This window comes from Sporosarcina sp. CAU 1771, assembly GCF_054482775.1.
This window is the reverse complement of the sequence record NZ_JBTLRN010000016.1, coordinates 18,619-71,404: the sequence shown is the minus strand read 5'-3', so window position 1 is coordinate 71,404 and position 52,786 is coordinate 18,619. Positions and strand designations below refer to the sequence as shown.

General features: G+C 38.8%; 48 protein-coding genes and 1 riboswitch. Of the genes, 35 read left to right on the top strand and 13 right to left on the bottom strand.

What is annotated here, in order from left to right; genetic code table 11:
* Positions 1-251: 251 nt before the first annotated feature.
* The 14 genes from ACXYMX_RS11435 to ACXYMX_RS11370 all read left to right on the top strand — a co-directional run bounded on the left by ACXYMX_RS11435 (position 252) and on the right by ACXYMX_RS11370 (position 15,386).
* On the top strand, positions 252-614 hold the full coding sequence (locus tag ACXYMX_RS11435) for a hypothetical protein (protein WP_459044367.1): 363 nt from the start codon (positions 252-254) through the stop codon (positions 612-614).
* A gap of 137 nt (positions 615-751) precedes the next feature.
* Positions 752-1,150, top strand: a complete 399-nt coding sequence (locus ACXYMX_RS11430; RefSeq protein ID WP_459044366.1) for a VOC family protein — start codon at positions 752-754, stop codon at positions 1,148-1,150.
* A gap of 29 nt (positions 1,151-1,179) precedes the next feature.
* Positions 1,180-1,530 carry a DUF2200 domain-containing protein gene (locus ACXYMX_RS11425; protein ID WP_459044365.1) on the top strand — a complete coding sequence of 117 codons (351 nt, stop codon included), beginning with the start codon at positions 1,180-1,182 and terminating at the stop codon, positions 1,528-1,530.
* A gap of 429 nt (positions 1,531-1,959) precedes the next feature.
* Positions 1,960-3,648 (top strand): ABC transporter substrate-binding protein, encoded by a 1,689-nt coding sequence (locus tag ACXYMX_RS11420; RefSeq protein ID WP_459044364.1) that lies wholly within the window; start codon positions 1,960-1,962, stop codon positions 3,646-3,648.
* Between the two features lie 118 nt (positions 3,649-3,766).
* A complete protein-coding gene (locus tag ACXYMX_RS11415) occupies positions 3,767-4,702 on the top strand; it encodes an ABC transporter permease (RefSeq protein WP_459044363.1) in 936 nt (311 codons plus the stop codon).
* Positions 4,702-5,625 (top strand): ABC transporter permease, encoded by a 924-nt coding sequence (locus ACXYMX_RS11410; protein ID WP_459044362.1) that lies wholly within the window; start codon positions 4,702-4,704, stop codon positions 5,623-5,625. The genes ACXYMX_RS11415 and ACXYMX_RS11410 overlap by 1 nt, the downstream gene beginning before the upstream one ends.
* A 14-nt stretch (positions 5,626-5,639) precedes the next feature.
* Entirely contained in the window at positions 5,640-6,668 is a 1,029-nt protein-coding gene (locus ACXYMX_RS11405; RefSeq protein ID WP_459044361.1) for an ABC transporter ATP-binding protein, read from the top strand.
* On the top strand, positions 6,661-7,668 hold the full coding sequence (locus ACXYMX_RS11400) for an ABC transporter ATP-binding protein (protein WP_459044360.1): 1,008 nt from the start codon (positions 6,661-6,663) through the stop codon (positions 7,666-7,668). Before ACXYMX_RS11405 ends, ACXYMX_RS11400 begins: the two co-directional genes overlap by 8 nt.
* A gap of 178 nt (positions 7,669-7,846) precedes the next feature.
* Positions 7,847-11,110, top strand: a complete 3,264-nt coding sequence (locus ACXYMX_RS11395; protein ID WP_459044359.1) for an ATP-binding protein — start codon at positions 7,847-7,849, stop codon at positions 11,108-11,110.
* Positions 11,111-11,250: 140 nt separating this feature from the next.
* Complete coding sequence (locus tag ACXYMX_RS11390) at positions 11,251-11,943, top strand: response regulator transcription factor (protein WP_459044358.1); 693 nt, start codon at positions 11,251-11,253, stop codon at positions 11,941-11,943.
* Complete coding sequence (locus ACXYMX_RS11385; protein ID WP_459044357.1) at positions 11,921-12,097, top strand: hypothetical protein; 177 nt, start codon at positions 11,921-11,923, stop codon at positions 12,095-12,097. Before ACXYMX_RS11390 ends, ACXYMX_RS11385 begins: the two co-directional genes overlap by 23 nt.
* A 3-nt stretch (positions 12,098-12,100) precedes the next feature.
* A complete protein-coding gene (locus ACXYMX_RS11380; protein WP_459044356.1) occupies positions 12,101-14,353 on the top strand; it encodes a sensor histidine kinase in 2,253 nt (750 codons plus the stop codon).
* 239 nt (positions 14,354-14,592) lie between these two features.
* Positions 14,593-14,805 carry a hypothetical protein gene (locus ACXYMX_RS11375; RefSeq protein WP_459044355.1) on the top strand — a complete coding sequence of 71 codons (213 nt, stop codon included), beginning with the start codon at positions 14,593-14,595 and terminating at the stop codon, positions 14,803-14,805.
* Positions 14,806-14,909: 104 nt separating this feature from the next.
* Positions 14,910-15,386: a DinB family protein gene (locus ACXYMX_RS11370; protein ID WP_459044354.1), complete on the top strand. Its 477-nt coding sequence runs from the start codon at positions 14,910-14,912 to the stop codon at positions 15,384-15,386.
* 56 nt (positions 15,387-15,442) lie between these two features.
* Here the strand turns inward: ACXYMX_RS11370 and ACXYMX_RS11365 are convergent, their stop codons facing one another.
* The 5 genes from ACXYMX_RS11365 to ACXYMX_RS11345 form a co-directional block, all read right to left on the bottom strand.
* Positions 15,443-16,075 carry a response regulator gene (locus ACXYMX_RS11365; RefSeq protein ID WP_459044353.1) on the bottom strand — a complete coding sequence of 211 codons (633 nt, stop codon included), beginning with the start codon at positions 16,073-16,075 and terminating at the stop codon, positions 15,443-15,445.
* Positions 16,053-17,105, bottom strand: coding sequence for a sensor histidine kinase (locus tag ACXYMX_RS11360; RefSeq protein WP_459044352.1), 1,053 nt, complete (start codon positions 17,103-17,105; stop codon positions 16,053-16,055). The genes ACXYMX_RS11365 and ACXYMX_RS11360 overlap by 23 nt, the downstream gene beginning before the upstream one ends.
* Positions 17,102-17,803 carry a cell wall-active antibiotics response protein LiaF gene (gene liaF, locus ACXYMX_RS11355; RefSeq protein ID WP_459044351.1) on the bottom strand — a complete coding sequence of 234 codons (702 nt, stop codon included), beginning with the start codon at positions 17,801-17,803 and terminating at the stop codon, positions 17,102-17,104. The genes ACXYMX_RS11360 and liaF overlap by 4 nt, the downstream gene beginning before the upstream one ends.
* Positions 17,804-17,931: 128 nt before the next feature.
* The gene (locus ACXYMX_RS11350; RefSeq protein ID WP_459044350.1) at positions 17,932-18,561 is read right to left on the bottom strand and encodes a PspA/IM30 family protein; all 630 of its coding nucleotides are present in this window, start codon (positions 18,559-18,561) and stop codon (positions 17,932-17,934) included.
* Between the two features lie 15 nt (positions 18,562-18,576).
* Positions 18,577-18,924: a lmo0954 family membrane protein gene (locus tag ACXYMX_RS11345; protein ID WP_459044349.1), complete on the bottom strand. Its 348-nt coding sequence runs from the start codon at positions 18,922-18,924 to the stop codon at positions 18,577-18,579.
* 216 nt (positions 18,925-19,140) lie between these two features.
* Here ACXYMX_RS11345 and ACXYMX_RS11340 point away from each other — a divergent pair, with 216 nt between their 5' ends.
* The 4 genes from ACXYMX_RS11340 to ACXYMX_RS11325 all read left to right on the top strand — a co-directional run bounded on the left by ACXYMX_RS11340 (position 19,141) and on the right by ACXYMX_RS11325 (position 24,098).
* Complete coding sequence (locus tag ACXYMX_RS11340; RefSeq protein WP_459044348.1) at positions 19,141-20,658, top strand: class I adenylate-forming enzyme family protein; 1,518 nt, start codon at positions 19,141-19,143, stop codon at positions 20,656-20,658.
* 119 nt (positions 20,659-20,777) lie between these two features.
* The gene (locus tag ACXYMX_RS11335) at positions 20,778-22,385 is read left to right on the top strand and encodes a long-chain fatty acid--CoA ligase (RefSeq protein WP_459044347.1); all 1,608 of its coding nucleotides are present in this window, start codon (positions 20,778-20,780) and stop codon (positions 22,383-22,385) included.
* A 268-nt stretch (positions 22,386-22,653) separates the two neighbouring features.
* Positions 22,654-23,265 (top strand): DedA family protein, encoded by a 612-nt coding sequence (locus ACXYMX_RS11330; RefSeq protein ID WP_459044346.1) that lies wholly within the window; start codon positions 22,654-22,656, stop codon positions 23,263-23,265.
* Positions 23,266-23,270: 5 nt separating this feature from the next.
* Positions 23,271-24,098, top strand: a complete 828-nt coding sequence (locus tag ACXYMX_RS11325) for an undecaprenyl-diphosphate phosphatase (protein ID WP_459044345.1) — start codon at positions 23,271-23,273, stop codon at positions 24,096-24,098.
* Positions 24,099-24,143: 45 nt separating this feature from the next.
* Here ACXYMX_RS11325 and ACXYMX_RS11320 read toward each other — a convergent pair whose 3' ends face one another.
* The 3 genes from ACXYMX_RS11320 to ACXYMX_RS11310 form a co-directional block, all read right to left on the bottom strand.
* Complete coding sequence (locus ACXYMX_RS11320) at positions 24,144-25,088, bottom strand: metal ABC transporter solute-binding protein, Zn/Mn family (RefSeq protein WP_459044344.1); 945 nt, start codon at positions 25,086-25,088, stop codon at positions 24,144-24,146.
* A 67-nt stretch (positions 25,089-25,155) separates the two neighbouring features.
* Positions 25,156-26,019, bottom strand: a complete 864-nt coding sequence (locus ACXYMX_RS11315) for a metal ABC transporter permease (RefSeq protein ID WP_459044343.1) — start codon at positions 26,017-26,019, stop codon at positions 25,156-25,158.
* On the bottom strand, positions 26,019-26,759 hold the full coding sequence (locus ACXYMX_RS11310) for a metal ABC transporter ATP-binding protein (RefSeq protein ID WP_459044342.1): 741 nt from the start codon (positions 26,757-26,759) through the stop codon (positions 26,019-26,021). The genes ACXYMX_RS11315 and ACXYMX_RS11310 overlap by 1 nt, the downstream gene beginning before the upstream one ends.
* A gap of 644 nt (positions 26,760-27,403) precedes the next feature.
* On the opposite strand from ACXYMX_RS11310, the gene ACXYMX_RS11305 reads away from it, so the two are divergent.
* The 5 genes from ACXYMX_RS11305 to ACXYMX_RS11285 all read left to right on the top strand — a co-directional run bounded on the left by ACXYMX_RS11305 (position 27,404) and on the right by ACXYMX_RS11285 (position 32,652).
* A complete protein-coding gene (locus tag ACXYMX_RS11305) occupies positions 27,404-29,023 on the top strand; it encodes a M20/M25/M40 family metallo-hydrolase (protein WP_459044341.1) in 1,620 nt (539 codons plus the stop codon).
* Between the two features lie 109 nt (positions 29,024-29,132).
* A complete protein-coding gene (locus tag ACXYMX_RS11300) occupies positions 29,133-29,828 on the top strand; it encodes a response regulator transcription factor (RefSeq protein ID WP_459044340.1) in 696 nt (231 codons plus the stop codon).
* Positions 29,825-31,186, top strand: a complete 1,362-nt coding sequence (locus ACXYMX_RS11295) for a sensor histidine kinase (RefSeq protein ID WP_459044339.1) — start codon at positions 29,825-29,827, stop codon at positions 31,184-31,186. Before ACXYMX_RS11300 ends, ACXYMX_RS11295 begins: the two co-directional genes overlap by 4 nt.
* A gap of 38 nt (positions 31,187-31,224) precedes the next feature.
* Positions 31,225-32,019, top strand: a complete 795-nt coding sequence (locus tag ACXYMX_RS11290; protein ID WP_459044338.1) for a PepSY domain-containing protein — start codon at positions 31,225-31,227, stop codon at positions 32,017-32,019.
* A gap of 90 nt (positions 32,020-32,109) precedes the next feature.
* A complete protein-coding gene (locus tag ACXYMX_RS11285; RefSeq protein ID WP_459044337.1) occupies positions 32,110-32,652 on the top strand; it encodes a PepSY domain-containing protein in 543 nt (180 codons plus the stop codon).
* Between the two features lie 45 nt (positions 32,653-32,697).
* On the opposite strand, the gene ACXYMX_RS11280 is transcribed toward ACXYMX_RS11285, so the two are convergent.
* On the bottom strand, positions 32,698-33,435 hold the full coding sequence (locus tag ACXYMX_RS11280) for an MBL fold metallo-hydrolase (RefSeq protein ID WP_459044336.1): 738 nt from the start codon (positions 33,433-33,435) through the stop codon (positions 32,698-32,700).
* A 202-nt stretch (positions 33,436-33,637) separates the two neighbouring features.
* Between ACXYMX_RS11280 and ACXYMX_RS11275 the strand changes: the two genes are divergently transcribed.
* From ACXYMX_RS11275 to ACXYMX_RS11230, 10 genes are all read left to right on the top strand, one after another.
* Entirely contained in the window at positions 33,638-34,102 is a 465-nt protein-coding gene (locus tag ACXYMX_RS11275) for a flavin reductase family protein (RefSeq protein WP_459044335.1), read from the top strand.
* 379 nt (positions 34,103-34,481) lie between these two features.
* Positions 34,482-35,654, top strand: coding sequence for a lipid-transfer protein (locus tag ACXYMX_RS11270; RefSeq protein ID WP_459044334.1), 1,173 nt, complete (start codon positions 34,482-34,484; stop codon positions 35,652-35,654).
* A 96-nt stretch (positions 35,655-35,750) separates the two neighbouring features.
* Positions 35,751-37,826 (top strand): sigma 54-interacting transcriptional regulator, encoded by a 2,076-nt coding sequence (locus ACXYMX_RS11265; protein WP_459044333.1) that lies wholly within the window; start codon positions 35,751-35,753, stop codon positions 37,824-37,826.
* Between the two features lie 25 nt (positions 37,827-37,851).
* On the top strand, positions 37,852-38,304 hold the full coding sequence (locus ACXYMX_RS11260; protein WP_459044332.1) for a MaoC/PaaZ C-terminal domain-containing protein: 453 nt from the start codon (positions 37,852-37,854) through the stop codon (positions 38,302-38,304).
* A 110-nt stretch (positions 38,305-38,414) separates the two neighbouring features.
* On the top strand, positions 38,415-39,998 hold the full coding sequence (locus ACXYMX_RS11255) for a long-chain-fatty-acid--CoA ligase (RefSeq protein WP_459044331.1): 1,584 nt from the start codon (positions 38,415-38,417) through the stop codon (positions 39,996-39,998).
* Positions 39,999-40,029: 31 nt separating this feature from the next.
* Complete coding sequence (locus tag ACXYMX_RS11250; protein WP_459044371.1) at positions 40,030-41,172, top strand: acyl-CoA dehydrogenase family protein; 1,143 nt, start codon at positions 40,030-40,032, stop codon at positions 41,170-41,172.
* A gap of 15 nt (positions 41,173-41,187) precedes the next feature.
* Positions 41,188-41,631, top strand: a complete 444-nt coding sequence (locus ACXYMX_RS11245) for an FAS1-like dehydratase domain-containing protein (protein ID WP_459044330.1) — start codon at positions 41,188-41,190, stop codon at positions 41,629-41,631.
* Between the two features lie 27 nt (positions 41,632-41,658).
* On the top strand, positions 41,659-42,048 hold the full coding sequence (locus ACXYMX_RS11240; protein WP_459044329.1) for a MaoC/PaaZ C-terminal domain-containing protein: 390 nt from the start codon (positions 41,659-41,661) through the stop codon (positions 42,046-42,048).
* A gap of 183 nt (positions 42,049-42,231) precedes the next feature.
* Positions 42,232-43,044, top strand: coding sequence for an SDR family NAD(P)-dependent oxidoreductase (locus tag ACXYMX_RS11235; RefSeq protein ID WP_459044328.1), 813 nt, complete (start codon positions 42,232-42,234; stop codon positions 43,042-43,044).
* Between the two features lie 67 nt (positions 43,045-43,111).
* Positions 43,112-43,288 carry an AMP-binding enzyme gene (locus ACXYMX_RS11230; protein ID WP_459044370.1) on the top strand — a complete coding sequence of 59 codons (177 nt, stop codon included), beginning with the start codon at positions 43,112-43,114 and terminating at the stop codon, positions 43,286-43,288.
* 255 nt (positions 43,289-43,543) lie between these two features.
* Here the strand turns inward: ACXYMX_RS11230 and ACXYMX_RS11225 are convergent, their stop codons facing one another.
* From ACXYMX_RS11225 to ACXYMX_RS11210, 4 genes are all read right to left on the bottom strand, one after another.
* Positions 43,544-45,208, bottom strand: a complete 1,665-nt coding sequence (locus tag ACXYMX_RS11225; RefSeq protein ID WP_459044327.1) for a trypsin-like peptidase domain-containing protein — start codon at positions 45,206-45,208, stop codon at positions 43,544-43,546.
* Positions 45,209-45,523: 315 nt separating this feature from the next.
* Complete coding sequence (locus ACXYMX_RS11220; protein WP_459044326.1) at positions 45,524-46,411, bottom strand: glycine betaine ABC transporter substrate-binding protein; 888 nt, start codon at positions 46,409-46,411, stop codon at positions 45,524-45,526.
* Positions 46,411-47,058 carry an ABC transporter permease gene (locus ACXYMX_RS11215; RefSeq protein ID WP_459044369.1) on the bottom strand — a complete coding sequence of 216 codons (648 nt, stop codon included), beginning with the start codon at positions 47,056-47,058 and terminating at the stop codon, positions 46,411-46,413. The genes ACXYMX_RS11220 and ACXYMX_RS11215 overlap by 1 nt, the downstream gene beginning before the upstream one ends.
* A gap of 1 nt (position 47,059) precedes the next feature.
* Complete coding sequence (locus tag ACXYMX_RS11210; RefSeq protein ID WP_459044325.1) at positions 47,060-48,196, bottom strand: betaine/proline/choline family ABC transporter ATP-binding protein; 1,137 nt, start codon at positions 48,194-48,196, stop codon at positions 47,060-47,062.
* Positions 48,197-48,482: 286 nt separating this feature from the next.
* Here ACXYMX_RS11210 and ACXYMX_RS11205 point away from each other — a divergent pair, with 286 nt between their 5' ends.
* Positions 48,483-48,959, top strand: a complete 477-nt coding sequence (locus tag ACXYMX_RS11205; protein WP_459044324.1) for a flavin reductase family protein — start codon at positions 48,483-48,485, stop codon at positions 48,957-48,959.
* Positions 48,960-49,309: 350 nt separating this feature from the next.
* Positions 49,310-49,499, top strand: a riboswitch (cobalamin riboswitch).
* A 191-nt stretch (positions 49,500-49,690) separates the two neighbouring features.
* Positions 49,691-52,753 carry a DUF4430 domain-containing protein gene (locus ACXYMX_RS11200; protein ID WP_459044323.1) on the top strand — a complete coding sequence of 1,021 codons (3,063 nt, stop codon included), beginning with the start codon at positions 49,691-49,693 and terminating at the stop codon, positions 52,751-52,753.
* Positions 52,754-52,786 lie beyond the last annotated feature (33 nt).

Genomic DNA, 52,786 nt, shown 5'->3' with positions numbered 1-52,786 from the left:
TTGTCGTATAATGGACATAAGGGCACTCTCTCCTGTCTTTATGTTTGTGTGGTAACTTACATTATACAGGATTTGGGGAGGTGCTCTATTTTTTATGCCTAGAAACCCTTGGTATGTAAGGGCTTGGAATTATGAAATTGACTCACTTAAGAAAATAATTGAGTTTAATATTCAAGATAAAGCAGAATGTAAGAGTTTTTGGCGGAAGTAAAGAAATACCGATCGCTAAAGTGAAAGATAGGTGTTTGTACTTGAGGACTGTTCGTAAAGAAGTCCAAGCGTTGTCCATTAAATCCTTGGAGTCGACTTTTAATAAGCTTGCAACTGCTTATAAGAGTATGACCGAAAAAGGTTCAAATACAACACTTGTTGAAAAAAGAAGAAACGCTATAAAAGTCGGTTTAGAAAGCCTCAAAGAGAATTGGAATACTGGTGAATTTTTCTATGATGCAGAAACTATATTGATTTCTAAAGATATTTTGCGAAACCTTATTCCTTCTATTGAACAGCAGTTAGCAACTGCTAAACAGGGAAGCTCTCAAAAAACATTAATTGAACGTCGCTTAACTGCGATTAAGATGGCTATTCAATCTTTAGAGAACCGTCTAAACTAATTAAAGATAAATTGAAATCGTCCAATCGTTAAGAGAAAATTTTCTTGTGTAGAAAAGCTGCTTTTATTGTAGGTGATTTTCGAGGTGTAGGCTCAAGAAACAAAAATATAGTTTATAAGAAGAAAGGAAAGTTAACTATGAAGAACGTAATTCCATTTTTAATGTTTCAAGGCGGTATTGCAGAAGAGGCAATGAATTACTACACATCATTAATCGAGGATTCAGAAATAAAAAGCATTACTCGATACGGTGCAGAAGGACCTGGTGAAGAAGGAACTGTTGTACAAGCTGTGTTTTCGTTAAAGGGGCAGGAGTTCATGTGTATCGATAGCCATATTAATCATGAGTTTTCGTTTACTCCGTCTTTTTCTATCTATTTAACTTGTGACACAGAAAAGGAAATTGACAACCTTTATAATGAAATGATGCAAAAGGGCACAGCACTCATGCCTATAGATAACTATGGGTTCAGCAAAAGGTTCGGATGGCTCGTTGACCAGTTTGGCATATCGTGGCAGTTGAACTTGCCGGAGTAATTAGCAAAAAGGCATTTTTGGAGGGTATCATGGGCAAACATCAAATTTATTCAATGAGCGCAGCAAAAATTTATTCCTGTTATATTTTGAAAGTAGAGAAAAAAGGGCGAACAAAATCTGAAGTCGATGAAATCATTTGTTGGATGACGGGTTATAGCCAAGAAGAGTTAGATGCGCAATTGGAAAAGGAAATAACTATAGAGAACTTCTTTGCAGAAGCAACTCAACTGAATCCTTCACGCTTGTTAATTAAAGGTGTGGTCTGTGGTGTCCGAGTTGAGGATGTTGAAGAACCGACGATGCGAGAAATTCGTTATTTAGACAAGATGATTGATGAGTTAGCAAAAGGTAAAGCAATGGAAAAAATCTTGCGATCATAATCATTATTTAAAGTACGCTATATATCTTTAGGGGCATTCCTGTATTTATGTGAATGCCTTTTTTCATCTCTAAGAATAGGATAATGTTTAATTAGAAGCGATCAGGTCAATTCGTATTTTATTCATAGTGTTAACGTATTCCAATATACTTTTAAGTTTTTCATGAAATAGATAGAAATAGAGTTACTAAAAATGTTTGAAATGCAGCAAGCTATTCATTAAGCGTTTAGCTAACGTAAGAATAAGCAATATCGTTATTATTAGGAGTTGAACTTGAAAGCGCTTAAAACCCAATTACTTAGAGTATAAACAATATTGAAATATTTTTTAAAAAGTAGTTGGAATATTAGAATATCCATAGTATGATAACAAGTAAGGTGATTTAAACCTTTGCAAAAGAAAGTAAAAAAACGGGGAGGGTATTGATTTATGAAATTGAAAAAGTGGTCGTTTTTACTAGCTTTGGTACTAATGATGAGTTTAGTACTAGCGGCTTGTAGCGGAGACGACAAGGAAAAGGATACGAGTAAAGAGGATCCTGATAAGGTTGAAGAGACAGATAAGGAAGAGCCAAAAGATGAAGGTGAAGCTTCAGAATCTTCGGATCAGACGCTTAACGTAAACATCAGAACTGAGCCACCATCACTACATCCAGGTCTAGCAACAGATACAACTTCTGGTGCAGTATTAAACCAAACATTTGAAGGTTTAATGCGCGTTAACCAAGAAGGCGTAATTGAAGAAGCTATGGCAGAATCGGCAGAAATGTCTGAGGATGGAATGACTTATACGTTTAAAATTCGTGAAAATGCAACATGGTCAAACGGAGATCCTGTAACAGCTAAGGACTTTGAGTTTGCATGGAAATGGGTACTTGATCCTGCAAACGTAGAAACTGACTATGCTTACCAATTGTATATGATCAAAGGTGCACAAGCTGCTAAAGAAGAAGGCGGTTCTGCAGACGATATCGGTATTACAGTTGAAGATGATAAAACACTTATTGTAGAACTTGCGCAACCAACTGCTTATTTCTTAGAGTTAACAGCATTCTACACGTTCTTCCCGGTTCATCATGAACTAGGATCAGCAAACCCAGGATGGGCACAAGATGTATCTGATAACTATGTAACAAACGGTCCTTTCTTAATGAAAGAATGGAAGCATAAAGATAAAGTTGTACTTGAGAAAAATCCTGGATATTGGGATGCTGACACAGTACAATTAGAAACTATTAATATGTTCATGGTTGAAGATGAGAATACGGCAAAACAAATGTATGACAATGGCGACATCGACTGGTTAGGATCACCAACGGATTCAATTCCATTGGCAGCTATCCCAGCTTACAAAAAAGATGGAATTCTTAACATTTCTACACTTGCAGGAGTTTATTACTATGCATTCAACGTAGAAGAAGCACCATTTAACAACCTTAACATTCGTAAAGCTTTTGCTTCTGCAATCAACCGTCAAGGTATTGTAGACAACATTACACAAGCAGAGCAATTACCAGCAATGGCATTAGTACCACCTTCAATCTTTGAAGAAAATGCAACAGGTTATTTCAAAGATAACGATGTTGAAGGCGCGAAAGAACTATTGGCAAAAGGATTAGAAGAACTAGGTTTGGACAAGTTGCCACCAGTTAAACTATCTTATAACACAAGTGAAGCACATGGTTCTATCGCACAAGCAGTTCAAGATATGTGGAAAGAAAATCTTGGTGTTGATGTAGAGCTTCATAACGAAGAGTGGGGCGTATATCTAGATTCAATGGGATCAGGAGATTTCCAAGTTGGTCGTATGGGTTGGTTAGCTGACTTTAACGATGCTATCAACTTCCTTGAAATCTTTGAAACGGTTGGCGGAAACAACTATACGAACTGGGAAGATGCTGAGTACCAGGATTTACTGAAAAAGTCTAGAGCAGAAACAGATCCAGCTGCACGTGAGCAATTACTACGTGATGCTGAAGCGATTTTCATGGAAGCTCTTCCAATCGCACCTGTTTATAACTACACGAACGTTTGGACAAACAAAGAATATGTTAAAAATATTGAAGTATCACCACTTGGTTTAGTTCAGTATAAGTGGGGCTATATCGACGGTAAGTAAGATTTTTTGAAAGACAATAGATGTTTATAGGATTTATAGGGGGTGATTAGTTCTCACTCCCTATTTTTTGTCTAAAAAGATGAAAGTAAGCATCGAGGAATTACGGAGGTGTAAGCGCTTGGCTAGATATTTACTTAAAAGAGTAGGTTATATTCTTCTTTCTCTTTTTTTCATCATTACAATTACTTTTGGCTTAATGAAATTAGCTCCAGGAGGTCCATTTACTTCTGAGCGGAAGACTTCTCCAGCTATTGAAGCGCAAATGAATGAAGCATATGGTTTAAATGATCCGATTCACGAACAATATTTTAACTATCTAATCAATGCAGTTAAATTAGACTTTGGTCCTTCCTTTAAATATGAAGGTCAAGAAGTAACGGATATAATAAAAAGAAGTTTCCCTGTTTCTCTTATCTTGGGACTTGAGGCAATTTTTATTGCCCTTGGCTTAGGCGTGATATTCGGGGCATATGCTGCCATCCGGCATAACAAGATGGGAGATTACACCATCATGATCGTAGCGATATTGGGAATCTCAGTGCCAAGCTTTATTTTGGCGACGATTCTTCAATATATTTTTGCAATGGAATTGAAAGTCCTTCCATTAGCACGATTTGAGTCATTCGCACATACGATATTGCCAGCATTTGCTTTAGCGACAACGCCACTTGCATTTATTGCCAGATTAATGCGTTCAAGTATGTTAGATGTACTGAATGCAGACTATATTAAAACTGCCAAGTCTAAAGGATTAAGTGAGCAAGTCGTAATTTACCGACATGCAATACGAAATGCGATTCTTCCGGTTGTTTCCTATATGGGGCCACTCGTTGCAGGTGTACTAACAGGAAGTTTCATTATCGAGAAAATATTTGCTATTCCGGGTCTAGGAAACGAGTTCGTAGTAAGTATTACGAACCGGGATTATACAGTTATTATGGGAACGACTGTATTCTACAGTGTTATCCTACTAATTTCGATTTTAATTGTAGATATAATTTATGGATTGATTGACCCACGGATTAAGGTTACTGGAAGGGGGGCTAATCAATAATGACACAAATACATTTGAAAGATTCAGATTTTGAGTTGATTGAAAAAGACCATGAGGAATCTGAAAAAATTGCGGGTAAAAGTACTTCCTTTTGGTTGGATGCTTGGCGTAGGTTTAGAAAGAATAAGCTAGCCCTTTTTGGTGTAGTTGTCATTTTATTATTGGCAATTATGGCTCTCATAGGTGAACCGATTTCTGGACATACGTATGATAAAACAAATTTAATGAATGCGAATAAAGCGCCGTCTGCTGACCATTGGTTTGGTACAGATAACTTGGGTAGAGATGTATTTGCTAGAACTTGGTATGGTGCAAAAATATCCCTATTTATTGGTTTGATGGCTTCGTTGATTGATTTAGTTATCGGCGTAATTTGGGGCTCAGTAGCTGGATTCTTCGGTGGCAGAGTCGATGAGTATTTAATGCGCATCGCAGATATTTTATACGGCGTTCCTTATTTACTTGTTGTTATTTTATTGATGGTCATTATGCCAAAAGGATTATGGACGATGATTATTGCGATGACCATAACCGGGTGGATAAGTATGGCTCGGATTGTACGTGGTCAGGTCATGCAGCTGAGAGGCGAGGAATACGTTATGGCCTCCAGTTCATTAGGGGCCAGTAATACAAGGTTATTGACTAAGCATTTAATTCCAAATACGCTTGGCCCTATCCTTGTTACACTAACATTAACAATTCCGACGGCTATTTTTACTGAAGCATTTTTAAGTTATCTTGGTTTAGGTGTACCTGCTCCACAAGCAAGTTGGGGTACGATGTCAAGTGATGCTTTATCTGCCTTCGAGTATTATCCATACCAACTCTTTTTTCCAGCATTTTTCATCTGTTTGACGATTTTAGCATTTAACGTCATTGGAGATGGGTTAAGAGATGCAGTGGATCCGAAAGAACGCAAATAAAGGAGGGATGCAAAATGAATAAACTATTAGAGGTTAAAGACTTAGCTGTGTCATTTGAAACGTACGGCCCCGATGTTCAAGCGATTCGAGGAGTTTCTTTTGAATTAAATGAAAAAGAGACGCTAGCGATTGTTGGTGAATCAGGGTCTGGTAAAAGTGTAACTGCCTACTCTGTTATGGGTTTAATTCCTATGCCTCCTGGAAAGTTCACGGGTGGGTCCATAGTATTTAACGGAGAAGATTTAACACAGAAGTCAGAAAAGCAAATGCAAAATATACGTGGGAAAGATATAAGTATGATTTTCCAAGATCCGATGACATCAATCAACCCTACAATGCGTATTGGAGCACAAATCGGAGAAGGTTTGATTAAACATCAAAAGTTATCGAAAAAACAGGCACATTTACGTGGAATTGAATTATTGAAATTGGTTGGTATTCCAAATCCAGAAACACGTATCAATCAGTATCCTCATCAATATTCAGGTGGGATGAGACAGCGAGCAATGATCGCGATTGCACTTGCTTGTAACCCAAAAATCTTAATTGCAGATGAGCCAACTACTGCTCTTGACGTAACGATTCAAGCCCAAATACTTGAATTAATGCGTGATATTCAAGAACAAACAGGAACGGCAATTATTCTAATTACGCATGACCTGGGAGTTGTTGCGAACGCAGCGGATCGGGTTGCAGTTATGTATGGTGGAAAAATTGTTGAAACGGGTAATGTTGACGAGATATTTTATAATCCAAAACATCCTTATACGTGGGGCTTATTAGGTTCAATGCCCAAATTAGAGAACCAAGGACAAGAATTGCAAGCGATTCCAGGATCACCGCCAGATCTCTCTGATCCTCCCAAAGGCTGTCCTTTTGTAACAAGATGTCCTTATGCAATGAAAGTTTGTAAGGAACATATGCCAGATTACACAAAGTTATCTGAAACGCAAAAGACAGCTTGTTGGTTATTAGATGAGCGTTCGCCTAAAGTAGAGATTCCTGAATCGGCCATTGTTGGAGGTGCAAGAGCTCATGGATAAAGGTAGAGAAAAATTACTAGAGATTAAAGAGCTGAAAAAGCATTTTCGAATGGATCGAAAAAGTATATTGAAGGCAGTGGACGGCATTACGTTTGATATTTATAAAGGGGAAACATTTGGGTTGGTAGGAGAGTCCGGTTGTGGTAAATCTACTGCTGGTCGAACAATTATGCGCCTTTATGAAGCTACTGAAGGTGAAGTGAAGTTTCAAGGTGAAGATGTACATGCGAAAAAATCCAAAAAAGAGTTAAAGAAATTTAATCGCAGTATGCAAATGATTTTCCAAGATCCTTACGCTTCCCTGAATCCTAGAATGACGATAAAGGATATCATTGCAGAAGGTATTGATATTCATGAGTTGGCTAAAACGAAGGAAGAACGTAATGCACGTGTAATTGAATTGCTTGAAACAGTAGGTTTAAACGGTGATCACGGGAATCGTTATCCACATGAATTTAGTGGAGGACAGCGTCAACGCATAGGCATTGCGCGTGCTTTGGCGGTTGACCCTGAATTTATCGTGGCTGATGAACCGATTTCAGCTTTAGACGTTTCGATTCAAGCGCAAGTTGTAAATCTATTGAAGAAACTACAAGTTGAACGCGGATTAACCTATTTGTTCATCGCACATGATTTGTCGATGGTTAAGCACATTAGCGATCGTGTAGGGGTAATGTACTTGGGGAATATGGCTGAAATCGCGACGAGTAAAGATTTATATGAAGATCCGATGCATCCATATACGCAAGCCTTACTAAGCGCGATTCCTGTATCAGATCCAGAGGTGGAGAGGAACAGGGAGCGAATCTTGATTGACGGGGATATTCCAAGCCCTATTGACCCTCCTAGTGGTTGTCGATTCAGAACGAGGTGCCCTTTAGCAATGGATGTATGTAGTCAAGTTAGGCCAGTATTAACTGAATATAAGGAAGAGCATTGGGTGTCGTGTCATTTATATGACGATGAATACAATGCTGAACATAAAGCTAGAGTAGAGTAGTAATGCGGTCCCGGTCTAATAGATTGGGACCGTATTTTTTTTAGATGAAAGAGTAGTGTAGATCCTTTAGTAAAATATAATTTCCCTGAATATCCATTAATGAGTTATACTATACTAACTACATTAAATAGAATATTCGAACTATGGTTATTTATACATATGTAAGGTGGTATTCATTATGTATAAACGTTTAGCAGTTGGAGTTTTTATAATAATTCTCAGTATGCTGTTTTTTACATTTCTTTTGCCGATTGAAGCAAAAGAAAATAAAAACGACATGCTTATTTTGCATTCTTTAACGAAAAAAGTAAATGTCTATTCGTCGCTTTATATGCTGGATGATAAAAAGAAAAACCTTACGATTGACGACATTACTTCTGAGGAGTTAAAGGAGAACTTTATACGTGCTGAACGAGTAAACCAGCAGGGTGGTTTTTTTGAAAAGGTTACTTGGATTCGTTTTTCAGTAGACAATCGGTCTATACAAAGAGATTGGTTGTTGGAGCTAGCTTTTCCGATTATCTATGAGATTGACATTTTTTCAGAAGATGAATCAGGAATTACCGAATTGCAAAGTGCTGGATCCAATCATCCGTTCACGGAAAAAGAAATTGAACATCGAAACTTCGTTTTTAATTTGGCAGTAGATCATGGAAAACAGAAAACGTATTACGTTAGAGTACTTGGCCCAGGTGCCATGCATCCTCCAATAAATATATGGAATTCGAATTCTTTTATTGAAAAAACACAAATGGAATTCAGTCTTTTAGGATTTTTCTATGGCATGATTTCTGTCATGATATTATATAACTTATTTCTATACTTTAGCTTAAGAATCTCTAGTTATCTCTACTATGTTTTAGTGATTACTAGTACACTACTAGGACAATTAGCAACGAATGGATTAGCGTTTCAATATTTATGGCCGAATTCCCCTTCTTGGAACGTCATTGCTACTCCATTTTTGGTCAGTGTGGCGTGTATCTTCATTTTATTGTTTACGAGGAGTTTCTTAGACACGGATCGATACTATTATCGATTCAAAATGATTTCTTATGTTTTGATGAGCTTAAATGTTGTAGTTATCATGGTTTTATTTATCTCTCCAATTGCCGCATTGAATATCATGCTTTTAAGTACATTAAGTACGTTTTTTATGGTCTTAAGTGTCGCATTTATTTGTTTGAAACGAGGCGCAAGACAGGCACGTTTTTTCATAGTTGGTTGGCTCTTCTTCTTAATCGGTGTATTTGTAACAATTCTTGAAAGAGCTTCGGTCATCCCTTATTCCATACTTACAGACTATGCCGGACAAGCGACTCTAGCAATTGAGGTAGTCTTACTTTCTTTGGCGCTCGCAGACAAAATAAACATTATGCGCGCTGAAAAAGAGCAAGCGGAATTAGAGCTGAAAGTCAGTCGTGAATTAGCGATGGAAAGCTTGCAAAAAGCTGATGAGCTGAAAGATGAATTTTTGGCCATTACATCGCATGAATTACGTACACCTCTTTATGGGATGATTGGAATAGCAGAATCTTTACGAGATGGTATTACGGGGCGTGTATCAAAAGGAATGAGTGATCAACTATCTATTATTATTCACAGTGGGAATCGACTCACTCATTTAATAAATGATATATTGGATTTTTCTAAGTTAAAACATGATTCACTCGATGTGTACCTAAAACCCGTCGATCTAGCTAGAATTACGGATGTTATATTTATGATTTGCCAACCACTAGTAAAAGAAGGGACCGTTAAACTAGTAAACTCAATAGATCATTCTTTACCAATCGTCATTGCGGATCAAAATCGTCTCCAACAAATTTTCTATAATTTAATTGGCAATGCCATTAAATACACGACAAACGGAAGTGTGGTTGTTTCGGCAGAACTTCAAGCTGGATATGTAAAAATAAATGTTTCGGATACAGGAAGAGGAATACCAAAACATCAACTAGAAAAAATATTCGCTCCTTTTACACAAGGTGATGTATCCCTTTCCAGAGAAGTAGGAGGGACGGGTATAGGCCTTAGTATTACGAAACAACTAGTAGCCCTACATGGTGGGGAAATCGAAGTGAAATCAAAAGTTGGCGTAGGTTCAACATTTAGTTTTACACTACCTATCCAGGTAGACCAGGAAGTTGTCGCAGATGTCGTGCTATCAGAAGACATCTATGTTGAAGAGGGCTTTGAAGTATCTACACCTGATATTCAATTCTCTTCAAAAGCGGTTAAGATTCTTGTTGCTGACGATGAACCAGTAAATTTACAAGTCCTGATGAATCAACTCTCACTAGAAGGATACACAGTAATTACGGCTTCAAATGGGGAAGAAGTGTTACGGATAGTTGAGGAGCAATCCATTGAATTACTTATTCTAGATATCATGATGCCGAAAGTATCAGGTTTTGAAGTATGTAAACGACTGCGGAAGAAGTATTCCTTAATGGAATTACCGATTCTAATGCTAACGGCAAAAAGTCAGGTTCGTGATAAAATAACATCTTTTGAAGTCGGTGCAAATGATTATTTATCAAAGCCTTGTGATAAAGAAGAGTTGATTGCTCGGGTAAAAACTTTAGTGCGCCTAAAAGATTTAAACCGAGAGCTGCAAAACGTGAATCTTCGGCTTGAAGAGAAGGTTAAAGAACGTACGGAAGCGCTTGAGGTTGCCAATATCGATTTGACAACAATGAATGAGGATTTAATTGTTATGGAAACGGCTAGACGTGAACTTTTAGCAAATATTGCACATGAGTTAGGGACACCCGTAACGCTAATTCACGGCTATATGCAAGCAATCCAGCAAGGACTTGTAACATCGGACGACTCGTATTTTGGTAATCTCGTGTATGATAAAATCAAAGTGTTGAATCGACTTATCGATGACTTATTTGATTTATCTAAGCTCGAAGCAGGTCAAACGAGCCTGAATATGAAGATGGTAAATGTGTATGAATGGCTTGAAAGGACATTTGATAAGTTTGAAATGGATGTTTTACAAAGTGAAAGAAAACCATGTCTACTTGAGAATGACAAGCATATGGAAGAGTATATGTGTTTAATTGATACGGAACGAATGGACCAAGTTATTTCAAATTTAGTTCGAAATGCAGTTAAATATACAGCTCCAGAGGATGGAGTACTATCTATATCGGCAAAAATAAGTGCTGAAGACTATCAATTAGTAATAAAGATTGAAGACAATGGGTACGGAATATTTGAAGAAAATCTATCTGTTCTATTTGAACGATTTTATAAAGGAGTCCCCTCACCTACAGCAATTCGACAGAGTGGTACGGGACTTGGCCTTGCAATTGTTAAGGAAATTATTCATAGTCATAATGGTGAAGTATGGGCGGAGAGTAAGGTAAATGAAGGAAGCATCTTTTATTTATCTATACCGATTCAAAAAGAAGCGAAGAAAGTCACGTAATTGCGTGGCTTTTTTATATTTAATTAAAAAACAGTTTCGACTCGACCATCTTAAGAAATTCTTCATAGTTATCAATGGTGATTGTTAAGATTCGTCGGTTACAATTGGTAGTAGAGAGTTGGAAAAGTGAGGTGCGGTAGATGACTAAATTCACAGTGCTCGTAGCAGATGATGATCAAGATATACGGGACGGGATTGAAATCTATTTAAAAAATGAGGGGTATAACGTTGTGAAGGCGGCTGATGGGAAAGAAGCGCTTGAACTTCTCGAGGAAAGCGAGGTTCATCTTCTCATCCTCGACATTATGATGCCTAATATGGACGGGATTACAGCGACGTTCAAAATAAGGGAAGCACGCAATATCCCAATAATTATGCTAAGTGCGAAATCAGAGGACTCTGATAAGATTCATGGGTTATCTGTAGGTGCAGATGATTACGTAACGAAACCTTTTCATCCGATGGAATTAATGGCTCGTGTTAAATCACAACTAAGGCGTTATGTTCAACTGGGTACGTATGATGGACAGCAACAAAAGATTGTTATTGACGGGTTAACGTTAGATGAAGAGGCAAAAGAAGTCTTAGTGGACGATGTGGCCGTAAAGCTAACTCCGATTGAATATAAAATTACAGAGTTACTTATGAAAAATGTAGGGCGCGTATTTTCGATTAATGAAATCTATGAACGTGTGTGGAACGAAGCCGCGTACAATGCTGAAAACATCGTGGCAGTACACATTCGAAAGATTCGTGAGAAAATTGAAGCGGATCCCAAAAACCCGAGATACGTAAAGGTGGTGTGGGGCGTTGGCTACAAAATCGAAAAATAATTGGTCACTAGTCTGGTCCCTCCTCGCACTTAGTATTGGGGTCGTTACGATAGGTTTTTGCATTACCTATATTTACGAGATGTTAAATGAAGGTGCACTTCGGTCAAGTCGAGCAATCGCACAATTGGCAAGATTTTTTAAAGGGGGCGTCTAATAGATGAAAAACAACCGATGGCTTCCTGTTTTGTGGGCTACATTCGTTGCGATTTTCCTAATCGCATTCTTTTCAATCATTCAACAAGGGCCTATGTATATTGGTAAAAGTTATATAGACACGTCCGAATTCAAAGAAGAAGTCAACGTGTTTTATGAGAATATCGGACCTATGGTGTTGAATCCAATCGACCCTGAAGAATTGAAAAAGAAAATACCTGTTACGCAACGGGAAATAGAAGAACACCGCACAAGGTATGGATCTCTTACTGATCAGATTAGAAGCATACAAACTCAATATGAACATGAGATTGAAGCAGCGGAATCCAGTTCAAATGAAGAAGTGGCTGCTGTACTAAAAAAAGAGCGCGATACAAAAATTGTGGATATTCAAAAAAACTTTGAAGATGATGCGCATGTCGAAGCGAAAATCAGGACCGAGAAATCGAAAGTTATAGATGATTATCTTGAAAATATAGGAACTTCTGAACAATGGACAATTCCGTTTCGATATAAATTTACGGATGTAGAAACGGGCGAGACTTTTACTTCGGGTAATCTAGACGTCCCAGCCGCTTATAAAAAGTCATTTAACGAAGCGAATGGATTGCTTCGAGCAGGTTCTATCACTAGATACGGAGCGTATGGAGATGCAGTATTAGAGATTACAGATTTAGGGCGCTATTATAATTACTTTAATAAAGATGAAGTTCTTACAGAGTCAGCAGAAGAATATGGCCTGCAAAATGTAGTCAAAGATTCATTTCGATTGTACGAAGGAACGGTCATTGTTCCTAAACAGGCATTAAAAGAGGGAAATCTAGGAATTCGAGTTGCAAATTTTAATAAAGCAAAATACATTCTTTATATGATTTGGATTTTAGGTGCTTTAGCGTTAGCAACTTTACTCACAAAGCTTCGTTTCCAAAAAGAGTGGGCTACAGAAATTGAATTCAAGCACTATTATGACAAACTAAAAATCGATACGAAGTTGGCGTTGCTCTTATTTTCAAGCTACGTAACTTTATTCGCTGTCTATATGAACAGCGAGCACTATGGATACTATTTCTTTGTGACAAGTATTGGCGTGTGGATTGATCGATTATTTGAATTTGGAATATTAGTCATTCTGCTTACAGTGACAGTTTTTCAACTAGTGAATATTGTGGAACGGTTAAAAAATAAAAATCAAATCAAACAGGATTTTGCAACGAGTTATACGTATAAGTTTTGGACCTCACTTCAAGAAATGTTCCTGAAGAAATCGATTGGGGTACAAACGGTTATCCTACTTGTTGGTGTATTCTTGGCGGGAATTGGTTTCGTCGCTTGTATGCTAGCGCCGGTTCTTCTACTCGTATATATTCCTGCCGTTCTTTTCGTAGCTTTACCTGTGTTGTTTATCTTGTTAAGAAGGTCGGCATATTTGAGTCGCATTATTAAATCAACCGAGGAAATGGCACACGGGCGACTTCACCAGGAAATTCGTGTGGAAGGGAAATCAGCTTTAGCTACACATGCTGCTAATCTAAATAATCTTCGTGAAGGTGTACGGAAATCGATGACGGAACAAGCAAAAAGTGAACGACTGAAAACAGAGTTGATATCTAATGTAAGTCATGATTTAAGAACACCTTTAACATCGATTATTACGTACACGGATTTATTGAAAGCTGAAGAATTATCTAAAGAAGAACGTTTAAAATATGTAGATATTTTAGATAAGAAATCACAACGCTTGAAAACTCTGATTGAAGATCTATTTGAAGTATCCAAAATGGCTAGTGGGAATTTAGAATTGCATAAGCAACGGGTTGACTTAACACAACTACTTCAACAAGCTCTTGCTGAACATGAGGGAGAAGTTTCAACGTCGGGTCTAGATTTCCGAATGACCTTTCCAGAAGTTCCACTTATTGCACATGTTGATGGGAAGCGTTGGTGGCGCGTTCTTGATAATTTAATTGTCAATGCCATTAAATACTCCTTACCTGGTACTCGCGTGTATATTACGTTGGTTGAGGTTAATGGAAATGCTGAATTTGTATTCAAAAACATTACAAAGTACGAACTCGGTGAAAACGTGGATGAGTTGTTCGAACGATTTAAAAGGGCGGATACATCTAGAAATACCGATGGATCAGGACTAGGTTTAGCCATTGCCCAATCGATTGTTGAAATGCATGATGGGAAAATGGAAATCGAAGTGGACGGGGATTTGTTTAAAGTTAGTGTAACTGTACCGACGATTTATTGAATAAAACAATAGAGGCTAACTCATTCGCATCTCCTAAGGTGAATGGGTTAGCTATTTTATCGTGTTGTTGAATAGAAGTAGGGTGTATTTGCATATACTACTTTTTATGGGGAAATAAGCAGCGCACAAAAGTCGTAGGTATTGAAGCTTTAAATTATGGCAAAATTAATAAATATAGAGCTGTTTTATAGCATAATCAAGGTAAATAGTGTATAATTCAAATAAGGGGGCAGAATATTATGACAATTAGAGAAGGCAAGTATCCGAACAAAGAGGATTATAATTTAAATCGTACAAGAGAAGGAATTGGGAAAGTGGATCCTGATGAGTTGCCTCTAGCAGACCCTTCGCAGTCGGATGTAACGAATGAATTGACGTATAAAGTAACGGAATTAAATGGTGAACATAGGCCTTCCGCTTACAGTGATAACAAAATGAATCGGAAGTCTTAAAATAGAAGATGTTAACTATGCAACCCTACTTAATAAAAGTAGTGGTTGCTTTTATTATTCAATGTATTCTGATAAAATACAATTGTACCAATAGGTGGAAGGGAATGATAGATTTGGGAGCATTTGCTCAATTGAAGTTAGCGAGAGGGTTTACACTAAGTCGTCTTAAACAGTCTACTGAAGAGTCATGGGATGTTCAGCCAGCGGGATTTAGTAATACGATTCGTTGGAATGTAGGGCACGTTTTAGTAACTTCGGAGTATTTGATAGGAAGAGCTATTGCAGATTATGAAAAAGCATACCCAGAGTGGAATTCCTTTTTCGCTGCAGGTACACGTCCAGAAACATGGGATCAAGAACCGCCTTCTATAGAAGCGCTTATAAAAGCTTTGAAAACACAAAACGAACGATTCGAATCAATAGTAGGTGATAGAGTTTCAGAAACGCTAGTAGTGCCAGTTACCATTGCGAAAGTTCAACAAATGAATACACTTGAGGAAGTTCTGTACTTCATGAGTTGGCACGAAGCAACTCACTCAGGATTAATTCAAGGTCTCAGGCAAGTAATCGAAAGTGAGTAGTTTAAATCCATATATAGGTAGTCAAACAGCAAGATTTCCTGTTTGACTACCTATATTTATTTTACTAATCCATGTTCAAATGCATAGATAACGGCTTGCGTACGATCTTGAACATCCAGTTTGGATAATAAATTACTTACATGTGTTTTCACAGTTTTTAGTGCTATAAATAAATCATCCGCAATATCTTGATTGGTTTTACCTTTTGCTAGAAGTAACAAGATTTCTTGTTCTCTTGCAGTTAGGTCTTCGTGTAGGAAGTGTTCATTGTTCATGCGCATTTTTTGCATCATTTTGGTAGTTACTTCAGGCTCCAAAACCGTTTGACCTTTTAACGTTTCCCGAATGGCCTCGGCAATTCGTTTCGCATTCGACGTTTTTAGAATGTAACTAATCGCACCGGCTTCGAGTGCTGGATATACTTTATCGTCATCTAAAAAACTGGTAACAATAATAATTTTAGCTTCTGGCCACTCTTTAATGATTGCAGCAGTCGCTTCTGCTCCGTTCATGATTGGCATGACCATATCCATTAAAATAATATCTGGACGTAGCTCAAGTGCTTTACTAACCGCTTCTTTGCCATTTACTGCTTCCCCGATGATTTCCATATCGTTTTGAATTTGCAGGTAAGCCGAGACGCCAATTCGTACCATTTCATGATCATCAACTAATAGAATTCGTATCATTTATTTCCACCTCTTCTCGAATGGGCAATTTCACCTCAACAATTGTTCCTTGTGATGGAACTGAAACAATTCGACATGTGCCTCCAATTTCAATTGCGCGTTCTTTGACGTTTTGCAAACCATAGGAACCGCCTTTCCCATCATCCTCTTTAAATCCAATGCCATTGTCTTGAACACGAAAAATAGCTAGGTTGTCTCTTTCGACAAAAAGCACATGAACTTCTGTTGCCTGTGCATGGCGTAACGTGTTAGAAAGTGTTTCTTGTGCAATTCGAAATAGGTTATCTTCTGCACCCTTTGACAAGGCAACTTCCTCTAATTGGTACTGAATATCAAACAATACTTTTTCTTTCAATTCGTCTATTAATTCTTTTAGTCCTTCAGCAAGTGATTTATTGTTAAGAGCTGCGGGACGTAGGTGAAGTAGGAGTGCTCGCATTTCAAGTTGCGCTTGCTGAACCATTCGTTCTACTTGGAGAAGCGGCTTTTGTGCTTCACCCTCTTCGGCACCTTCTGTTATTGCGGACAGTAACATGGAGGCGGCAAATAATTGTTGGGAGACGGAGTCATGTAATTCGCGTGCAAGTCGCTGGCGCTCCTGAATAATTTGTTCTTGAATAAGCTGATCTTGTGTCTCTGCCCGCTCATCTGTAATTCGTTGCAAGCTTTTTTTCTGTGTAACAATAACGTCCGCTACATTGTCGAGGGCTTTATCGATACGCGGTGAAAATCTTTTGATTTTATGATTTTTTCTCTCTGAATGAATGACGTTAATGAGCTTTTCTTCAATTGATTTTTCTTTGAGCTTTACTAACGTATAGGACCAAATTGCAATCCAAAAGCCAATAATCAGTGCAGTATTTAAGATCCACCAAGCAAGGGGTACTTCAGGAAATTGAGTTAAACGCATGTTGGTAAATAATGACCAGCTTTCTTTTAATGAACCCCCGATTAGAAGGTATGAATAAACTGCTGCGATAATTGTAAATAAGAAAGAGAAGAATAATCCACGTAAGATGACTGTTTTCATTTTCTTGTCACCTCAATATCACCTATCCAAGTAGATAGTGTAATGATAAGTTCGACGCTATCGTTTGAAGCTTCACTATATCCATCCTTCATGTGTAGCGACTCGTTTACTAATCGTGTTTTGCTGTTCCCAAATAGTCGAATGTCCCCAAGTAAAGTCGTGTAATGGATACGAACAGGAATTTCATAAGGCAAATCAATTTTAATTTTACCAAATCCTTGTCTAACTGAGATAAGGGATGTTTTTTTGGGTAAAACAGTGTCCGTCACATCAATGTGAATATCGCTAAAAAGTCCTTGAATATGAATATCTTCCCATTCGTAAGAAGAGAAAGGGGAGTTTTGTATGGAAAATAAATTGTTCTTCCAAATACCGTTGGGTGTATTCGCCTTATACTCCTTAAAGGGGCGTAGGATTTCGTTTGAAGGAACGCCCTGCCACAACTTCACAAGAATATAGATCAGTGTCGCAAAAATAAGAAGGCGTAAACTCCAAAATGTAAACATAGCTAATACAATAAATAGGAGCCCTAGAAAAAAGAGTTGTTTGGAGTGTTTCTTCATGCCAAAGTGGATTAGAACAGCACCGATAAGGATGAAGAAAATACTAGCGTTATGAAAAAATAGAGTTTCAATTAGTATAAGTGCAAGAAAAGTAAGTACAAAAAACGAAATTTTATTTGTGGTAATCTGCCCCATGATCGAACCCCTCCTTTTCGGTACTCATTTATTAATCTGTTATCCAGCAAGAACCATTGCCGAGTAACGGGCAATGGCTGTCTATATGCTGAAACGTTTATCTTTCCCTAAAGAATAGTGTACACATTTTAACTTGTTTTTGCTGGATTTGTATGAAGAGATTCCAATCTTCGTTCCATAGAAGAATAATCATAGTTGCGTTCAATTTTTCCACCAAGGGATTCAATATATTTTTCTGTGTCACTAAAAGATGTTGTTTTATGATCGACAGCTTCGGATGAAATAATTTTGTCCATTCGATGATGTGCACGTGTAACGTTTTCTTTCCCCATTAATTGTAACTGACGAACTTTCATGTCTTTCACTTTATGTTTCATTTCTTCGAATTTTCGTTCCAAAGAAATAAGCTCGTTTGTTGCTTCAGTGACGGCCTGTGCTAGCTCGTCTGCTCGGGAAGTATAAGTGGCAACTTCAGTTGTTGCAAACGCGATAAGGTCCTCTTCCTCAGCCTCGTGTGCTAAAGCTAATTGCTCCTTGCGTTTAGAAGCCATTTTTTCCGCTTCCATTTGTTCTTTACGAAGTTCCGATGTGAGTTTTCCTTGACGCTCCAGTAACTTTCCTATCGAGTCCGTTTGTTTTTCGGCTTCACGGATGTATTGGTTGAGCATAGCGATAGGGTTTTTGGACTCATTCTTGTCGAATAAAGTATGCAAGTCTGCTTGAACTGAGTATTTAAATCTGTTCCAAAGTGAATTCATAATTTGTTCCTCCTTTTATTTTATAAGCTCGTTCCATTGGCGTTCAAAGTTATTAAACGGGTCGTCTGATACGGAAATAATCGCATCATTTTTATTTTGCTTCCAATTTCTTAATACATAGTAAACAGCCACAAGTGCGATGATTCCGATGAAGGCAGGGATGTTAGAAATAGCAGTTAAAATACCGATTAGAATAACGAGTCCCCAGAATACCTTGGCAAGTGACGAGTTACTCTTTCTGTAATAATGAAATCCTGCATAGGCAATTAGTGTTGAAAAGGCTAAAGCAAGAAGAGATCCTAGATTCAAAAGGACAATAATTGCTGCAATCGTACCGGCAAGTACTAGTAAGAATTTATTCATTTTTTGTTTCCTCCTCTCTTTTGTATCTTAATCATATATGGACTTTCATCTTTACAAAACGGTCGCGGAGTGTATTTGTTCTAAGTCTAAAGGCTGAATTATCTTTAGGTAACTCTAGCAATTGTAAGCCCTTTCATGTAAGCTTGTATTATATTAATAATCTATCAATTCAGAAATTGATGGATATATTTCAATTGGTAATAGGGGGATATTGGATTGAATATCGGCTTATCACTTACGCTGAACGCTGCTAGACATCCTGAGAAAATGGCAATTACTTGTGAAAATCGAATCTATTCCTATAAGGAATTGAATCGGGAAGTAAATCGTATGTCAAATGGACTCACGAAAATCGGGTTGAAAAAAGGTGACCGAGTTGGAATTTTTATGAAGAATTCCGATTACTATGTAGTGGCTTTCTATTCACTGATGAAGTTGGGGCTAATTGCAGTTCCGATTAACTTTCGCTTAACAGCATCGGAAACGAGCTATATTATCGAACAGTCTGGATGTTCCGCAGTGATGTGTGATAGTGAATTTGAGGAAGCTGTTGCTGAAGCATCGAATGGGAATGCAAAAGTAATCGTACAACAAGCAGCTAAATTGCCTGGAAGTATGTCTTGGAACGATGTACTGAGCGAAGATGATACAAATCCAAATGTCTTTATTGCTGCTACAGATGATGCAGAAATTTTATATACATCGGGTACAACTGGGAGACCAAAGGGTGCATTATTTGATCATCAGCGGGTATTGAATGTGAATACTGGAATGATTATGTTACTAGGATTAACAAGCCAAGATCGGTTTTTACATTTAGCACCTCTTTTTCATTCAGCACAATTAAATTTATTTCTAATATCGGGCATTATGTTAGGCAGTTCAAGTGTTATCCATCGTGATTTTCACCCAGTGACAACACTTGAATCCATTCAAAATTACAAAACGACAGTTTTCTTCGCTGTGCCTGCGATGTATAACGCACTATTACAAGTGCCAACAGCAAAAGAGTACGATGTGAGTTCAATTAGAGCGTGCACATACGGAGCGGCTCCAATGGCCCCGTCGCTTGTTGAGAATTCAATTGACTTATTCGGAACAGATCAATTTTTTAACTTATGTGGATTAACGGAAGGCGGACCGGGAGGCGTTTACTTATCCCCAGAAGCGCATAAGACGAAATTAGGAGCTGGCGGGAAGGCAATGTTCTATACGATTGCCCGCGTTGTTAATGAAGAAATGGAAGATGTGAAACCTGGTGAAACAGGAGAGTTTGTATTAAAAGGCGAAACAATTATGAAGGAATACTACCGCAACTCAGAGGAAACTGAAAAAACGTTTTCTGACGGCTGGCTACTAACAGGGGACCTTGCAACAATTGATGAAGACGGGTTTATTACAATTGTAGATAGGAAGAAAGATATGATTATCACCGGTGGGGAGAATGTGTATTCTGTTGAAGTTGAACAGGTATTGAATAGTCACCCGCAAGTGCTCGAGGCCGCGACGATTGGTGTGCCGGATGAAAAATGGGGAGAGCTTGTTGCGGCTGTCATCGTTCCGAAAGCGGAAGAAATCATCGATGAAGAAGAAATACAACGGTTCTGCCGAGAGAAATTAGCAGGCTATAAAATCCCGAGAAAATTCTTTTATTCAGAAGTACTTCCAAGAAATGCGTCTGGAAAAATTCTTAAGTATGCGCTTCGTGAAATAAATACAAGTAAAGTAACTTGAATACACTTCTTAGGCAAAGCATAGGCTTATTTGAGGAGATCGTAGAAGTTAGCTTATTAGAAGGACAAGCAAATGTTAGTGAAAGGCATTAATTTCATTCAAAAAGGGAGATGGTCTTTATGATGCAAACACCATTATTGTTGTCGTCGTTCGTTAAAAGAGCTGAACAATATTTTCCTGATAAATTAATTATTTCACGTACTGGAGAAAACAAGATTCATCGGATTCCATACAGTGAGTTTGCGAAAAGATCACGTAAACTTGCGGATGCACTCACCAAATTAGGTATGAAACATGGAACGAAGGTTGGTACGTTTGCCTGGAATCACCACCGTCACTTAGAAGCCTATTTCGGGGTACCTTGTACGGGAGCCGTTCTTCATATGATTAATATTCGTTTGTCGCCTGAACATATTGCATATGTTATTAATCATGCGGAAGATGAGATTCTACTTGTAGATGACAACCTATTTCCTCTCTTATCTAAACTTGCACCGATGTTAAAAACGGTAAAACATTATGTCATTATGGGAGATAGTAAGGAAATTCCTGAAACAACGTTAGAAAATGTTCATTCGTATGAAGCACTACTCGAAGTGGCATCGGATGAATATGTATTTCCCGAAGATCTAGACGAAAACACACCGGCGGGCATGTGCTATACGTCTGCTACCACTGGCAATCCTAAAGGTGTTGTTTATACACACCGTGGACTCGTTCTTCACAGTTTTGCGCTAGGGCTTGCAGATGCGATGGGCTTACGTGAGCAAGATGTGGCTCTCGCAGTTGTCCCAATGTTCCATGCAAATGCTTGGGGGATGCCATTTGCGGCAGTTTTCTTTGGAACTACCCAAGTAATGCCAGGCCCCGGCTTTAATCCGGCACTCATACTTGATTTGATCGAACAAGAAAAGGTAACGATTACTGCAGGAGTACCAACAATTTGGTTGGCTGTGCTAAATGAACTTAAAAAGAACCCGCGTGATCTGTCATCCTTACGCGCTATCATTTGTGGAGGTTCTGCGTCTCCAAAAGGACTCATTCGCGCATTTGAAGAGAATTATGGAATTCCATTTATTGTCGGCTATGGACTAACGGAGACATCACCTTTAGTTAGCTTATCTGTCTTAACATCCAAAATGGAAAACCTAACGATGGATGAGCTTGTCGATATACGTGCGCTTCAAGGGTTACCGATGCCAGGACTGGAAGTGCAAGTTATCAATGAAGATGGCGAAGTAGCATGGGATGGGAAGACAATGGGCGAATTAACGGTAAGAGGCCCGTGGATTGCAAGTGAGTACTATAAAGACGATCGTTCTGCAGAAGCGTTTAAAGGTGGTTGGTTGCACACGGGAGACATAGCTGTCATGACTGAGGATGGGTTTATTAAATTGATGGACAGAACCGCAGATTTGATTAAAAGTGGCGGCGAATGGATTTCATCCGTAGATCTTGAAAATGCATTAATGACCCACGAAGCGGTATTTGAGGCAGCGGTTATTGCAATACCAGATGAAAAATGGTTAGAACGTCCACTTGCTTGTGTTGTCTTACAAGAAGGTCAAGTAGGAGATGACGCAATGAAAAAGAAATTACTATCTTATCTGGAAGATCAGTTTGCGAAGTGGTGGGTACCCGACGATGTTGTATTCTTGGATGAAATACCAAAAACTTCTGTGGGTAAGTTCTTAAAGATGGCACTTCGAAAAGAATTAGCATTATAGAAAACTAAAATAGGAAGCATCTGGTAGAAAGATACCGGTTGCTTCCTATTTTGATTAATAATCTTAACTGGATTGACAAATTATTTTATTATTATTCAAGGTGTTTTCTCTAAGCTACAAAGGAGTTTACTCTAAAATAGTTATTATAGTAAAGTGGATGGTCATAATCCGTCTATAGGTTACGTAGAATAACTTCGGGAACTTAATTCAGTTGTATACGTTCTATTGGAATGTGAATGGGCTCATGGTAAAATAACGGAGGGACGAAGTGGAGACCTGGATTATTGAATATATGAGCGAATATGGTTATTTGGCAATTTTTTTATTCATAACGGTTGAAAGTGTATTTCCACCAATCCCATCAGAAGTTATTTTAACGTTTGGTGGATATATGACAACATTCTCAAACGTGACGTACATTGGCGTCATCGTTGCAGCAACCCTTGGTTCACTAATTGGCTCGATGATTTTATATGGTATTGGGCAATTTGTAGATCTGAAACGTCTTGAAAAAGTAGTGGATCGATGGGGATATCTTTTGCGAGTTAGCCGTAAAGATATTTATCGTGCGGAAGCTTGGTTTGATAAATATGGACCGTGGACAGTTTTCTTTTTCAGGCTCGTTCCTCTTGGACGCAGTTTAGTATCGATTCCGGCGGGTATGGCAAATATGAATATACCTTTATTTCTACTATTAACTGGACTTGGAAGCTTGATATGGAATACGATACTTGTATCAATAGGCGTCCAATTTGTTGTAAATTGGAAAACGATTGTTTTCTACATAGACTTATATTCGAACGTTGTGTACGTACTATTAGCACTGAGCGGCGTCGTGACAATGATTTGGTACGTGCGATTCCGCAGAAAGAGAGCGTAAAAGTTATGGACTTATTAGAATTATTAAAAGCCCTGATTTTAGGGTTCGTTGAGGGTATGACAGAATTTGCACCGGTTTCTTCGACGGGGCACTTGATTATTGTTGATGATATGTGGTTAAAGATAGAGGATTTTCTTGGAGCACGCTCCAAATTTACGTTTATGATTCTCGTTCAGCTAGGCTCGATTCTAGCGGTTGTCGTTGTGTTTTGGAAACGACTCTTTAGTCTCGTTGGTCTCTATAAAATGGATGGTGTCAAAACGAATTCCAGTTTCAATTTGGCCCATGTAATTGTTGGGATGTTACCAGCTGTGATTCTAGGATTCGCATTTAAAGACTTTATTGATGAACATTTATTTGGAGTCGAAACGGTCATTTATGCACTTGTTGTAGGTTCAATTCTTATGATTGCGGCGGATAAATTGGGGCCTAAGAATCCAAAAGTAACAACATTGGACCAAATTACATATCGACAAGCATTTAAAGTGGGACTCGTCCAATGTTTGTCGCTATGGCCAGGATTTTCACGCTCGGGTGCAACAATTTCCGGTGGTGTTCTGTTCGGTATGAATCACCGAACAGCTGCCGATTTTACATTTATCATGGCAGTGCCGATTATGATGGGAGCCAGTCTTGTTTCAATCCTGAAAAATTGGGATGATCTATCCATGGATGATTTAGGATTTTACGTAGTTGGATTTATAAGCGCATTTGTGTTCGCACTCATTTCAATTCGCTTCTTCTTGCAATTGATTTCAAAAATAAAACTAGTACCGTTCGCAATATACAGACTTGTATTGGCTGCAATTCTAGCTATAATCGTATTTACGTAACTAAAAAATGTTCCGCGCATACTACATGCGCGGAACATTTTTTGTTTATCGCTCTTTGCTTAATTCATCATGGATGAGTTCCATGTTGTACTGTAGGTACTTCACGTACGTATCGATCTCTTCGCCTGGATTTCCAATTTCATCCGAATAAATCATTTTTTCGGCGATTGGAACACCGCTTTCTTTGGAAACAGTTTCCATAGGACGTGGATCAACATTCGATTCTACGAATAAAACAGGAACTTTATGGGTGTCTATAAAGTTTAAAAGATCTTTAATTTGCTTAGGAGAACCGTTTTCCTCTGTGTCAATTTCCCAGATGAAAGCTTCTTTTAATCCGTAATGATCGTTCATGTATTGGAATGCACGCTCACTTGTTACAAGCGTCCGATTCTCTTCAGGGATTGTACGGATTCGCTCAGCAAATTCTGCATCTAATTCTTGGAGTCGTTTGACATAGAGATCACCTTGTTCTTTAATTTTGTCTGCTTCACTTGGGTGTTTTGTTACCAATGCATCACGTAGATCTTCAGCCATCTTGACTCCAACACCGGGGTCGATGAATGAATGTGGGTTAACTTCTACTTCGCCGTCACCACTAGATAAGTACTTTGGTTCTACTCTTTCGTTTAAATTAAAAATGTTTTCGTCTTTTTGATTGACAGAATCCATCATTTTCATGAACCAACCATCTTCTCCACCTTCAAGATTGAGTCCGTTGTAGAAAAGAATATCTGCATCCGTAGCTGCTTTGATATCGTCAGGTAGCGGTTCGTATTCATGAGGATCGGTTCCGCTAGGCACTAAGTTATACACCTCAACCAAATCTCCACCAATTTCTCTTGCCATATCAGCAATGATTGTGAAAGAGGTAACAACTTTTAACTTTTCGCCTTCACTTGCTCCAGAGTCTGTATCTTTACTCCCGCATGCTGCTAACATAAATACAGTGAGTAAAGATAGACCGAGCCATTTAACTAAATTCTTCATGTAAATAATTCTACTCCTTCTTCTTTTATAATATATTTTATCCACTTAATCAGGAAAAAAATTGAAATTAAACCGCTGGAATTTTATTTTTCTTTTTTAATGTACGAATCTTTTTAATAACAATCCCTTGTTTCGGTGCGAATAAAAATGCGAGTAAGAAAATTCCGGTTGTAGCAAGCGCAATAACAGGTCCTGAAGGTAAGCTATATAAGAAACTAAAGTACAAGCCGATAACTGAAGACAGTGCGCCAAAGAATGCTGCCAATACAACCATGACAGACAAACGGTTTGTTAAAAGGTAAGCTGTTGATGCAGGTGTGATTAGCATCGATACGACTAAAATAACACCAACTGTCTGAAGCGAAGCGACTGTTACAAGTGTCAATAAAAACATAATTGAATAGTGAATGAAACGTGTATTTAACCCATAAGCTGCGGCCATTGTTTCATCGAAACTAGAAACAAGTAGTTCTTTAAAGAATAAGATCACGACGAGGATGACAAACGCGCCTATAATTAGCGTCAGCCACATATCCGAAGAACGAACGGTAAGAACGTTTCCAAATAAAATCTTTGTTAAATCCGTAGCACTTCCGGCTTTTGTAATTAAGATAATACCGAGTGCAAAGGCTGCTGAAAAGACGAGGCCGATAGAAGAATCATTTTTTATGCGACTGTTTTGCGTAATTGCACCGATTCCAAAAGCGGTCAAAATTCCTGTAGCAACTGCGCCGTAGAAGTAATTGATACCTAACATATAAGAGATGGCAACACCCGGTAGAACGGCATGTGAGATTGCGTCCCCCATTAAAGCCATCCCTCGAAGAACGATAAATGTTCCAATTACACCACAAATGATTCCGACCATTATTGAAGTAACAAATGCCTTTTGCAAAAAGGAATACGTCATTAAATCATTAAAAAACTCCATTACATTGAAACCTCCAAATCACTTAGAAAAAGTTGACGATTATATGCTTTCGTCATATTGTCAGATTGGAAGACTTTATTAACTGGACCTGAATCAATCAATTCTTTATTCATTAAGACCAATTCATCAAAATATTTTTTAACTTTCGATAAATCATGGTGTACAACGAAAACAATTTTACCGGCATCTTTTAGCTCGCGTAAGATGTTAATAATTACTTCTTCACTTGAAGCGTCAATCCCAACAAAAGGCTCATCTAGGAAAAAATAATCTGCCTTTTGTGCAAGTGCTCGAGCTAAAAAGACGCGCTGTTGCTGTCCGCCTGATAATTCACCAATTTGACGGTTTGCAAACTCCTCCATGCCTACTTGCTTAAGACATTCCAAAGCCCACAGTTTGTCTGCTTTTTTCGGTCGTCGGAGTAAGCCTGTTTTTGGATACGTACCAATAAGCACAGTATCTTTTACAACAATCGGGAAATTCCAGTCGATATTAGATCGTTGCGGAACGTAAGCAATTTGTTTACGTAATTGGTCGATGGTATTCGTACCAATTCTAACCTCGCCCTGATCTTTACGAATCAATCCAAGCATTGCTTTCAACATGGTCGATTTCCCAGCACCATTCGGTCCGAGCACCCCAATTAGATTTCCTGGATTGAAGGAAAAGGAGACGTCTTTTACAACTTCGTCTCCATCGTAAGAAACAGAAAGGTTTTTTACGGTTATTGAATCTATCATTATGTTGCCTCCTCATAAAGCGTTTGATTTAAGTGTTTCCTTCGTGCAACTTTTTATCCAGCCCTATTCTTGTAAATATGTAGGGGTACTGGGTTGCAACGAACTATTTGGATGTCATTAAATTTCATTAAATTTCAGTTGTTATATAGAATATGCAAAGAAAGTTTCCCTTGTGCAACATTCGTTATTTTTATTATAAACTAAAAGTTTCCCGCGTGCAACATTTAAATGAAAGAGTGCATCTAATTATTAAATATGGAGAAAACATTGCGAGTGTTTAGTAGCAAGAGTAGAAGTAGAACGATGTTCAAGTAATGGCAATGTAAGGCCCGCTTCTGATAAAATTAAGGAGCGAGACTGAGCGAACCAGTAAGCGGGATCCTTATGTAAAGAAACTGAAACAAGAATCAATTAATTCTGCCGCTATATCTAGTTGGGGATAAACCAAGCTACCATAGAATTAATCGCATCCGTGTAAATGATTACGTCATTATTGCCGAAGGGTTCCAGAAGCACGAAGGCGAATTGATTTGTTATTCATTACACTACTAAAAAAGGAAGTTTACTTTCTTTTTTTAGTTTTCTAATTCGAACAAGTAAGTTCCGCATGGCTTATTGTATAACGGTGGAATAGGAGAATGAAGATGACAAAATTAGTGACAACGAAATTATTATGGGATACACCTGAAAAATTACGTAGACTTCTGTGTGAACTTGTTAGTTGGGATAGCCGTACACTTACAGAAGGTGAGCGTACCTTCGCACCAAAACTAGAAGCTAAATTAAAAAGACTTTCTTATTTCGAAGAGAATCCGAATTACTTAGAATTGCACGATGCCGGAATGGGAAGGCAAACGGTCACAGCTTTATACAAACATCCAAATGCAACAGAAACAATCGTTCTTATTAGTCATTTCGATACGGTTCAAACAGAAGAGTATGGTGTGTTGGAACCGATTGCGTTTAATCCAGAAGAACTTACGAAAAAATTGTTAGAATATAAAGATGAACTGCCTGAGGATGCCCGAATCGACCTAGAGTCGGGCAAATACTTATTTGGTCGTGGCACGATGGATATGAAAATGGGGCTAGCGCTTCACATGGCCATAATTGAAAAAGCAAGCATTGAGAAATGGCCAATAAACCTTGTCCTTACGGCTGTACCAGATGAAGAGGTGAATTCAGCGGGTATGCGTGTTGCTGTGGAGGAACTTGTACGTTTGCGGGATGAACACAATCTCACGTATAAGTTGTTTTTCAACAGTGAACCGTCGTTTTCTCAAGGACCTGGGGACATTAAAGAATACATTTACACCGGAACGATTGGTAAAATTATGCCCGCTGCACTCTTTTATGGAAAAGAAACGCATGTGGGGGAGCCGATGAAAGGGATAACAGCGAATTATATCGCCTCATTCCTTACACAACGGATGGAATGGAATGAGGCTTTCCGAGAAACGGATCTCGGGGAGAGCACACCTTTACCGGTTTCATTGCAACAAAAGGATTTAAAGACACAATATTCGACGCAAACACCGTATCGCGCGGCGGCTCTGTATAATGTCTTTTTAATGAAGCGAACGGCTGCTGAAGTGATGGATATTTTCAGAGAAGTGGCGAATGAAGCGATGGCGGCGTGCAATGATGCTTACACTCAAATCTGTCAGCGGGAGAACATTGCTGGTGTTGGAGAAGTAAGTGTGTTGAGTTATGAAGAGTTGCTTTCGTATGCAGAGAAAAAGGTCGGTGCTGAAGAAGTGCAGCGTTTGAAAACTCAGGTGCTTGAAAACGAGGCGTGGGATGACCGAGAGATGTCCCTTCGTATTGTTGATAACTTAATGATTGAGTGTCAGGAGTTAGCCCCTGCGACTGTCATTTTGTATGCACCGCCGTATTATCCTGCAGTGAATACGTCAGATGATCCGCTGATTAAGAAGGCTGTGGAATTGGTACAAAAAGAAGTAGCGAAGTTTGGCCAAGAAGTTGAGCAAATCCATTATTTCAACGGCATTTGTGACTTGAGCTACGTGAATTATGAAGATGAGAATGACGGCTGGACGGCGTTTGAGAAAAATACGCCGGTTTGGGGAGACACGTATCGCATTCCTTTTGCTGAGATGGCTGAACTGCGGGCACCTGTGTTAAACGTAGGTCCGTTTGGTAAAGATGCACATCAACGAACAGAACGTCTGCATGTGGACAGTGCGTTTGTTGAGATGCCGCAAGTGTTGGAAACTTTAATAAGAAGTTTATTTGAAAAATAATTCGGTTCCGTATCAGATAACGTCTGGTGCGGAATCTTTTTTGTGTTCAAATTAGTAAACGAAGGGGAGTAAATCTGATAAGCTAAAAGAAAAACGGTAGGTGAGCGCGATGAAAGAACGGATCTTAATAATAGAAGATGAAGAAAGTATAGCGCGTGTGTTACAGCTTGAGTTGGAGTTTGAAGGTTATGAGACGGAGGCGGCGCACACGGGACCTGATGGACTTATTAAATATCGGGAGCAGCAATGGGACCTCGTGTTACTAGATCTAATGCTTCCTGGGTTAAATGGGCTCGATGTTCTTCGGCGCATTCGCGCTACAGAGCATACGACACACGTTATTTTATTGACAGCAAAAGACGATGTAAAAGATAAAGTAGCTGGGCTCGATTTAGGGGCCAATGATTATGTCACCAAACCTTTTGAAATCGATGAACTGCTCGCGAGAATTCGTTCAGCTCTACGATTTTCGGCGCCTGCCGCTGTTGAAAAGGATCCGTTTTTGCATGAGTTCGCCGGATTATCGATTCATGAACAGACGCGCGACGTCAAACGAGATGGAAAAAGCATCGATTTAACTCCTCGTGAATATGACTTGTTGTTGTATTTGCTGCGGCATCCGAACTTGGTGCTCTCAAGGGAGCAGTTGCTCGATGCGGTGTGGGGATTCGATTATTACGGGGATACGAATATCGTTGACGTTTATATTCGATATGTGCGAAAGAAAATTGACCAAGATCCCGATGCGACGCTTATTCAAACGGTACGTGGTGTAGGGTATGTGTTGAAGGAGCAGTCGACATGAGGCTGAAAACCAGAATTCATCTGTTTTCAACGCTGCTGATGCTCCTAATATTAATCATTACAAGCACCGCAATCTATTTCACATTTAAAAATTTGGCGTACAAAACAGAATACAATCAGTTGAACGTAAACGCAGAAGAGTTAACGGAAACATTAAGCCAAGCAACCGAACAGGTGGATCCGGTACAAGTGCTTCGGGCGTATCTTCCACCACATTCGGGAATTCGGATTATCGATGGTACCGGTGCTGTGAGAATTGCTGTTCAAAACGTCACCGGGTTAGAGTCTTATCATTCGGAAAAACCTAAACATGGAAGCTATTCAATCGGTACGTTCGAAAACACGCCTGTATTATCTCTTCGTGAACCGGTCATTTGGACAAATGGTGAAGTACTGGAGTTGGAGATGGTTCAGCTTTTGGTCGACGTAAAGCACAATTTGCAAACACTAGTCTTTATTTTATCAGGTGTTTTGCTCGTGGCGATGGTCCTCATAACCGTTTCGAGTATCGCGTTAGTGCGCGTTATTACGCAACCGGTTGAAAAATTGATTCATACGATGGCTCGCATTCAAAAAGACGGGAAATATGAGCAAATTCAAGTCTCTTCGGACGGGAAAGATGAAATGTCGCAAATGGGACGAACATTCAATGACATGATGATGCAGTTGGAACGCAATTTTAATCAGCAAGAAGAGTTCGTATCCAATGCTTCCCACGAATTAAAAACACCTCTCACTGTTATCGAAAGTTATGCGCGTTTGTTAAAAAGGCAGGGGTTTGATAACCGAGAGATTGCAGAAGAGGCGGTTCAAGCAATTTTAGGCGAATCAAATCGCATGAAGGAAATGATCGAACAACTCCTTCACCTTGCACGTAGTCATGAACAATTTGTCGTTTCAATTACAAACACAAATGTCTATGAACAAGTCGAACGTACTTTGCAACCGTTACGCCAGGCTTATGGAAGAGACTATACAATAGAAGGAACTGATTCGCTAGACATTGAAACAGACCCAGAAGTATTGAGGCAACTACTCTTTATTCTGCTAGATAATGCAAGAAAATACAGCGATAAGGAAATTAAAACAGTGCTTACAGAAACCGAAACTACTGTAGTTATCTCCGTTATTGATTATGGAAACGGAATTCCTGAAGACTCACTCCCTGAACTCTTTAATCGTTTTTACCGGGTTGAAGAGGACCGGAACCGAAAAACGGGCGGGACTGGACTTGGCCTTGCGATCGCCAAAGAACTAGCGATGGGCATAGGTGCCGAGTTAAGCGTCGAAAGTATCGTTGGAATGGGGACAACTTTTCGTCTAGTACTCCCCAAAAAGCAGCTTCTCACTGAATTTTAATATTGGGGGAGTAAGATGAAGTTAAGGAGGTAGGTACGATGAATTTAACGAGTAAAAAGTGGATCATTCCAACTCTACTTACATGTGTAATTATAATCGCAGTAGCTTTATATATAGGAAGTATCGTTTCAAAAAAAGAACTTCTTTCAGAACAAGACGTCCGACAACAAATCGAAACGAAGTATAAAGGGGCCGTTGAAGGAATCACGTTAGAAAAGGATTTCTATTTGGCGGAATTAAACCGAGACGGCGCACTCTATTCGGTTGCTGTGGACGCACAAACCGGAAAAGTGTATTCGCTCACACTTACTCAAGCGAATCCTGTGGAAGAACAAGTCCAGGTGATTCCAGAACAAGAGATTCGAGAATGGGTAGCGACAACTTATGCAGGTGAAGTCGAACGGATTTCATTGCAAGAAGCGAATGGCGATCCTGTCTATGATCTTGCGTACTCAAAAGATCAGAACTTGGTGAAAATGACGGTTAATGCTTTAACAGGTGAAGTGATTTCGGAAGAAGTAAAGAGTTCGGTCAATAAACCTGTCGAAGAGCCTGCGAAAGAGAATGTCGAAAAGCCAGTAACTCAACCAGAGAAAACACCTGTGAAAAAACCCGCAACTGAAAAAGTGTTAATTACGAGAGAAAAGGCAATTGAAATTGCCTTAAGCCAATTAAAAGGTGAAGTTGAATACGTTGAATTTGAATCCACATCAGACGGTGGTTATTATTTAGTAGAAATTGAACAGGACAACGAAGACAGTGACGACCTCGAAGCTGTCTTTCAAATCCACGCCGTTTCAGGAAAAATTATGAGTGTTACATGGGATGACTAATTCTCTCATCAAATTCTAATAATCCTCTCCGTGTATTCTCACCTTCAACTTGTAAGATGAAGTTAAGAGATCAAGAGGAGGAGAAAGAATATGAAAAAGTGGATGATGATTCCTGCACTTGCAGGCGTGGTAGCATTAGGTGGCGTTGCTCTCGTGGCAAATGCCGATAAGGCGGACAACTGGTTAACAGAAAGTTATGTATCAGTGCAGGACGTAGAGAAAAAAGCGGTAGAAGCTGTCGGTGGAATAGTTACAGACATTGAGCTCGATAGTGAAGACGAGGGCTTTATTTACGAAGTTGACGTTCAAGTAGATGAGATTGAATACGAATTAGATATAGACGCAGTATCGGGTGAAGTGTTGCGCACGAAGCAAGACGACGATGACGATAAAATCATATCGACTACTAAAAGAGAAGCGGTTTCAAACAGTAATAAAGACCATTTAACGATTGATCAAGTAATTGCAATTGCTAAGAAAAAAGTTCAAGGTGTTGTAACTGACGTCGAATTAGATACGGAAGACGGACGCCTGCAATATGAAATTGATATTCAAGACGGCAACGTTGAATATGAATTTGAAATTGATGCGTACACAGGAGAAATTCTTGAATTTGAACGTGACGAAGATTAATAAAACGGTGTGAAACCAAGTATTGGTTTCACGCCGTTTTTTTGTTTATGACAACGAATAGGTTTTTCCGACAACAGCAAGTTCAGCAGGACCCGTGTATTCTAGTTTGGTGGCATCTAAAATGTCTTGGACATCGCCGTATTGAGGTAAATGTGTCAACAGGAGTTGCTTCACTTCCGCCTTTTGCGCTAATAGGCCGGCTTCACTCCCGGCCATATGTCCAGGTGCTTTCCCTTTATGCATTTCGTATAAATTTGCCTCTGAAATTAGTAAATCAGTGTTATGTGCAAATGCAATAAGTTCTTCGCACCATGCCGTGTCCGCCGTTAAAACAACCGATTTTTCGCCTAAGGTGAACTTCATCGCTAGGCAATAGACGGGATGGATGGTTTCACAAAACGAAACTGTGAATGGCCCGATTTGGATGCTTTTATCTTCGGAAATTTCATGGGCGACGGTGCGACCTTCAAAAGAAAGTTTCGCGTAGTTTTCTGGATCTTTAGTATGCCCGTAAATTGGTAAGATCGGAGTTGATTTCCCTAGGTGAAAATCAATTAACCTACTAAACTGTAAGCTTCCAATATCTGCAATATGATCTGCATGGTAATGACTAATCACAACGGCATCCAGTTGGTCTAGAGAAACGAAATTTTGTAAACTCGAAAGAACACCGCTGCCGCAATCAATTAAGCAGTGAAATCCATCATGTTCAATTAAAAAAGAAGATGTCGCCTCGTTAGCCTTCGGAAAACCGCCCCAAATTCCAATCGGTATAATATTCAATAAATAGACCTCCATAATTAAATTTACAATCTTCTTTATAGTTTACATCTAGAAATTGCGTTTGCAAAGTTTGAAAAGGAATTCGGATGTCCGCTGAATTCAGGTTAATGTACGCTGAATCACACCAGAAGTCTTCAGGGAGTAAATTTGAACATAGTAATGTATAATGATGGGAGTTATGTTTGGTAAGGAGGAAATAATTTTGGATACTAAAGAGTTTAGGAACTGTATGGGGCATTTTGCTACAGGGGTAACCGTTGTAACCTGTGATACCAACGGAGAAAAACATGGATTTACTGCAAACTCATTCACTTCAGTTTCCCTCGATCCGCCACTTGTACTCGTTTCAGTGGATCGTAAAATAAGGGCCTTTAATCATTTAAAAGATAATCACTTCACTGTGAATATTTTAAAAGGTAATCAAGAAGATACGGCAATGCACTTTGCCGGAAGACCAGCTAATGAGTTACCGTTTGAATGGGAAAAAGGTGAAAAATCACCTCGCCTAAAAGAATCTCTAGCATTTGTCGACTGTGAACCATGGGCGGCATATGATGGTGGAGACCATGTGTTATACGTTGGGAAAGTAACGAAGTTTGGATATAACGATGGGGACGCTTTAGGTTACTTCGGCGGAAAGTTTTTTACAATTCCCGAAAAACATTAAAGGTGTTCTGAATACAAACAACTGTCGTTTTTGTGTGTATGTAATTCAGACAGCGAACGGTAAGAATGAGTAAAAAATATCTAATAAAAGCATGAAAAGAGTTAGACGTTACTAGATTTACTAGTAATGTCTTTTTTTATTTTCCCTATCTATTTTAACTAGGAAAGTAGTTGTATGGGCTAGTTTAGTATACAAAATTCAAAGTTTACTGGAGTTTTATAATATCATTTTACTCTGTTTTTGAATATTGGCACGAATATTGCAACATGTATTAGGTATAAAGAGAAACTAGGATATTACAAAGATCAGATTAAGGAGCTGAAAGAAAGGAGAGTTCTTTAGAACAATGCTAGTCAAGTAGAAAGGAGGAAATATTAATATGAATGCAAACGTACTTGGTGTAAATATGGTGAAATTTACAAAGCCCGGCCTGAATGAACCTTATGAAATAATGGCAGCAAAAGCAGTAAAGGGTGCATTAGAAGATGCAGGAATTGGTTATCAAGATGTTCAACAAGCTTATGCAAGTTATGTATATGGGGACAGCACTTGTGGTCAAACAGCATTATATCAAGTCGGGATGACGGGAATTCCGATTATTAACGTCAATAATAACTGTTCATCAGGTTCTACTGCTTTGTATATGGCTCGGCAGGCAGTAGAATCTGGCGAAGTAGATTGTGCTTTGGCGGTCGGTTTTGAAGAAATGAAGCCAGGTGCTTTAGGCAGTGTTTGGAATGATCGAACGCCTCCAATGGGGTGGGCAGCAAACCGATTAATTGAATTGGAGCCAGATTTACCGGATGTACCTCTGGCGTTGAAAATGTTCGGTGCTGGCGGAAAAGAATATTTGGAAAAGTACGGAGCGGATCCGAATATTTTTGCGAAAGTAGCAGTGAAGTCTAGAAGTCACGCTGTTAAAAACCCGTATTCGATGTTTGAAAAGCCACTTACGATTGAGGAAGTCATGAATGCACCGGTTTTATTTCCAACGTTGACCCGTTTTATGGCTTGCCCGCCAACTTGTGGAGCTGCGGCAGCGATTATTTGTAGTAAAGAATTTGCTGAAAAACACGGAATAACTAATGCAGTGGAAATTGTTGGTCAGGCAATGACTACGGATACAAATGCTAGTTATGAGGATCCGATGACACTAATTGGCTCTGAAATGACAAAACGTGCTGCCCAGCAAGTATATGAAAAAGCAGGTATAGGCCCCGAAGATGTGGATGTTGTTGAGCTTCATGATTGTTTCACGCCAAACGAAGTCATTACGTATGAAGGCTTAGGGCTTTGTGGAGTAGGAGAGGCAGAAAAATTCATCAATGACGGGAATAATACGTATGGTGGGAAGTACGTCGTCAATCCATCTGGTGGCTTAATGTCGAAAGGGCATCCTCTCGGTGCAACAGGTTTGGCACAGTGTACAGAACTTGTTTGGCAATTACGTGGTCAGGCTGATAAGCGTCAAGTAGAAGGTGCAAAAATTGCACTCCAACATAATCTTGGTCTAGGAGGTGCCTGTGTCACAACGATGTATAAACTTAATTAAATGAAAGTAATGGGGGGCTATTTGCTATAATTGAAGCGAGTTCTTATTCTATTATGAAAATCGCACAATTTAGTAAATAAAAAGGAGCTGAGAGTCATGTTGAAATTACCACAGCTGATCACCCCTATCAAACATTTTTTATTTCCAGAAAGCACGCTTCAAGAAGCGATTGAGTTAATGAAACGGTCCAAATGGAATACAATTCCTGTCCTAAATAATACCCGTCAAGTAGTTGGCGTGTTTACAAGAACCGAATTATATGATGCATTACTTGATGGAAAACCCATGGATACAATTATTGCCCCTTTAATGAAAACTGATGTAATTACATTCACTGTAAACTCTAGTAATCTGTGGCTACAAAGAGATCTTGAAAAATCGAAGGTAGGAATGGCCATTGTTGTAGATGAAGAGGGAAAGGTAGTAGGCCAAGTCACTAAAACTGACGTTATTTTTGCACTGTTAGAAACGACCAAATCACTTCAACAACGCCAAGAGGAAATTTTAGATATTTCCGGATTAGGTGCGCTTGTCATCGACCAACATTACCGAATTGTCTATAGCAATCCAAAGTTTTGTCTGATGAGCAATTATACGGAGTCTGAACTACTTCATATGGATGTATCGAATGTAATATCTAAAATTCAATTGGAAAGTATGCGGCAGTCGGATCATTACCGGCTTCGGATTGGAGAATTTAACACACTAGCTCGTATATCAGAACATCAGATACCAAAAGGTGAAAGAGGACATATTATTCTTTTTCAAGATATTACGGATGTAGAAAAAATGGCTCAAGAGTTACAAACGGTTTTAAAGATGAAAAGCATCATGCAAACGGTTATTAATAACACTTATGATGGTCTAATTATGATCGATGAATTTGAAATGATTACATTTATTAGTCCCTCTTTACAAGAGTTATTCGCGCTGGAAGAAAAGAAAGTTCTGCATCAGTCAGTAGATGATGTTTTTCCGCAATTGGAATTATCAAAAACGATTAAATCTGGGACCCCTGAATTCAGCGACATGATGGAAGTTAACGGTATTCGTTACACGGTACATCGTATTCCGGTTTTTCAAGACGATGAGTTGATAGGTGTTATTGGAAAAATTTCATTTCGTGGTTTAAATGAAATGCAAGAGGTATTTAAGCGGTTTGAAAAAAGGGAAATGGATAAGCAGAAAACATCAGTTAGGCAGCGTGAAACTACTCGATTCACGATTGATCAAATTATCACACAAGATGAGCAGATGGAAAAACTGATTCGTTCGACATATAAAATGGCGAAAGGAACATCGACGGTTCTCATACGAGGAGATAGTGGAACTGGAAAAGAGCTCTTTGCCCATTCAATTCATAGTAGTAGCCCTAGAAAAGACAGCCCATTCGTCATTGTGAACTGTGCTGCCATTCCTGAACATCTATTGGAGTCAGAATTTTTCGGATACGAGGAAGGCGCATTTACTGGAGCGAAGCAAAAAGGAAAAAAAGGGAAGTTTGAATTAGCAAATGGTGGTACGTTGTTTTTGGATGAAGTAGGAGATATGTCGTTGCAACTTCAAGCAAAAATGCTTCGCGTCTTGCAAGATAAAGAGTTTTACCGAGTAGGCGGAGTGGAACAAATACAAGTTGATGTAAGAATTATAGCCGCAACAAATCGCCCACTTGAAGAAATGGTAGCAAGCGGAGAATTCCGAGAGGATCTATTTTATCGTTTAAATGTTATTTCATTTGAAATTCCTCCACTAAGAGAACGAAAGAAAGATATATTACTCCTAAGTAAGTCATTAATAAAAGATTTGAATCGCTTAAATGGGGTAAGTATTACCGGCATCGACCCGTTGGCTGAACAAGTAATGCTAGATTATGATTGGCCAGGAAATGTTCGGGAACTTCGAAACGTACTTGAACGTGCAACGATTTTTGCGGACCACGGGAAGATTGAGCTTGAAGATTTACCACAATATGTTGTGAATAAAGTAGGGGTGCCTGCAAAAGCAGAACTTGAAGAACTAAAAATCTCGTTATTGGAAAAAGCCGAAAAAGAAACGATTGAACAAGTACTCGAAAAAACAAGTGGCAATAAATCTCAAGCGGCAATTTTGTTGGGTATGAGTCGTTCTGTACTCTATGACCGCATCAAGAAATATCAAATAGCTGGTTCCTAAAGGCAACGAAAGAGGAGGTGAAAGAATGTATTTTGATGATTTTAAGGTTGGGCAGGTGTATACAACAGGTTCCTATCTAGTTTCAAAAGAAGAAATTATAGCTTTCGCTTCTCGGTATGACCCACAAGATATTCATATGAATGAACAAAAGGCGAGAAATGGTCCTTTTAAAGGAATTATTGCTTCAGGGCTTCTTACACTGGGAATTGCTACGAAATTAGGCGTTGAAATTGGAAGCATGACGGAAAAGTTCATTTGCGGTGTTGGATGTGATGAAGTTCGGTTTTTAGAGCCCGTATATCCATCGGACTTATTAACCGCACACATTGAAGTGGTTGAATGTACACCTCACTTCAAAAAAGATGATCGAGGGTTTGTTTCATTTTTTTACAAAGTTAAAAATCAGCGTGAAAAGGTCGTTCTAACGTTTCTATTAAAGGGTTTGCATGAGCGTGATCAATCGCTCGTTCAAATATAAGTAGTCTTTACGAATTTTTGTTTAACGTCTCATTTAAAGTTTATTAATGCCGCATTTTCGGTGCAAGAAAAGAATATCAAAAAAATATTTAATTATGAGGAGGATATAATATGATTTTTACTAAAAGTTTAATACATGCAGCACGGACGTATCCAGAGAAGATAGCAATTATTGACGGCGCGCACAAATTTACTTACCGGGAACTAGCAAATAGAACAGCAAAAATTAAGCAGACTTTACTAGATATGGGAGTTAAAAAAGGTGATCGCATAGGCATGCTCATGTTGAATGATTTCCGCTATATCGAATTGATGTATGCAATGTCTTCATTTGGTGCAATTACGGTACCGCTTAATATTCGATCGAATCCTGAAGAACTTGCATTTGTTTTAAGAAATGCAGGTGTAACTGTATTATATGTGCACAAAGAATTTTTACAGGTTGTGCCTTATTTGAAAGAGAATGCACCTAAAGTTGGTCAGTTCATAATTGCTGAAGATGCCGAAGTTGTGAAGTCAGTAGACTCGGAGGGTATGCACTCGTATGAGAAGTTGATCGATGAACAACCTGAAAGCAGGTTAACTCACGAAGGCGTTGAGGAAGAGGACGTTATTGGTATTTTTTATACGGGAGGTACAACCGGTCGACCTAAAGGGGTTATTTTGACGCATAAAAATTTAACGATAAATTCATATCACTTGAAGACGAATATAGATTATTCAGAAGATGATATATATCTACATGCTGCGCCAATGTTCCACTTAGCGGATCAGGCCTCAACAAATATGTTTACAATGTTAGGGGGAACCCATGCGATTATCCGTATGTTTACTCCGAAAGCTGTGCTTCAAGCTTTTCAAGAATCGAAAGTTACAGCATGTACACTCGTTCCAACAATGTTGACCTTCCTATTTCACGACCCTGAATTTGAAAAATATGATATTAGTTCTGTTAAACGAGTATTATACGGAGCATCACCAATGTCGCCAGAATTGCTGAAAAAGGCACAGAAAATGATGCCGCATACGAAGTTTAACCAAGCATTTGGTATGACAGAAGCATCGCCAGTATTAACAATTTTAAAAGAAAAGGATCACATTATAGGTGGAACCAAAAAACAGGAGAAACGCTTAACTTCAGTAGGGCAACCAGTTCAAGGTGTGGAGCTTAAAGTCGTGAATCCTGAAGGTGTGGAAGTGGAAACAAATCAAGTGGGGGAAATCATCGCCAAAGGTCCGAATATTATGAAAGGTTATTGGGACCTGCCGGAAGAAACAGAAAATGCACTTCGTGACGGTTGGTATTACACAGGGGATGTAGGTTATAAGGATGAGGATGAGTATTATTACATCGTTGACCGCGCGAAAGACATGATTATTACAGGCGGAGAGAATGTATATTCACTCGAAGTTGAAAATGTATTATCTAGTCACCCGGCTGTTTTGGAGTGTGCGGTATTCGGCGTTCCAGATGAAAAATGGGGCGAGGTTGTAAAAGCTTGTATAGTTCTTAAAGTACCTGATTCAGTGACTTCTGAAGAGATAGTTTCGTTCGTTAGACCACATCTAGCAAATTATAAAGTTCCAAAATCAATTGAAATTCTAGACGAAATTCCAAAGAGCGGTGCGGGTAAGATTTTAAAGAGAACGCTACGTGATCAGTACTGGGAAGATTCGAAGAAAAAAGTTAACTAAGTTATAGGGATAAAAAGGGGTAGTTAAATTGGTGAAAACATACTTTAAGCAAGAACATCATATATTTCGGGATGCGTTTCGTAAGTTTCTTGAAGTTGAGATAGTTCCATATTATGACCAGTGGGAGAAGGATCGAATTATTCCACGTGAAGTATGGCGTAAGATGGGCGAGCAAGGGTTTCTTTGTTCGTGGCTCGATGAGGAATATGGCGGTTTCAATACGGATTATCCTTATAATGTCGTGATTAGTCAAGAGTTGCTACGTGTAGGGACTAGCCTTTTAGGTTTTAGTCTGCATAATGATATCGTTGTTCCTTATATTAATGCTTTTGGCAATGAAGAACAAAAAAAACGTTGGCTCCCTAAATGTGTTTCAGGTGAAATAATTACCGCAGTTGCAATGACTGAACCAGGAACAGGTTCAGATTTAGCAGCTGTCAAAACAACGGCTGTTCGAGATGGAGATGACTACATTCTCAATGGTGAAAAAACATTTATTACAAATGGTATCCATTCCGATTTGGTAGTCGTTGTCTGTAAAACAGATACAAAAATCGTACCAGCTCATAAAGGAATAAGCCTTCTTGTTGTTGAGCGTGGAATGCCTGGATTCTCAAGAGGTAAACAACTCGATAAGATTGGTCTACATGCACAGGATACTTCGGAATTGATTTTTGAAGATGTGCGTGTCCCTGTTAGTAATCTTTTAGGAGAAGAAGGACAAGGTTTTTATTATTTAATGAGTAAACTTCAAGAAGAGCGACTCAATCTATGCATCGGTTCTGTTGCACAGGCAAAAGTTATGTATGAAATGACTTTGGAGTATGTGAAGAATCGAGAGGCATTTGGTAAGCCGATTGGTAAGTTTCAAAACACTCAATTTAAGATGGCCGAAATGGCAACGGAGATTGAAATAGGTAGTGTGTTTACGGATGATTTGATTGTAAAGCATATGGCAGGAGAAGATATCGTCACACAAGTTTCTATGGGGAAATGGTGGTTGACTGATTTGACGAAACGTGTAGCTAGTGAATGTCTGCAACTACATGGGGGATACGGTTATATGGAAGAGTATGGTATTGCAAGAAGATACCGTGATGTACCTGTCGCTTCGATTTACGCGGGAACGAATGAAATCATGAAAAACATTATCGCTAAAAATATAGGGTTATAAGGAGGAATAGGATTTATGGTAAAAGAGGTTACTAGTAAAGTAGGATATGTGTTTGAGCCATATCAATTTACTGTAGAAAGAGGAAAGATTAAAGAATTTGCTTTAGCTATTGGAGACGATAATCCAATTTATTTGGATAGTAAAGTAGCTAGACAGGTTGGATTTCGAGATGTGCCAATGCCACCTTCTTTTGCGACTGCAATTGATTTGTGGGCGGGAACTGATTTCGACTCTATTACAAAAGTACTCGAAATGAATCCATTAAAAGTTCTGCACGGTGAGCAAGCATATGAATACTATGGTGATATTTGTGCGGGTGATGAAATATTTGCGCAGATGACTGTAACAGGTGCAGAAGTTAAAAAGGGCATGAACTTATTTATGACAGAAACAACTTACAAAAATCAAGATAATGAGAAGGTACTTGTTGCCCATAGTGTTGTAATTGAAAGGCATTAAAGTTAAATTGCTAAAGGAGGAAAAAAGATGATGACATTGCCACAACTGGAAAAACCAGAAATTTCACACATACAGTTAGTTCGATATGCTGGAGCTTCGGGAGATTTCAACCCTATTCACACCGTTGTTCCTATTGGAGAACAGGCAGGACTAGGTGGAGTTATTGCTCATGGAATGCTTGTGATGGGCTTTGCCGGACAAGCACTTACTCAGTGGTTTCCACGAAAAGATTTACGCCAATTTAAAGTGCGATTTACTAAAATGTCCTATCCCGGTGAACAACTAAATGTAAACGGTCACATTACAGAGGAAACAGAAGAGAATGGTGAAAAACGCTTAATCGGTGAACTAATTGTAAAAAATCAAGACGATGAAATAAAATTAACAGGTCAATTTATTGTCGCGAAGAATGATTGAAAAAGAGGACTATATTAGTTGAACTAAAAACTATACAGACCGTTGATGTCTATGTTGAGCGGATGTTTTTTGCATAAAATTCGTCTAGTTATACTCCAATTAATTAGAAGGTAACTAGACGTAGTCGGAAGTATAAAGGCTAATTAGTTTAATTTATTTAGGGAGAAAAGGGAGGAATTATTGATGAGATTAGTAGAGGGGCAAGTAGCAATTATAACAGGTTCAGGTAGAGGCGTGGGACGTGCATTAGCGGAAATGATGGCAGAACAAGGGGCACGTGTCGTAATTTCCGATATGGATAGAGAGCCAGCGGAAGAGGTAGTTCAAGCTATCAAAGATAAAGGCGGAGATGCAATCGCAGTTGTCGGAGATATTACAGCAGTTGATTTTCCAAAAGAAATTATGAGTAAAACGATTGAAGCTTATGGTAAATTGAATATTTTAGTGAACAGTGCGGGCTACACATGGGATAACGTCATTCATAAAATGTCAGACGATCAATTTCAAAAAATGTTAGATATTCATCTCATTGCACCTTTTCGTTTGATTCGTGAAGCAGCCCCGTATTTTCGTGATGCAGCGAAGGCGGAAATGGAGCAAGGGATAGTGAATCACCGTAAAATCGTGAATGTATCTTCCCTTGCAGGTGTTATGGGGAATGCCGGCCAAGCAAACTATGCTTCCGCAAAAGCCGGATTAATTGGGTTAACAAAAACCGTAGCAAAAGAATGGGCAGGTTTTAATATAAATTGTAATGCAGTCGCTTTTGGAGTAATAGACACTCGTTTAACTCAAGCAAAAGAACTTGGAGAAGTTGTCGATGGTGTAGCGGTTGGTATTCCTGAAAAAGTTAGAGAAATGTTTAAACAATCCATCCCTCAAAAACGTGTTGGAACAGCCCAAGAAGCAGCAGAAAGCATCTTCTTCTTAGCATCTCCACTTTCGAATTATATTAATGGGCATGTGATTAATATCAGTGGCGGAATGTATACATAAATACACGATTCCAAGAAGCATGCCGGAGATTTTTAGTGAATAATGGAGTGTCGGATATTAATTATTAATAAAAAAAGGGTATGTAGTATTAAAAGAAGAGCAACAATGTAGCGGTGAAGAAATAATGCACTTTAGCAATGAAAAATTGGCGAAGTTTCAGAAAGTTAAAGAGGTAGAATTCATCAAAGCGTTGCCACGTAATCCTTCTGGTAAAATATTAAAGCGTGAGTTAAGAAAGAGCTAAGTAAATTCTGGTTGTTAAAAAAGCGAATAGAGGGCATTGCTGAAGACGGGGAAACGAAGCTTTCTTTCGTCTCACTTCCTTTTGATGATGTAAAATGATCAATTGTAGATTAATAATTCTAGTTACTCATAATAATTTATCCATAATAAAACACTCCACACGTTCATTGCTTCAAACGTTTGGAGTGTTTTATTTGCGTGTATTTACTTATCGATTAGTCTAATATCCTATAAAATTTGTATAGTGTTTGTGGGATTAATTATTATCGCTCATAATTAATATAGATGCGTTTTCTTTGTAATCATATGTCATATGAATTCTCCAAGAAGCTTTTACTGGAGAGTACCAATGCGCTATTAAATCATATCCGTTATCATCATCAAGCCAATTTGTATCTAAATAGTCAGCCAAGCCTATCTCTTCTTCCATTTCATAGAGAACGTATTCAAATAATAACTCTAACTCTTCTAGAGTGAAAGTAGTTGTACCCAGAAAAGTGATGAATATGCTGCTTAATCCGTATCTATCAAAAGTATAATAAACATCTACTGGAAAACCTCTGTACGAAGTATCTGCATAGAGAAGAGAAGTACTAGTTTCGTTAATCAGTCTAGCAGTTTCGACTGATTTTACTTGGCTCTTAGTCATGCCCATTTTAACATTTCGGAAGAGCTCGGAAGAATAATTCGTATCCGGAATGCTCGGTTTATTGTTAAGAATCGGGATGTTGTTGTATGACGAAGAAATGATTGAATCCCAATCATTTAATTCGGATACAGAAACAGCAAAGTTAATATTTGCAACACTATCTTTTCTTCCTCCTGTAGTAACACCTATTAATCTACCCTGTTGATCAAATAGTCCACCACCAGAACTACCGCTGTCAATAGAAGCAGTTGTTTGAATCATATTAACGCCATTCATTTCCCTGTGTAGAGCGCTAATAATCCCTTCGGAAATCGTATTTGAATAACCAAGTGGGCTTCCAATTGCGACTACTTTTTCACCTTTAGTTAGCTGGTTAAATGGCCTAAATGTAACGCTCTCCATTTGAATGTTCTTAGCTAGCTTAATTAAAGCGAGATCTTTATTCTTGTCCATTCGAACGATTCCTGCAATATCAACAATGTCTCCATTATTAAAACGCACGACCCCGTTTTTCATTTGATCAATAACGTGTTCATTAGTTAGTACAAGGCCTTCACCTATTAAAATACCACTGCCTTGTCCAGTGCTTTGAGCATGTTCTGTATATATCGTTACAATTTTATTGTCGTGCAATTCATTAATTTGGGAAGTTGTAAGAGTTGTAGAGGGAATAGGTCTAAATTCATCATTCAATGCTCTTGAAAGGAAAACGGCAAAATGTGCTCTGCTTAGAGGATCGTTTGGTTTAAAGGTTCCATCGGTGTAGCCTGTGGTAATGTTGTTGTCGGCTAAAATGGAAATATATTCACGGTTTATATTTGTTGAATAAACATCCGAGAAAGAAATTGTTGTATCGCCTTTCAGATTTAATCCGGCAACAATCGCTCTTGCCATTCCTCCTCGAGTACTCGCTTTTTCAGGATTGAAAAATTGTCCTTTTGCGAATAAACCACTTTGAGTAGCAGCTGCAATTTCTTTGTAGTAAAGGTGAGTGGTTGGTACATCACTAAATCCAGGGTTCGAAATGTTTGCGGTATCCAATTGAAGTGTTCGCACCATCATGACGGCAACATGTGCATTTGTAACACTTTTAAGTGGTGCAAAAGTCCTATCATGGTAGCCTTTAATAATCTCCTTATTGACTAAGTAGCCAATTTCATCTTGGTAATGGTGAACATCGGTAAAGTTGCTTGCGGCTTCAGTTTTAGTTAATGGTAAAAAAAGTATAAAAAGTATGGAGAAAAGCATAGTGAATTTCTTTAATTCTCTCATTCTTCCTCATCCCCTTTTAGTTGGTGAGTATATTGTATCACACTGAGTAGTAATATATAACCAATTATGTAAATCTTAAGAATCCATAATAGTTATGTCTCTGCCAGTTTTTTGGTAAATACAAAAAACTGACTGGCTTTTATTTTTATCGACGTACATGGGGTGTATATCGCCGTATCGTGTGCCTATATCGGCAACTTACTAGTGTTTATCGCCACATACACGAACTATATCGGCGAATCACTACTTAAGTCCTGCATCAACCACAAAAAAACGACTTCGATATTCCATCGAAGTCGTCCAAAATTATCAGGCTTATTTATCAATCAAACCGATTTCCTGTAAAAACTCTCTCGCAACAACTTCGACCATCATGCCGTCGTTATCGACTTTACCGTTCATGATTTGCATCGCTTCTTCATCAATCATACCCTCGAGTTGCTTAAGGATCTCTTCTAATTCAGGATATTCCTGGAGAGTCTCTTTTCGAACAAGTGGAAGCGCATGATACGGCGGGAAGTAAGACTTATCGTCTTCTAACACTCGTAAATCATAGACTTGAAGCTGCCCATCTGTCGTGTATGAGTTAATAACATCTACTTCATTTGCACTAATCGAGCGATACATCATTCCATGGTCCATTCCTTTTACAGTTTTAAATGAAAGACCATATTCCTCTTGAAAACCAGGTAAACCATCCGGTCGGTCAATAAATTCAAACACAGCACCTAACGTAAAATCTTGTGAATATGCAGCGAAGTCACTGAATGTGACAATGTTGTTTTCTTCAGCAATCGACTCATCAAGTGCGAGTGTATACGTATTGTTAAAGCCGAACGTGTTAAATGCGACAAGACCGTCACCATCAACAAGTTCCTTGGTCATTTTCAACGTTTCTTCGGCTGTACCAGGTTCTTCATGGTAATACGTAACAACGATTGTTCCCGTATAATCTGGAATGACATCGATATGGCCGTTTGTAATCGCGTTCCATACTACCGATGATCCACCCAAGTTTTCTTTATACAAAACTTCGATTTCCGACTTGTCTTCAATTAATTGCCCCATAACATGCGACAAAATAATACTTTCAGTGTTGTTCCTGGACCCGAGACGAAGTGAATCTTTCTCTATGAAAATACACCCCGAAAGAACACTCGCAAGTAGAATCGTTACGAAACTTAAAATTAATTTCTTTTTCATTATTTTTTCAACCCTTCCGGCGTTGTCCAACGTTCAACGGCACTAAAGAACGTTTCAAGGACGAGCGCAAGAAGTGCGGCTGGAATGGCTCCAAGTAAAATAAGTCCATCGATTCCGCGCGTAATACCTAAGAAAATAAAGTCCCCTAGTCCACCAGCACCAATAAAGGCAGCAAGTGTAGCATTACCAACGTTAATAACTGCAGCTGTTCGAATACCAGCCATAATTACTGGGATTGCGAGTGGTAGTTCAACTTTCACTAGAATTTGCATGCTTGTCATACCCATACCACGTGCAGCTTCAATCGTAGCCGGATCAACATCTTTAATTCCTGTATACGTATTTCGCATAATTGGAAGTAACGAATAAAGAAATAGTGCAGCAATAGCTGTCTTTACACCAATTCCGAAAATTGGAATCATAAATCCGAGTAGAGCTAAACTTGGTACTGTTTGAAGAATACCTGTTCCACCTAAAACAATTGTTTTCAGTTGAGGTACACGTGTTACGACAATTCCAAGAGTAACCGCAAGAACTGTTGCAATGATCATCGAGAAAAATACGAGCTGTATATGGATGGAAGTTGCACTTAGCACTTCTCCCCAGCGTAATTGAGTTTGTTCAACGAGTTGTTGCCATATATTCATGTTATTCAACTAAATCATCCTCCGTTTCTGTCCACTGGCTGGACATGGCGGAAAGTAAGGAACCGCGAGTAACGAGACCTAATATTCTATGGTCTTTATCAACAACTGGAATCATTCCGTATGCTGAAGAGTCAATCATAATAATTGCATCTTTTGCTGAAGCTGAATCAAGTAAAACAGCATCCGAAGTAGTCATAATTTCGTCAATCGTTTTAATCTTATCTAATTTTTTAATTAAATCGTAAGCAGACACGATACCGAGTAGTTTGTTATCTTCATCGGCGATGACAAGATTCGTAATTTTTCGTTGTCGAATGAGAGCGAGGGCTCTTTCCGGAGAACGATTCGGAAGTGAAGTAACGATGGATTCCGACATGATTTCAGTAACGGGCATGAGTTCAGGATTTTGAATGATTCTGTGTTTACCCATAAACTCTTCAACAAATCCGTGTGCAGGCTCGTGAAGTAATTTCTCAGGAGTGTCTAATTGCAGCAACTCTCCATCTTTCATGATGGCAATACGATCGCCCATTTTTAGCGCTTCGTCCATATCATGTGTTACAAAAACTATTGTCTTTTTCAGTTTCTTATGCAATGAAAGCAATTCACCTTGCAGCTGCTCCCGTGAAATTGGGTCAAGCGCACTGAAGGGTTCATCCATTAAAATAATATCAGGATTAGATGCTAAAGCTCTCGCAATACCGATACGTTGTTGTTGACCACCTGAAAGTTCTTTTGGGTAACGAGTTGCGTAAATTTCAGGATCTAAACCAACTAATTCAAGAAGTTCTTTTACACGTGCTTGAATAACGTCCTGTTTCCAACCTTTTAGTTGAGGAACGATAGCAATATTTTTTTCAATCGTATAATGGGGGAAAAGGCCGATTTGTTGAATGACATAACCAATGCTTCTTCTAAGTTCGGCTTGGTTGTAGGATTTGATATCCTTGCCGTTGATGGAGATTGTTCCGCTTGTGTGGGGGATAATGCGGTTGATCATTTTCATTGTGGTAGACTTACCAGAACCACTGGGCCCAATAAGGACAAGTAATTCACCTGCTTCAATTTCAAAGTTGACGGACTTTACTGCTTTAAATCCACCGTCGTACACTTTTGATACATTTTCAAACTTTAACATAAGTACCTCCTATAATATTTAAAAACATATTATTTCCGAATGAACCACTAATTTTGCAGTTAATACAAATAAAAGGGAGTAATCAAAGTGTTCGGATTAATGTCTTACTTCCTCAGTATAACATAAAAATATATATTTCGCACCACGAAATGTATGGTAGAGGGATTCCTGTAAATAAATAACTGTGTTTTCCCCCGCTAATCTCTTGTTTTAAAGTATTTTCAATGGACTAGATAAATAAATACACATATACTATTTGTAATAGAAAGCACGAGGGGTGATATCTTTGGACACGAAGGAATTTAGGGATTGTATGGGACGTTTTGCAACGGGTGTAACAGTTGTAACTTGTGAAACGGATCAAGGAACGCACGGCTTCACTGCAAATTCATTTACATCCGTATCACTTGATCCACCACTCGTCCTCGTTTCAGTAGATCGAACAACGAAGGCAGTCGATTTTTTAAAAGACAATACGTTCACTGTAAATATTCTTAAAGAAAACCAACAAGATACAGCAATGCACTTTGCAGGTCGGATATTTGATAAGCCACCTTTTACATTCGAAAAAGGGAAGTACGGAGACCGCATACAAGACGCACTAGCGTATGTAGACTGCGAACCTTGGGCGACATATGACGGCGGCGACCACGTAATCTATGTGGGGAAAGTTACATCTATGGAATTTGACGACGGAAATCCGCTTGCTTATTACAAAGGTAAGTTCTCAAGCGTAGCGCCTATTTGGAATCGATCGTGGTAACTGAACAGAGGGATGTCTCATTCGTGAGGCATTCTTTTTTTGTATGTGGGAAACAACAGGATTGTGTTTTATCGACGCATTTGGAGTGTATATCGGCACATATCGGGCTTATATCGACGCAATCACACCACATATCGGCGAATCATTACTTAAGTCCCGTCTGAAACAACGTCAATGTCACACACTGGCATTGCGTTTCCACAAAAAATACGGAGTTCTGGTAAATAATGTTTCTATGGGGAATCCTTTTTGTGCGGGAAACGACCGGATTGTAATATATCGACGGTTTTTGGAGTGGGAAAATAGAAGTTGCATAAATTTCCCAATACTTCTATACTAATAAATGACAACTAAATACTAACTATTTTGGTTCTTTGCCTTCGGGTAAAAGATTAATAAGGAATCAGGTGAAAATCCTGAACGGTCCGGCCACTGTAATTGGGAAGTGACTTCTACACAGCCACTGGTTGAAAAACTGGGAAGGCAGAAGAAACGATTCAACCCATAAGTCAGGAGACTTGCCAAGATATCCATGCATTATACCTTCCAGGAAAAAGGTAGCATCGTGTATCTTTCAATCTATTCGTCTATTTATTGAGCATACATCTGCCCTTATCTCTTTTTTCTGGAGGTGAGGGCTTTTTGGTTTCTATACAAGGGATGGGGGGTGTTGTGACTAATAGGAAGATTGTTAGGTGCAGGTTTGTAAAACAAATTTGAGGAGGTAAAAAATGAGTATTCTTAAAAAGTGGTTGAATATAGCAATGATTTTCATCTTATCATTCTCGCTATTATCACCAGCTGCAATTGCAGAAGTACGGGAGTTCGAATCGAACGAATTGGACAATAGTTCCACGACTATTATTGATGAAGAAAATGAAGAAGGGTCGGATATAGACACCGATATAGATACCGGGATAGATACAGAAATGCCCGACTCAAGTACAACGGATGATAGTGCAAAAATCGAGATTATGGCACTAGATGAGGCTGAACCAGCCGGCTACGTGACGATTTCTGTTGAAAAATTTACCCTAGGACAAGGATACATAAAAGAGCCTGTTCAAGTACCTTTTAATAAGGGAGATAAAGTTGCTCAAGTTTTGGTTGACTTTTTAGGGGATGAGAATTATAGCAACACTGGAACTATAGACGACAGCTTCTATTTAGCATCTGTTTATGATCCAAATCCCGGAGAAGTGAAAATTCCACAATACATTCTTGATAAATCTGGCCAAATTGATGGGCGAACGAAATCTGATTGGTTAGGTCAATATGATTACACGAATATGTCTGGTTGGATGGTAGCGGTCAATAATGAGTTTATCCCTGTAGGTGCCTCCCAGGTGTTTCCAGAAGATGGCGACGTCATTAGATGGCAGTTTACAGTACATGGCCTTGGAAGTGATTTAGGCGGAGGTAGTGGTGAAGATAGTTATATTAATCCAGCCAACAAAGATGCACTAACAGAAAAAGTTGCAGAGATTAATAGTGCCCCAAACAAAAACGAAATTTTAGCAAATGCAAATGTACAGTCTGCTTATAATGCGGCATACGCACAGCTTATAAATATGGAAAGCAGCCAAGCAGGTGTCGATGCAGCACTTGAAAAATTAACCGATGTATTAGATGGAAAAGAAGAAATAGAAGAAGTTGATAAAACAGCATTACAAACAGCGATTGAGGAAGCTAAGCAAAACAAAGACTTAGTAAAAGTAAGTGTAGACGGAAAAGATATAGACACTACTGAAAATTGGGTAACACAAGCCGAATTAGACGCGTATGTAAATATCATTCTATCTGCTCAGGATCTAATTGCAGATGAAACAGCAATTCAAGAAAATATTGATGCGAAAGTTTTAGCGTTAAATCAAGCCACGGAAGCATTTAATCAGGCAAAAAGTGCTGGATTAAAAACAGGATCATCTGTTGAAAGTGAAGTAAAGTTTACCGTTGCACCTAAGGCAGTTAGCCTTAAGCTCTACGATGCTAACCAACAAGAAATCAGTATCGGAGATGGTGTTGAAGGGCCGTATAGAGTTTATTCAACAACTCTACAAGTTGGGAACTACCGATATGAAGGTTTTGATAGCAACGATAACAGTGTCGGTGGCGGGCAACTAACAGTTACTGCCGAAGAAAATCAAGAATTTCAATTCCGCCAACTTAATTTTAAAGCAAGTAATGCAGGTTGGACTGTAAACAATGATTACACTGTCAAAGTGGGACAGAATTCGCCAGACGATACGTCATTACAGTTTGGTGAAGTAACTGCACAAGGTCAAATTCCTGTCTTGGCACTTACGGGGAAGACATATTTCTATACATTTGAACCTGATGCAAAACACACTGAATTTATTGCGTTAAGTAATGTTATTACAATACCAATTGCATCATCAGCCCAAGCAATAAATGTGGCAATTCCATTCTCAGGAAATGTAACATTCACAATTCCACAGGAAGCTGAATTGTTTGTGGGGCAAAAAGTTAAACACTTCATCGCGTTTGGGGAAATCCAACCTGAAAGTGAAGCAATAATCAATACTGATGGTACAAAAACATATGCATTCAAGCTTTCGAACAACGGGACCTATAATTACCGTGTGAACCAAGAAGGAAAGCTGACAAATACAGGTACTTTCGCAGCGAATGCACAAAATGCAAAAATGGAAATTACGAAAGAGCAGCTAGATATTTTACCACCGACGGCTATTTTAAATAAAGGTACGTATCTCGAAGGCAACCTATATTTAAATATTAATGAACAAAATCATTTGAAGTTAAATCAAGGTGACGATTTTAAATTACTTCCTCTACGTAGTTGGCAAGCTTTAATTGAAGGCATTAGTAACTACTTCTTTGAGCCTGATTTTCATTATGAAATTATTACAGGTGATGATGTAGTGGGAATTGAACCTGGAAAACCAGGAAGCTATGCGACAGTAAAGGCCTTAAAAGATGGGACAGCGATTGTAAAAGTTACTTATGATGCGCTGAAAGTAAACGGTTCAACATACATTAAGGATGCGGATGATGCATTTAGTGCAATTTGGCCAGAAAATGTCGGTCTATTTGTTGTAACAGTTGGCCAAGGTGAAACAGGCATTTCAACAGGCATCGAAAGTAATCAAGAGCGCAACCAAAAAGCAAATGAAGGTAAAACAGGCAATGCGATTATGAACCTTCAAAACGGTATTTTTGATGCAGATATTGATAGTGTTTATTACGTTAAAGATGAGCCAGGTGCTTATTTCACATTTACACCTACTAAAGGTAGCACGGTCAGTGTGCTTAGCCCAGAAATAAATCACGGTTTAGACACGGCTTCTTATGGAACAGCGACGTTTTCAACGGATGGAGTAACATCAAATCAAGATGGTTCTTTTACAGCTTTGTTAACCGAAGGGCGCAATATTGTTAAAGTAGCAAAGGATGGCAAAGCTGAATACCATGTGATGACAGCTCGTCCACTTGACGTAAGAATTGAAAATCTTACAAACCCTAGTCAAGAAATTGTAGCAGGAGATCAGGTAAAAGTAACTTTTAAAGGGCTTTCTTTCCCAGCTAACAAACTTTCAGGTATTTATAATTTTCAAGGGCAGTTAAGGTTCTTTGCTGGTCCTGAACAAACCTTGTTGTCAGGTGATGCAAGACAGTACAATATGGCAACACAGGCGAATAGTATTACATTTACAATTCCGTCCGAACATAGTGGGAAATATAGTTTGCAAGATGGTCATATTCGTGTGGGCTCACACTCGGGTGTGCTTATACTGGTAGAACGTTTGATATAAAGGGTGATACAAGCCTGCCTTAACATTTACATT

What these genes read in the sequence shown, in the direction of transcription:
- ACXYMX_RS11430 (WP_459044366.1), top strand. Translation starts at nt 752, where the DNA reads ATGAAGAACGTAATTCCATTTTTAATGTTTCAAGGCGGTATTGCAGAA.
- ACXYMX_RS11425 (WP_459044365.1), top strand. Translation starts at nt 1,180, where the DNA reads ATGGGCAAACATCAAATTTATTCAATGAGCGCAGCAAAAATTTATTCC.
- ACXYMX_RS11420 (WP_459044364.1), top strand. Translation starts at nt 1,960, where the DNA reads ATGAAATTGAAAAAGTGGTCGTTTTTACTAGCTTTGGTACTAATGATG.
- ACXYMX_RS11410 (WP_459044362.1), top strand. Translation starts at nt 4,702, where the DNA reads ATGACACAAATACATTTGAAAGATTCAGATTTTGAGTTGATTGAAAAA.
- ACXYMX_RS11405 (WP_459044361.1), top strand. Translation starts at nt 5,640, where the DNA reads ATGAATAAACTATTAGAGGTTAAAGACTTAGCTGTGTCATTTGAAACG.
- ACXYMX_RS11400 (WP_459044360.1), top strand. Translation starts at nt 6,661, where the DNA reads ATGGATAAAGGTAGAGAAAAATTACTAGAGATTAAAGAGCTGAAAAAG.
- ACXYMX_RS11395 (WP_459044359.1), top strand. Translation starts at nt 7,847, where the DNA reads ATGTATAAACGTTTAGCAGTTGGAGTTTTTATAATAATTCTCAGTATG.
- ACXYMX_RS11390 (WP_459044358.1), top strand. Translation starts at nt 11,251, where the DNA reads ATGACTAAATTCACAGTGCTCGTAGCAGATGATGATCAAGATATACGG.
- ACXYMX_RS11380 (WP_459044356.1), top strand. Translation starts at nt 12,101, where the DNA reads ATGAAAAACAACCGATGGCTTCCTGTTTTGTGGGCTACATTCGTTGCG.
- ACXYMX_RS11375 (WP_459044355.1), top strand. Translation starts at nt 14,593, where the DNA reads ATGACAATTAGAGAAGGCAAGTATCCGAACAAAGAGGATTATAATTTA.
- ACXYMX_RS11370 (WP_459044354.1), top strand. Translation starts at nt 14,910, where the DNA reads ATGATAGATTTGGGAGCATTTGCTCAATTGAAGTTAGCGAGAGGGTTT.
- ACXYMX_RS11365 (WP_459044353.1), bottom strand. Translation starts at nt 16,075, where the DNA reads ATGATACGAATTCTATTAGTTGATGATCATGAAATGGTACGAATTGGC.
- ACXYMX_RS11360 (WP_459044352.1), bottom strand. Translation starts at nt 17,105, where the DNA reads ATGAAAACAGTCATCTTACGTGGATTATTCTTCTCTTTCTTATTTACA.
- liaF (WP_459044351.1), bottom strand. Translation starts at nt 17,803, where the DNA reads ATGGGGCAGATTACCACAAATAAAATTTCGTTTTTTGTACTTACTTTT.
- ACXYMX_RS11350 (WP_459044350.1), bottom strand. Translation starts at nt 18,561, where the DNA reads ATGAATTCACTTTGGAACAGATTTAAATACTCAGTTCAAGCAGACTTG.
- ACXYMX_RS11345 (WP_459044349.1), bottom strand. Translation starts at nt 18,924, where the DNA reads ATGAATAAATTCTTACTAGTACTTGCCGGTACGATTGCAGCAATTATT.
- ACXYMX_RS11335 (WP_459044347.1), top strand. Translation starts at nt 20,778, where the DNA reads ATGATGCAAACACCATTATTGTTGTCGTCGTTCGTTAAAAGAGCTGAA.
- ACXYMX_RS11325 (WP_459044345.1), top strand. Translation starts at nt 23,271, where the DNA reads ATGGACTTATTAGAATTATTAAAAGCCCTGATTTTAGGGTTCGTTGAG.
- ACXYMX_RS11320 (WP_459044344.1), bottom strand. Translation starts at nt 25,088, where the DNA reads ATGAAGAATTTAGTTAAATGGCTCGGTCTATCTTTACTCACTGTATTT.
- ACXYMX_RS11315 (WP_459044343.1), bottom strand. Translation starts at nt 26,019, where the DNA reads ATGGAGTTTTTTAATGATTTAATGACGTATTCCTTTTTGCAAAAGGCA.
- ACXYMX_RS11310 (WP_459044342.1), bottom strand. Translation starts at nt 26,759, where the DNA reads ATGATAGATTCAATAACCGTAAAAAACCTTTCTGTTTCTTACGATGGA.
- ACXYMX_RS11305 (WP_459044341.1), top strand. Translation starts at nt 27,404, where the DNA reads ATGACAAAATTAGTGACAACGAAATTATTATGGGATACACCTGAAAAA.
- ACXYMX_RS11300 (WP_459044340.1), top strand. Translation starts at nt 29,133, where the DNA reads ATGAAAGAACGGATCTTAATAATAGAAGATGAAGAAAGTATAGCGCGT.
- ACXYMX_RS11295 (WP_459044339.1), top strand. Translation starts at nt 29,825, where the DNA reads ATGAGGCTGAAAACCAGAATTCATCTGTTTTCAACGCTGCTGATGCTC.
- ACXYMX_RS11290 (WP_459044338.1), top strand. Translation starts at nt 31,225, where the DNA reads ATGAATTTAACGAGTAAAAAGTGGATCATTCCAACTCTACTTACATGT.
- ACXYMX_RS11285 (WP_459044337.1), top strand. Translation starts at nt 32,110, where the DNA reads ATGAAAAAGTGGATGATGATTCCTGCACTTGCAGGCGTGGTAGCATTA.
- ACXYMX_RS11270 (WP_459044334.1), top strand. Translation starts at nt 34,482, where the DNA reads ATGAATGCAAACGTACTTGGTGTAAATATGGTGAAATTTACAAAGCCC.
- ACXYMX_RS11265 (WP_459044333.1), top strand. Translation starts at nt 35,751, where the DNA reads ATGTTGAAATTACCACAGCTGATCACCCCTATCAAACATTTTTTATTT.
- ACXYMX_RS11260 (WP_459044332.1), top strand. Translation starts at nt 37,852, where the DNA reads ATGTATTTTGATGATTTTAAGGTTGGGCAGGTGTATACAACAGGTTCC.
- ACXYMX_RS11255 (WP_459044331.1), top strand. Translation starts at nt 38,415, where the DNA reads ATGATTTTTACTAAAAGTTTAATACATGCAGCACGGACGTATCCAGAG.
- ACXYMX_RS11245 (WP_459044330.1), top strand. Translation starts at nt 41,188, where the DNA reads ATGGTAAAAGAGGTTACTAGTAAAGTAGGATATGTGTTTGAGCCATAT.
- ACXYMX_RS11240 (WP_459044329.1), top strand. Translation starts at nt 41,659, where the DNA reads ATGATGACATTGCCACAACTGGAAAAACCAGAAATTTCACACATACAG.
- ACXYMX_RS11235 (WP_459044328.1), top strand. Translation starts at nt 42,232, where the DNA reads ATGAGATTAGTAGAGGGGCAAGTAGCAATTATAACAGGTTCAGGTAGA.
- ACXYMX_RS11225 (WP_459044327.1), bottom strand. Translation starts at nt 45,208, where the DNA reads ATGAGAGAATTAAAGAAATTCACTATGCTTTTCTCCATACTTTTTATA.
- ACXYMX_RS11220 (WP_459044326.1), bottom strand. Translation starts at nt 46,411, where the DNA reads ATGAAAAAGAAATTAATTTTAAGTTTCGTAACGATTCTACTTGCGAGT.
- ACXYMX_RS11215 (WP_459044369.1), bottom strand. Translation starts at nt 47,058, where the DNA reads ATGAATATATGGCAACAACTCGTTGAACAAACTCAATTACGCTGGGGA.
- ACXYMX_RS11210 (WP_459044325.1), bottom strand. Translation starts at nt 48,196, where the DNA reads ATGTTAAAGTTTGAAAATGTATCAAAAGTGTACGACGGTGGATTTAAA.
- ACXYMX_RS11200 (WP_459044323.1), top strand. Translation starts at nt 49,691, where the DNA reads ATGAGTATTCTTAAAAAGTGGTTGAATATAGCAATGATTTTCATCTTA.